This is a genomic window from Snodgrassella sp. CFCC 13594 (assembly GCF_001590725.1).
Lineage (GTDB): Bacteria > Pseudomonadota > Gammaproteobacteria > Burkholderiales > Neisseriaceae > Snodgrassella.
Map to the genome: position 1 here is coordinate 57672 of NZ_LQXR01000005.1, position 56815 is coordinate 114486.

Below are 56815 nucleotides of genomic sequence, written 5' to 3' on the forward strand. Positions count from 1 at the left end.
TAATCGGTGCTGTTGCTGCCACTGCCTCGTTGCGGTTGCAGGGTATATCGAAAAGATTCTTCTTTAAAATAACGCAGCACCCGCGCCACATACGCTTCGGTATTGCCGACTCCAGCATTGAGTTGTTGGGCCAAATCCTGAGTACGCCGGTTGTACTGCTTGGGTAAAGCCGTATAAAACGCCTGCTCACCACGTGAGAGCGCTTGACCCAAATAAGGCGATAAGGCTGCCTGCAAACGAATACGGCGCCAACCATCTCGACTACGGTTAACCCGCACCACATCGCCCACGCGTGTACTCAATCCATTACGGTCAGCTACGATGGGGTAGTCCAAGGCAGGAATACGGCCTTCTTCATCCCGTAAAATCAGCTGATAGTTCACGCGTTTGGTGGCGCTATCAAGGGTAATACTGTCTTCGTCCGTGTAGCGCTCATCCATGGCGAGCCATTGCGCCCCATCGTTTTGCGCCATCACCATCACCCGCCAATAAAGCTGTTGCGGCTGAGGTCGAAATGCCGAATCAAAAGTTGCATTAAAGGCCAATTCATTGGTTTGAATTAAATGACTGATGCTGCCTGGTCGCAGGGTATCGGAGAGACCGGTTTTGGCCACTTGCGACTGCATCTGTGGAATACGCCACAATGGTTCTGATTTGCGCGGCATCAGCACAAACAACACTGCGGCCATCGGTGCCGCCAATGCCAACGCCAATGCACCTTGCTTGACCGCCGCGCGCGCACTCATGGCGCTAATCAATCCCATACTGCTGGTCAGCAACCATAAAGACAGCAACAGCCAAGGAGCCATCCATAAGCTTTGATTAAACAACATGGCCCCACCCATTAACACCAGCATCGCCAGCAGCATGACTTGCCAGTCACGCAACCCTTGTGTTTCATAAGCCTTGAGCAACACCAGCAACAATAGCCACGCCACCCCGCCTTCCCGACCAATGACTGTGCCCAACTGTAAAAACACCACGACCCCAGCCAACACCGTGAGTAGCACGGCACCCCACCACGGCAAAGGCCGAGCATGCCACCACAACAAACCGGCACGCACGCACCACAGGCCAACAAACAGCGCCCCAACGCCCACCGGTAACGCCAACAGCAAAGGCAGCGCCACCCACAATAACGTACCCAACAATACCCATTGCGCTTGGCGAGGCGGCGCTTGGCGCATATATACAGGATCAGCCAACCACTTCATCACCATAACCCCAATGCAGTCAAACACCGTTCACGCTGACCCACGCCTTGCCCAATAGTGACATGCGGCAATTCCAAAGCATAACGCTGATGCTGCTGTTCCGCTTGCAGCACCCGAAAGCACAACAAACCCACCAAACGCTCTTTACCTGTGTGGACCGGATAATCCCGGTAAGAAATCACTTCAGCATCCAAAACCTCTGCACCCACATCAAACCATTTATCCAGCAACTCACCGCTTTTAGCATATTGTTTCCATGCAATCTGCCGAGGAGATACGGCGTGATTGTGTGCTAATAGATAGGCTATATCTTCACCATCCAATGCCACCAAGTGGCTTTCGGCATCGCCCGTTTTTTGACGCTGTGACAATGTATGCTCAATGGGTGCAGGATAAACCACAGCCTCACCCGCATAATGCCAACTGGCTTCGATCACCAATAAACCCAAAGGGGCATGAGCTGCGCAAACCAAAGGTGGCACTCTCAACCAGCCACGTGGCTGAGGTGGCAACACCCAAGTATGGGTTAGGCCACTCATAAGGCCCACAGCCCAGGTTTGCCAAGCCGCTTCACGCTCATCATCTCCTGTCTCCTCAGCGCCCAGCCGACACCACAGCCACCTCGTCTGTCGAGTATCCTGTACTGAGTTCAAGCGTAGTTGAGGCGCTTGGCCCGCAAAACATTCCGTCGGCAAATCAATGCGCACACGCCAGCCCAATAATTGGCGTGCACCCATCACCATGCCAAAAAACAACACACCCACCAGCCAAAACAGCAAGATATATGCCACATTGAGCTGGTAATTAACCGCCATAATCCACAGCAGCACGCAAGCCAAAACCATGCCCCAACCCAAACGCGTTGGGCGCAAATGTAGATTTGACCAGCGCAGCCGCGCATGGCCATCAGCACCTGTGTTTGCGGTTCAGACAACAGCCACATAATCCAACATTTCCGTCAGCAATTGGGCGGCAGAGGCTTGTGTTTGGATGGTTTGCAAACGATGGGCTGCCACCGCCACCCACACCGCTTTAATGTCTTCAGGCAACACATGATTTCGCCCATGTACCCACGCCCATGCTTTGGCCGCCGACACCACCGCCAAACCTGCACGTGGGCTCAAACCAGTCACAAAACGGCCCGGCACCCTTGTGGCTTCAACCAAACGATACACATAATCCACAGCGGCCTCCGATACCAACACCGCCGCAGCCTCTTGCTGCCATTGCAATACCTGTTCGGCACTGGCAACGGCTTTGAGCTTGGGTAAATAGCGGCGACGATCACCTTGACCATACAATATTTTTTCGGCTGCAGGCGTGGGGTAGCCCATACTCAGGCGCATCATAAATCGATCCAGCTGCGACTCTGGCAAGGCATAAGTCCCCAGTTGTTCCACTGGGTTTTGGGTCGCCACTACTAAAAATGGTTTGGGCAATGCATAGGTTTTGCCATCAATGGAAACTTGTTTTTCTTCCATCGCCTCCAGCAGTGCCGATTGTAATTTGGGTGAAGCCCGATTGATTTCGTCGGCCAATAAAAAAGAATGAAAAACTGGGCCCGGATGAAACACAAATGCGCCCTTTGTCGGTTGAAACACACTCACCCCCAATAAATCGGCAGGCAACATATCATTGGTAAATTGTACCCGCCGATAAGGCAAACCCAAGACAACCGCCAGCGCGTGTGCCAAGGTGGTTTTGCCCACACCTGGTACATCTTCCAACAGCACATGGCCACGTGCAATCACACAAGAGAGCAAGCGCAGCATCACCGTTTCTTTACCCAAAATGAGGGCATTCAGCTGTTTGAACACAGGCGTCAATTGGACATTCATGGTATTTGTTTTTCTTTCTTAATCATTGAATCAAACCTGCGTGCATGTCGCATCAACGAAGGCAAACAATCACGTCAGATTAAATTATGGTCATCATTCTTCCATCATTGAATGGATACTTTATCCTATTCTAGGCTGCCTGAAAGCTGGGGCTTTTGCTTCATCGATACACAATTGAACAGTTCAAACAGAAGCAACATCACCAGCCCTTCGCGTAGGAAAACCTGCCGGCCCATTCACATTCGCGTCACCAGCAACAATCCTGCACCCAGTGGCAACGTCAGGCTGCCAAACCCATCATCTGATTGCACCAAGGACACAAACTCAGCAAGCTCTGCCGCATGCGAACACACATTATCGACCACCAAAACACTGCCTTTATCCACCAGCAAACGCTGTAAATACGGCCAATAATCCACATAGGCTGGCCGCTCTGCATCTAAAAAAACCAAATCATAAGGCTGTTGGTGTGTCTGCAGCAGAATGCCGGCATCACCCACCTCGAAACACACCGCATCGGCCATACCTGCTGCTTGCGCATGCTGTTGTGCCAAACGGCTGCGTTCAAGCGACACTTCCCACGAGCGCACCTGGCCACCTGTTTGCTTGGCCGCTGCCGCAAGCCATAAAGTGGAATAGCCATTAGACGTACCAATTTCCAATATCGCCTTGGCCCTTTTCGCCACCAGCAACCACGACAAAAACGCAGCAGACTCGGGCTCTACACTCCGCCAGCGATGTAGCCGATCTGACTGGTTGGCATCAAATAATTGATTTTGCTGATACAACTGTTCCACATAAATTTGCCATGCGGCCAATGGATTGAGTGCCTGCATAAAAGTCCTTCATACGCGCGCAAAAAACAGCCAAAAGCTTCAGGGCGCTTGTGAAATCAATCAATTTTAAGGTATTGCACCGCGAGAATTTCAATGGTCTCAGGCCCATCGGGTCCTTTCAAAACCACTTCATCGCCTTCATGCGCCTTCATCAAACACCGCGCGAGAGGAGAAATCCAAGAAATCTTATTGCGCTCGGTATCAATTTCATCGGTGCCCACAATGCGCACCGTTTGCTCCAATCCATTGCTGCGCAACACCGTGACTGTCGCACTGAAAAATACTTGATCAGTGCACTCGCGTGCTTCAGGGTCAATCACCTGCGCGGCTTCCAGCCGCTTGGTCAAAAAACGAATGCGTCGATCAATTTCACGCAAACGACGTTTGCCATATAGATAATCACCATTTTCGCTGCGATCACCGTTGCCCGCCGCCCAATTCACCACTTGCACCACTTCTGGCCGTTCTTTGTGCACCAATTGATAAAGTTCATCCTGCAAGGCCTGATGCCCACTTGGGGTAATGTAGTTGACCGGTGTTTTGCTATTGGTTTCCGCCATGCTGTTCCTGTCCCTTCATGCAGACGCCTTATTCTAACCCGATATCCATCAAAAAGGCTGCCTGAAAGGCATTCAGGCAGCCTGAATTATTACCAGAGAAACAATATTAGTGTGGCAGATCATCGCTTAAATACACAGCCTGATCACTGTGATCTTGTGGCAATATCAAATTCAACACCACTGCCACAATCCCACCCATGCAAATCGGATTTTGAAACAAAATGGGCAGTTGAGAAAATACATCTGGCTCAAAAGCCACACCCAGACCCAAACCCACTGCAGTGGCACAAATAATCGCTTCACGCCGCCGGATCCCGGCGGTAATAATGATGCGAATGCCTGCAGTGGCAATCAAACCAAACATCAATACCATAGCGCCACCCAATACCGGGCTGGGAATGGTGGTAAAAAAGCGCCCCACCACCGGAAATAAACCCAGCAGCACCAAAATGGCGGCAATGTACTTACCAATATGGCGCGACGCAACGCCCGTCATTTGGATCACACCATTATTTTGCGCAAAGGTGGTTAATGGTAATGAACCCAGCGCCGTGGCAATCACCGACACCAAGCCATCTGCCATAACACCGCCACGCAGGCGACGCGTGTATTCAGGGCCATCAATTGGTTGATTCGATACCATCGCAGTGGCGGTTAAATCACCCACTGCCTCAAATACCGACAACAAATAAATGGTGCCTGCCACCAAAAATGCATGCCAGTCAAAAGCAAAGCCGTATTTAAATGGCACAGGAATCGTCATGAATGGCAAATGAGTCAACGGGGAAAAATCCACCAAACCCAAAAACAGCGCCACCACATAGCCCACAATCAAACCAATGGCAATGCCGCCCATGCGCCAAAACGGGTTTTTGAGGCAGTTAAATAACAACACAATCACCAATACCAATGAGGCCAAACCCAAATTGGTGGGCGAACCAAACGTTTGATTGGCTTTAGCGGCAAAGCCACCACCAAAATCCGTGATACCCACATGAATCAAGCTGAGCCCAATCATCAGTACCACCACCCCACTCACTGTCGGCGTTATCACTTTTTTCAAATACGGCAAAACCCAAGCAGCACCCACCACCAAAAATGCACCCACAAAAGACACACCCAGCAGCGTAGAAATCATGGCATTTTCATCCATACCTCCAGCTTTCATACCCGTTCCTAAGGCAATCATCACGGTCACAAACGAAAAATTTACCGATTGAATTGACAACATGCCTGAACCCACTGCCCCAAAGCGCGACACTTGCAAATAAGTACCCACGCCAGATGCCACCATTGCCATCGACACCAGATAAGCCGTCATTTCCACCGGCAACTGCAAAGCACCACCAACAATCAATGCTGGCGTCACCATGGGTACAAAAATCGCCAACAGATGTGTCATGGCGCTAATCAAGGCGCTGAAAAAAGGGGGGTTGTCGTGTAAACCATAGACCAAATCTGTCTTTTCGCTAACAGACTGGATGGGAGGGGTCTGAGACATGGGTCTTCCTTTAAAACCAAGTTAAAAAGCGTAAAACGATGATATTTTATCGCCATCAATAGGCTGTATGCCACTCTCTTTATGGCTTTTGATTGCCTCAGCCAAGCGACAGCCAGCCTTGGCCTCATTTTCCACAAGTATAAAAAATACGCTACAATCAACGCATTTTTCAGTCTAACCGTTAAAAGGTTTGAATATGCTTACAGGCAGCCTGGTTGCCATTGTGACTCCATTACACGAAGATGGCAGCGTGGATTATGAACAATTTAAACAGTTGATTGACTGGCATATTGCATCAGGTACCGATGGCATTGTTGCCGTAGGCACTACGGGCGAATCGGCTACTTTAGGGGTGGATGAACACTTAAAAGTGATTGAAACCGCCGTTCAGCATGCGGCCGGGCGCATTAAAATCATCGCCGGCACAGGTGCCAACAACACTCGAGAAGCTGTGCATTTATCGCAAGAAGCCGAGCAGGCGGGCGCAGACATGACCTTGTCGGTAGTACCTTACTACAACAAACCGTCTCAAGAAGGTATTTACCGTCATTTCAAAACCATCGCCAATGCCACAGCCATTCCAATGATTTTATACAATGTTCCTGGCCGCACCGTGGCCGACATGCAACCCGACACCGTTCTTCGATTGGCTGAAATCGACAATATTATTGGTGTTAAAGAAGCCACAGGTAATTTGGGACGCGCCTGCTATTTAATCAAACATGCTCCCAAAAATTTTGCTATTTACTCTGGCGACGACCCTTCGGCTTTGGGCTTTTTGCTGTGCGGAGGGCACGGTGTCATTAGTGTAACGGCCAATGTAGCCCCACAATCATTTGCCGACATGTGCCATGCAGCCATTAAGGGTGACATAGCCACAGCGCGCGCCATTAACGATAAATTGCAGGGATTACACACCGATTTATTCTGCGAACCCAGCCCTGCCGCCGTTAAATGGGCCTTGGCGCAGTTGGGCAAAATCCGCCCAATCTCACGCTTACCGATTATCGAACTGAGCGCAGCAGGCCAAGCGAAAACCCTCGCCGCCATGCAAGCAGCCGAACTAATTTAATTAAAGCCACACAAGGATGCGGTATATGAATGTTTTAAAACCCCTGACGCTGACCGTGCTTGCATTAAGCTTAGCGGCTTGCGCCAGCAAAAAAGAGAAATTACCAGAATTGGATTACCAATCTGCCAATAAAAAATTGGTGCAATTGGACGTGCCGCCAGATTTGACCGATCCCAACCAAGGTGACCGCTATCAATTGCCCGCTGGAAGCGGCGCAGTGCGAGCCAGCGACCTGAATAAGGTGCAGCGCGCCAACACGGCACAAGCCAACAGTGGCAAAGTGTTGGCAGATGTGGCTAATGTCCATTTAGAGCGTGACGGCAGCGTACGCTGGTTAAATATCAACAACAAACAACCAGCCGAATTGTGGCCGCTATTAAAGGCCTTTTGGCAAGAGCAAGGGTTCACCATCAACCGTGAAGAACCGGGCATTGGGCTGATGGAAACAGACTGGGCAGAAAATCGCGCCAAACTACCCAGCGATACCATTCGTAGCTTGTTTGAAAAAGTAGGACTGGGCGGCGTGTACTCTACGGGTGAACGTGACATGTTTACCATTCGTTTGGAGCGCAATGGCAAAGGTGGTACCGACGTCTTCTTTTCCCAAAAAGGTTTGAGAGAGGTTTACACCAACAAAGCTGAGGACACCACTGCATGGCAGCAACGTCCCAATGACCCCAATCTTGAAGCGGCATTCTTGGCGCGCTTTATGCAGTATTTGGGTGCTGATGAGCAACAAATTCGCCGCGAGGTTACCCAGCAACAAAATAAAGGTGCTGATTTAGCCAAATTGGATGGCAACTCTGTTTTGCTGTCAGGGCCGCAAGAGCGTAATTGGCGCCGAGTGGCATTGGCACTGGACCGTATTGGTTTGAGCGTGGTAGGCGAAAATGCCGAACGCCATGCATTCTTGGTTGAAGTAGCGCCCGCCGAAGGCCAAGCAGTCACCGAGCAGAAACCTGGCTTGTTTAGCCGCTGGTTTGGACGCACCAAGAAAACCAAAGACACCACACCACAGCAACGCTTGGTGGTATTGGCCGAACCCACCAACAACGGTACCCGTGTGCATTTGGCCAATGCAGATGGCAGTGCTTACCAAAACAAAGATGCACAAACTTGGCTCAATCAGCTATACAATCAGCTGCGTTAATGGCCATTGTCAAAAGCCTGCCATCGGCAGGCTTTTTTTTCTGGATACAACAGAACAGAATAGAACAATGACGACTTAGAGATGCCACACATGACCCGCTCGCAATTATTTTTGTTACTGCTCATTTCACTAACGGTGATGTTCATCGGCCTATTGACACTGGGCGCATATTATTGGTCTCTGAACCATATGGCTGTGGCCGTAATATGCTTGGTTTTGGGATTCATCAGTGCATTGGGACAATTTGCAGCCTTGGCCCTGTTTTTGCGCGAGCGTACCCGAGTCCAATGGCTGCGCCAACAACAGACCAATGCCTCTGACTCCTCTTTGGATACCACCCATGACTAAACTTATTTTGGCCAGCAACAACCCTGGAAAATTGGCTGAATTTCAGCGCCTATTTTCACCACTCAACATTGAATTATTACCCCAATCGATCTTTAACGTCCCTGAATGCCCTGAGCCCTACGCCACCTTCGTGGAAAATGCACTCGCTAAAGCACGTCATGCCAGCCGCATCAGTGGCTTGCCTGCGTTGGCCGATGATTCTGGTATTTGTGCCGTGGCCCTTCATGGCGCCCCTGGCGTACACTCAGCTCGCTATGCGGGTGACCATCCTAAATCCGATGCGGCCAATAATGACAAATTGAGTGGCGAACTGGCTCAACAGTCAAATCAAATCGTGTATTACGTGTGTGTTTTGGTCTTGGTGCGCCATGCGGATGATCCTCAGCCCATTATTGCCGAGGCCACTTGGCATGGTCTGTGGCAAGCACAAGCCGCTGGTGAACATGGTTTTGGCTATGATCCCCATTTCTACTTACCCGAACACCAAAAAACCGCTGCTCAGCTCTCACCTGCCGACAAAAACCGCTTCAGCCACCGTGCTCAAGCCCTCGATTTATTGCTGGCCAAACTGGCACAGCATGCTATTTTCAACGCGCAAAATGAACGCCATAACTGAGCAAGTGTTGCTGTTTTCAGGCAGCCCACAAATAGCGCAATCGGTCTCATTGTCATCATTACCGCCGTTGTCATTGTATGTGCACATTCCTTGGTGTGTGCGCAAATGCCCTTATTGTGATTTCAACTCGCATCAGGCCAAAACTGAGCTGGATGACATGACTTATGTCGCGGCATTGCTGGCTGATTTGGAATATGAACTACCTCACTTTTGGGGGCGTCCCATCCATACGGTATTCATTGGCGGTGGCACACCCAGCTTGTTTTCAGCACGCGCCATTGATGCCTTGCTCAGCGGCATTCGCGCCCGCACCCAATTGTTGCCGGGCGCCGAAATCACCTTGGAAGCCAATCCAGGCACCTTTGAGCGCCACAAATTCCATGATTTTGCCCAAGCTGGCGTCAATCGTCTATCCATCGGCGTACAAAGCTTTAGCGATGACAAACTGCGCGCATTGGGCCGAATCCATAATGGCCACGAAGCAGAATCCGCCATCGCTGCCGCTTTATCCCTCTTCGACAAAGTGAATGTTGATTTAATGTATGCCCTGCCCAGCCAAAATGTTGAGGCAGCTTTAAGCGATATGAATATGGCCATAGCCTGCGGCGTATCACACATCAGCGCCTATCAGCTCACCATGGAACCCAATACCGCATTTGGTCACACGCCGCCGCCCAACTTACCCGATGATGAGCGTAGCATGGACATTGAAGATGCGGTCCACTCACGGCTGGCGGAAGCCGGTTTTATTCATTATGAAACCTCAGCTTTTGCGCGAGCACAGCAATCCTGTCAGCACAACCTCAATTATTGGCAATTTGGCGACTATGTCGGCATCGGTGCAGGTGCTCATGGTAAAATCTCTTCGGCAACCGGCATTGTTCGCACCACCCGCAGCCGACACCCTAAAGATTATTTGGCCGCCATGGGCCATCAGCCAGAACATTCCGTGCAGCGCCATACCGTGACGGCTAAGGAATTGCCTTTTGAATTCATGATGAATGCACTTCGGCTGCAAGAAGGCGTGCCCAGCAATTGGTTTGCCGAGCGCACTGGTTTGGATTTGGCCGCCATTCAACATCCTTTAGCCGAAGCTGTGGCCCGCGGATTATTACACGCCGATCCCCGTTGTTTGAAAGCAACCCCGTTGGGGCAGCGCTTTTTAAATGATTTATTAACTTTATTCTTGCCCGAAACACTTTCAGGCAACCTTAAACACCACAAAAAGGATTAACCCATGAGCAAAAACATCATTCATACCGACAAAGCACCGGCCGCCATCGGCGCTTATTCTCAAGCCGTTCGTGCAGGCAATACCGTATATTTATCTGGCCAAATTCCCTTGGTGCCAGAAACCATGGAAGTGGTCGCAGGCGGCTTTGCTGAGCAAACCCACCAAGTCTTCAAAAACCTAAAAGCCGTGGTTGAGGCAGCTGGTGGCAGCTTAAACGACATCGTCAAGATCAACGCTTATTTAACCGACTTAGCCAATTTCGCCACATTCAACGAAATCATGGCTCAATACATTGATTCTCCCTATCCAGCGCGCGCAGCCGTGGGCGTAGCTAGTTTACCGAAAGGTGCGTTAGTGGAAGCGGAAGGCGTGTTGGTTTTGAATGATTAATTAAACGTCAATCATGTTCAGGCAGCCACAAGGCTGCCTGAATCATCTGAAAGATCCTCATGGCTCATTATGTCATCGGCGATTTACAAGGCTGTTTCGCGGAATATCAAGCACTTCTGGCCAAACTTGGTTTCAATCCTGGCGTGGACACACTTTGGTTGACAGGCGACTTGGTCAACCGCGGCCCCAAATCCTTGGCCACGCTGCGCTTTGTACGCGCAAATGATGGGTGTATGCAAACCGTTTTGGGCAATCACGATTTACACTTATTGGCATTGGATTTTGGCCACGGCAAAATCAAGCGTGGCGACACCATTGCGGAGATACTCACCGCACCAGACCGTGGTGCGTTGTTGGGTTGGCTGCGTGAACAACCACTGCTGGTACAAGAGCCCAAACACGTCATGGTACACGCTGGCTTATGGCCCGAATGGACACTGGAAACGGCGGTTTCTCTGGCCAACGAAGTCACCCACGCATTACAACACGACCCAGCTGATTTTTTCGCGCACATGTATGGCAACAAACCCAAGCGCTGGGCCCCTGACCTAATCGGTGAAGACCGTTTGCGTTTTGCCGTGAATGTCATGACCCGCATGCGCGCCCTCACGCTAGATGGCAAATTGGATTTTGATTTCAAATCATCACTTGCCGATATGCCCAACGATTTACGTCCTTGGTTTAAAAGCCCAGATCGGCGCAATACCGAAATCACCATTTTATTTGGCCATTGGTCGGCATTGGGGTTGTACCGAGGAGAACACGTGGTGTGTTTGGATACGGGTGCACTTTGGGGTGGGCCACTCACCGCTCTTGACCTGAACACACAAGAAATCATTCAAGTACCCAGTCAAACCACGTTAAGCTGGGAAAAGATAAGCTAATCCTGTATCTACAGATAAGCCAAATGTGTTTTAGGCAAATTTTTGAAATTGGCTCGCAGCCAATTGAAATTTATCATGTTTTCAAAAAATAATACACAATAGCCCAGTATTAAGATACCAATTCCAAATAGGGAAAACCGCGAACACGGCTTTACCCATTGGAACCAAAACGCGACAATAGGCTCATAAATAGTCTTGAATACGCGCCAAAACCGCCGATATTCAACTCGTTCAATCAATTTGTTTTATTTACTAGGAGCATGTCATGAAAAAAGTATTGATTCCCGCTGCTGCATTGATGTTGGCCTTAACTGGTTGCGCCGCCAAAGGCGATCAAGCCCCCAATACGGCAGCCAGTGCTTCCGCCCCTACTCAAGCCAGCCAACCTCAGCGTGAAAGCATTACAGTAGACAGCGCCAAAGCCGTGGCCTACGCTTGCGGCCCACAAGGTAAAGAAAAAATCAATGTGCAATATGGCATCAAAGGCAATGACATTGTGGTGGCCATCGTCAACTTCCGCAACCAAAACTCTCCTTTGCTGAAACGCGACACCACCGACGCTCAGCACACCACGTTTACGGGTGAAGGCATCATGTGGTCAGCCAACAAAGCCACACCTGCCACCATCACCCAAGTAAATGCTGGCGGCTTGGCACAAATGGGCCAAGACGGCAAGCCACAAGTTTTGGCCAACGCCTGCAAGATCGACAAAAAAGCCACAGCCGCACTGGCTAAAGCTGCCACGCAACCGGCTGCAGCAACTAAGTAATAAGTCCTGATTTATCAAACCGCCGCTGGTCGGCGGTTTTTCTATGGCAACGGTAGGCGCAACCCTCATTAATGAATATTAACCGGCCATTTACCTAAAAAAACATGAGGCTAAGTTTCGCATAAGTTTCACTGCCTAAACTGAGCCCCAACAACAACCGAATTGGTTTTTGTCCATAACCTTCTAGGAGATTGATCATGAAAAAATTAGCTGCTGCCGTATTGACTGCCGTATTTGGTTTAACTGCTGTAAGCTCTTTCGCTGCCACAGCACCAGCCAAAGCCGATGCAAAACCTGCTGTAACTGCTGCTGCCAAACCTGCTGTTAAGGCCGCTAAACCAGTTGCCAAAACAACCAAACCTGCTGCCAAACACCACAAAAAAGTGGCCAAAAAAGCCCATGCAGTAAAACACCAAAAAGCAGCCAAAAAAGCCGTTAAACCTGCTGCAGACAAACCCGCTGCCTAAGCATTTAACTCAAATCCAGTCACATACCAAAACCGTTTCAGGCAACCTGTGTCTGAAGCGGTTTTTTGCTACACTGCGTTTATCTCGACTGAATCTTGTGGCACGTGCTCGGTTTTAAAAATTAGTTGGGATTGCTTACTGCCATTGAATGGTTTACTACCATGCGCATACTATTACTTGAAGACGACATCATGATTGCCGAAGTACTTGGTGATACTTTAAAAGCAGCGGGCTATGCCGTGGATTGGGTGGCAGATGGTTTGCAAGCGGAAACTGCACTCAATAGCCACCAATATAATCTGGCCTTATTGGATATTGGTGTGCCCAAACAAGATGGGTTAACGGTATTGCGTCATTTACGTGCACAAACAACGGCCACCCCTGCCATTGTGATTACCGCCCGAGATACCGTCGAGGAACGCATTCTGGGCTTAGACAGCGGCGCCGATGACTACATGGTCAAGCCCTTTGAACCTTCAGAATTGCTGGCGCGGATCCGTGCCGTTATTCGCCGTCAAAGTGGGCATGCAAATCCCGTACTGTCGAATGGCCATATTAGTCTCGATCCTGCGACGCGCGAAGCCTGTATCAATGGGTTCAGCCAGCGCTTATCGGCACGAGAATATGCTTTGTTGTATAGCTTATTACTCCACCCCGGCACTATTTTGTCTCGACAAGACTTGGAAGAGCGGCTATACGGATGGAATGAAGAGGTGGAAAGCAACGCCGTTGAAGTCGTCATCCACGGCATCCGCAAAAAACTGGGCGCTGATGCTATTAAAAATGTACGGGGATTGGGATGGCTGGTTTCCAAGAGCGCATAAAATACTCACTACAATGGCGTTTGATTATTCTAATGTCGATATTGGTGACCATCATGGCCGTATTGGGTGGCGCTATTGCTTTTCAAACCACGTTTGCGGAAGCGCAAGATTTGCAAGATGCACAATTGCAGCAAATTGCGCGTTTACTTGACCCCAACAGCCCTGCCCTGAAACAAGACAATCGCGAAGACATTAATTTCCCCGAATCGGCCAGCCAACTGCCCAAACCTAGGGTTTTGGCACAATCTCTCGATTCGCCTTATTTAAATTTGATGTTTGAAGACAATCAAGCGCATTTGCGCCTGCATGCCTTGGGTGACGGTTTTCACAATTTTGTCACGGCTACACGCCACTGGCGCTTGTATATCCATACACACCATCACAAACGTGTAGTGGTTGCCCAACGTACAGCCTATCGTAATCGATTGGCCGCCGACAGTGCCAAAAGCACCATTTGGCCTTTTTTAATTTTATTGCCGCTACTTTGGCTATTGACGGCTCTATTCATCCGCACTTTATTCAAGGCCACCCAAAAACTCAGTATCGAACTGGCCAGTCGCAATGAATATGACTTGTCTCCCATGGATGAGTCTCAGGTGCCGATTGAAATACGTCCATTCGTATCATCCATGAACCGTTTATTCATACAGCTTCAGGCAGCGATTGAACACGACAAACAATTCATTGGCATGGCAGCCCATGAATTGCGCACCCCCATCACAGCGCTGACACTGCAAATTGCCCGTTTTGAAGAACCGCATTTATCGCCTCAAGAACAAGAAAAATTATTAACCGACATTAAAGCAGGCATTCATCGAACCCATCAATTGCTTAGCCAACTATTGAGTATGGCCCGGGCACAGCACCAGGAAACGCGCACTGACACAGAAAGCGGTCCCAGAACTGAATTACTGCCTTTGCTACGTGATTTGTATGCCGAATTGTGGCCGCTGGCCGAAACCAAAAATCAAGATTGTGGCGTAGGATTAACACAACAGTATCAGATACAGATTCAGGCAGCCGATTTGCACACGATTTTGAAAAACTTACTGGAAAACGCCATTCGTTACACGCCCCCTCAGGGGCACATCAATGTGCGTGATGAAATCACCGATCAACATAAATTGATCATTTGGGTAGAAGACAGCGGATGTGGCATTCCGATGGATGAGCAACAGCGTGTATTCGAGCCTTTTTACCGAGTAATGGGCAACGCAGAAACCGGCAGCGGATTGGGACTGGCTATTGTACAAACCTTGTGCCGGCGATGGGCAATAACCGTATTATTGGGGCAGTCTGAAATCAAATCGGCCACACAAGGGTTGGCAATCGGTTTGGTTTTTGAACCCACACAATACACCGCCACTCATCCGTGATTTGGAATAATCTATTCCAAATCAAATACGGAATTGATACTTTTAATGGCATTTTTGGCTTCAAATAGCACCATCCCTAATCGGGCATTTTGGCTAGTTAAAACAGCCAACAGCGCCATTTTATTGATTTCAAACATCACCAAATAACCATTGTCAGTATGAATAATGATGTGGTCTTGTTGGCTACTGAATATTTCTTGGGCAGCGCGGTTTCCCACTGAAATCATGGCCGCAACCATGGCGCTGAGACGGTCTTCATTCACCCCATGTGCCAATGATGTCATGATGGGCAAGCCATCAACAGAAAGCACCGCAGAAGAAGTCACATCTGGTGTTGTATTCAATTGCCGCAGCGCGTCTTTGATTAATTCGTAAGCCATAAGTTCACACCCAATTCACATTAACCTAACATTCTAAAGCAGAATGGCCTATTGAAATTGATACAAATCAAATATGATTCAATATGTTATTATCATAATGTCATCTATTTGATTTGTTCCCCTATTATTCAAGTATAAGCAATTAAGCGTGTTTGGTGCCGAAAATTTTATCCCCGGCATCGCCCAACCCAGGAATGATGTATCCATTTTCATTCAAGTGGTCATCCAATGCAGCTGCATAAATGGTTACATCGGGATGAGCTGCATTCACGGTCGCGACCCCTTCTGGCGCAGCCACCAGCACCAAGGCTTTGATATTTTTACAACCTTTCTTCTTCAGTAGCGCAATAGTGGCATTCATAGAGCCACCAGTAGCCAACATCGGATCAATAATCAATGCTGGACGCTTATCCATTTGATCGACAAATTTATCGAAATATGGCACAGGTTCCAAAGTTTCTTCGTCCCGCTGCAAACCCACCACGCTGATTTTGGCAGTAGGAATCAAATCCAATACGCCATCCAGCATGCCCAATCCGGCACGCAAAATCGGCACGATAGTGACGGTTTTGCCTTTAATCCGATATCCGTCAATTTCCCCACACCAGCCCGGCATTTTCATCGTTTCCAACTCAAAATCACGGCTGGCTTCATAAGCCATTAAGCGCGCTAATTCTTTGGTCAGCGTGCGGAAGCGATAGGTGCTGCAGTCAGCCTCGCGCATCAGTGACAATTTATGCTTCACCAAAGGGTGATTGATTACGGTTAAGTTCATTATTTGCTTTCGTCATCAAATTTAGGTTGCCTGAACCATTCAGGCAGCCACAAAAAAAGCGCCTGTCACCATATCGACAGACACCTTTTTCACATATTCATTTATAGTTTGCCCAAAAGATCTTGCAGTTCGCCAGCTTCAAACATTTCCATCATAATGTCGGAACCACCCACAAACTCACCATTCACATACAATTGCGGAATCGTCGGCCAATCGGCATAGGTTTTGATGCCTTGGCGAATATCATCATCTTCCAACACATTCACCGTGTAAAAATCTGCGCAACCAGCTGCCTGCAGAATCTGCACCGCGCGAGAAGAAAACCCGCACTGCGGAAATTGTTTGGTGCCTTTCATAAACAGCACCACCGGGTGGCTATCCACCAGCGTTTTAATCTGAGCCTGAACGTCCATGTGTTGTCCTTTATCTTCTGTTGATTTATTGATCAGTGCGTGCCAATACCGCTGCAAAAAAGCCATCGGTGTGGTGTTCTGCTGTGCTGAGTTGCAAAAATTCACCCGTATCCAATCCAATCTTGGCCTCAGCCAGCAAAGTTGATACTGGTACTAGCTGCCATTGTGGATGGGTTTGTAAAAATGCTGCAACTTGCGCTTGGTTTTCTTCAGGCAACACGCTGCAAGTTGCATACACCAATCGCCCGCCCGGCCGAACCAAAGGCGCTGCCGCCTGCAAAATTGCCTGCTGCTGCACACATAAAGCATGAATGTGCGCTTGGCTTTGCCGATATTTTAAATCAGGATTGCGTCGCAGTGTACCCAAACCAGAACAAGGTGCATCCACCAGCACACAATCGGCTTTGCCGCGCAAGCGCTCTACTCGGGCATCTGTTTCGCTTTCAATGCGTTGTGGATGGATATTGGTAAGGCCCGCGCGCACCATACGCGGTTTCAGGTTTGCTAGGCGTTTTTCAGCTACATCAAAGGCATATAGTCGACCACTGCCTGCCATCATCGCCCCCATGGCCAAGGTTTTACCACCAGCACCAGCACAGAAATCCACTGCCATCTGCCCTCGCTTTACACCTGTAAGCAACGCCAATAATTGGCTGCCTTCGTCTTGAACTTCTAAGCTACCGTTCAAAAACAAAGGGTGTTGGTTTAAGGCTGGCTTATCGGCAAAACGAATGCCCCACGGAGAGTATGGCGTAGCCGTGCATGCCAACCCTTCTGCCTGTAATTGTGCCAAAACTTTATCGCGTTTGGCTTTGAGCGTATTCACCCGCACGTCCAGTGAAGCGCCTGCAGTCAAACTGCGACCAAACTGCATAATCTGCGCATCGTCATACCGATTGAGCCGTAAGCACTCTATGAGCCATTGCGGCAATTCAGCAGCCGTAGCAAGCCTAGATGCCCATGTTGCTTTATTTGCCTTTAATGCCTCTAACCAAACCCGATCTTCTTCGCTACACAAATGAGCCACCGCCGCCACGCTCAGCCCACGCCCCAAAACCAATGCAGCCAATGCGGTTCGTCTGGGCTCGCGACTGGGTTTGGGCAAAGCCGTGGTAATTTTCTCCAAATGGCGCACAGCGGCAAAAACGGTTTCGGCAATTTCGTGCCGATCTTGCCTGCCAAGCTTGCGCTGGCGCCGAAAAGCAGACGACAACACCACATCAGCAGGTTGTCTAAACGTTAAAATTTGCGCCAAAATATCGGCACTGGCTTGTAATTGCGTTGCGTTCATGGTGTTCATCAAATTTTATGCCCGTCCCACAAATAACTTTGTAGTTCAAGCGAGTAAATACGACCATCATCTTCATAGCGAATGCGCACAGGCACTCGCGGCGGTGTCGTGCGAATGATATAAGAAATAAGGCTGCCCTTGTTATCGATACGATATTCCCGCACTCGCTCACGCTGATTTCCTACCTGCATGAAGCGCTCACCTGCATCCGTTATGTTAGGCAAAGCATAGACTTTTTTGCCATTGGTTAAGTAGGCCTTTGTGGGCATGGCCTGCGGTTGCCATGCCAATTGCCACGCCAGAGAAAAAACATCGTACACAGGTCCATCAACTGGCATGTTTTGGGTAGGTTGTGCCGTTCTGCCATAGTTCAACATTCCCGGTTGCCATTGCGCGCGCGCGTACTGCTTTCCTTGCCGGATATCTTGATAATCGCGCAGTTGTAAGGTGTGTTGGATCAACACACCTGATGACACAAAATGCCATGACCACAACCATGCATCCATTTTGGCCGAAACCTGATAGTGCGATTGCTGACGCTGGAACGACAAGGTCGCCGGTATATGCAAAGATGTGTCATACACCACAGTGATTTGATGTGGCCAATCACCTTCATTAACGGGTGTAGCGGCCACAGAGGTAGACACCAAACCCCAACACCCCAAGCAAGCCATCAATATCGCTCGCGCGATAGGTTGCCGCCTCACGCCAGTAACACAGCCGTAGTGCTGATCGCAGGCGGCGTGTGTTTCACACGATTGCCCACCGTCGTCAGGCTGCCTGAAACAAAATCAGCCACCGCGCGCACCAATAATTGGTGCTCTACCATCAACACGCGCGCTGCTAAAGCAGCGGCCGTATCATTTTCTTGAATCGGCACCACGCCTTGGCTAATGATGGGCCCCGCATCCAATTCCGGTGTGACAAAATGCACCGTGCAACCGGCCACGCGACAGCCTGCGTCCAATGCCCGCTGATGGGTATCCAGCCCTGTAAATGCGGGCAACAAAGAAGGGTGAATATTGATCAACCTACCCGCATAATGCAGGCAAAAAGTCGAACTCAAAATACGCATGTATCCGGCCAACACCACCAAATCGGGCTGGTATTGGTCAATGGTATTCATCAGCGCCTCATCAAAGTCATCGCGCTGGGCGTATTGTTTGGGCAAAACTACCTGCGTACTCAAACCATGTTGTGCCGCCCAAATGATGCCTTCGGCATCGGCTTTGTTGCTCACTACAGCAGCAATCTGCGCACCGGGTATCGGCGACTCGACCAAAGCGCGCATATTGCTGCCTCGACCAGAAATCAAAATCACAATATTTTTCATGTTATTCGCCGCCAAACTAACCCAAGGATACCATTTCCAGTTGATCCAAACTGCGCCCCAAGAACCGTTCGCCTATGGTTTGGAAACGCAAAGGGATGTCACTCACATAGAAACGATAATCAGCACCACTGTGATTGGGGTTTTCCAAACCCATACGCGCCAGAGCTTGAGCCGTGGCTTCTGCAGTGGTAATGGCAGAATCCACCAACGCAATATGCGGTGCTTCTTCTTTCAATAAAGGTTTCAGCAAGGGAAAATGGGTGCAACCCAAAACCAGCGTATCAATGTCTTCCGCCAGCAATGGCTTCAGGTATTCGCGTACCGTCAGGCGGGTCACTTCATGATCTAACCAACCCTCTTCCACCAAGGGCACCAACAATGGGCAAGCTTGCGACAAAACCCGTGCCTGTGGATTTTGGCTGTGGATAGCACGTGCATAAGCATTGCTGTTGACGGTGGTGCTGGTGGCTATGATGCCAATATGGTTATTGTGCGTGGTGGACAGAGCGGCTTCCGAACCAGCGGTAATCACATCCAATACTGGCATGCCACCTGCTAACTGACGTACTTTCTGTCCAGCGACCGCTGCGATGGTGTTGCATGCGATCACCAGTGCCTTCACATCATGTTCCAGCAAAAAAGAAACAATTTGCTCGGTGTAGGTTTCAATGGTATGTCTGGATTTGACGCCATAAGGCACGCGGGCGGTATCACCAAAATACACAATATTTTCATTGGGCAGGCGCTCCATCAGCGCCCGCACATTGGTTAAACCACCTACGCCTGAATCAAATACGCCAATCGGCCTTTGTTGTACTGAAGTCATATGAATACCTGCTTACAGACAAATCGAGGCTGCCTGAAAACACAGACAGCCTGCCTAAGATAGGGCCTCATTGTAGCATTATTGGGGCATTGGAATGGCAACAATATTAATGTTAAAAATCGCAAAAAGCCAGCAAATACACTGTGTCTGCGGGTATTAAGGGTTCCTCTTTACCATCGATTACCGCATAATAAATGATATTTAAACCTGCTGGTTTACCCCATGGCTGAATTGTTATCTCAACCCATTGTGCTTCATGATGAAGCCGCCACATTGCATTTTGGCGCCGCATTGGCTGCCTGTTTGAAGGCGCCTTTGGTGGTATGGCTGATGGGCGATTTGGGTGCAGGCAAAACCACGCTGGTGCGCGGTCTTCTGCGCAGCCAAGGTTACACTGGTTCGGTAAAAAGCCCCACCTATACATTGGTGGAGCGTTATGACATTGGCAACCAAGTTTGGCAGCATTTTGACTTGTATCGCTTCCACGCTCCTGAAGAGTGGTTGGATGCAGGTTTTGACGAATTAATTGACGACCAAGTTGTGGCACTGATTGAGTGGCCCAAACAAGCCGAAGGATTTCTTCCCATGCCAGATTTAACCATTACACTAACCTCTGTTGACGCAGGCCGCGAAGCAATACTGCATGCGCACACTGCTGCCGGTCAAACCGCAATCAACGCATTATCTGAATCATCATGGCAAATTTAACCCGTCGCACATTACTGCAATTTTGTTCAGGTAGCCTATTGCTGAGCCTAGCGCCTGCATCTTGGGCTAAAGCTGGCGCCGATATTGTGGCGTCGCGCATCTGGCCAGCCACGGCATACACCCGCCTGACACTGGAATCCACCACACCGATTGAATACAAACAATTTATGCTGAGTAATCCAACGCGACTGGTGGTGGACATCAAAGGCTTTGCCACCAATCAAGTCTTGCACAGCCTCAGCCAAAAAGTCCTGCCCATGGACCCTTATATCAAAAGCGTCCGCATTGGCCAGTTTGGTAACGATACCGTGCGTATCGTAATGGACTTAAAAACCGCCGTTAATCCACAAGTATTTACCCTCAAACCGGTAGCCAACTTCCGCAACCGCCTGGTGGTGGATTTATACCCAAGTACGGCCGTAGCACTGGCACAAGAACAAAATGACCCCTTGATGGCTCTATTGCAAGATTACAATCGCGGCAAGATCAACAGCGATGGTACCAGTACCGCGCAAGCGGCCGCCCCCACACCACCAGTTCAAAAGCCAACACAGCAAGCCAGCAATACCCTCATCGATAACACCCCAGTGCCCTCCAAGCCCAACCGCCTCAATCGGCAGCCTATAGTGATGATTGATCCAGGTCATGGCGGCGAAGACCCCGGCGCCATCGGGCCATCGGGCTTGCGTGAAAAGGATGTGGTTTTAGCCATCGCCCGCGAAACCAAGAAACAACTAGATGCATTGGGCTACAAAACATACATGACCCGCAACGAAGACATTTTTATTCCATTGGGTGTACGCGTAGCCAAAGCACGGAAGCTCAAGGCCGATGTTTTCGTGTCCATCCATGCAGATGCCTTTACCAACCCTTCTGCCAAAGGCACCGGTGTCTACGCGCTGAGTCCCAAAGGCGCCACCAGCGCTGCAGCGAAATATTTGGCCAAAACCCAAAATGAAGCCGACAGCATAGGTGGGGTAAATTATTCAAAAGACACCACCGTCAACAATACTTTATTTGATCTGGCCCAAACCGCAACCATCAATGACAGTTTAAAACTGGGTAAAGGTGTACTGGATCAGTTGGCTAAAATCAACAAACTTCACAAAGGTTCTGTAGATCAAGCCAATTTTGCGGTCTTGAAAGCACCGGACATTCCATCTATCTTGGTGGAAACCGCCTTCATTTCCAACCCCACCGAAGAGCAATTGTTGTCCACTGGCGCCTTTCGCAAAAAAGCAGCATCATCTATTGCTGGCGGCGTAAAAGGCTATTTATCCAATGCGGTATTGGCTCGGCGTTAGTTTCAAAGCCAACCGTTTTCCAACCCGATGTGAGGAGCAAACACCATGACCCACACCAACCATTCCACCAGCATCACTCCGGCGGATACCATGGAAGCCGAAGAAAAAGCCTTAGTCAAAGATGAGCGCACCGAAAACAAGCGAGAACGAGCGGCAGCCACCCAAGAACATGACATAGCCAAAGCCGCTGACAAGCCAAACATGGCACCCCAGCCGCCCATCCAACCACAGGTAGCCTTACATACGGACGAAATATCCGAATGCCACGAGCCCACTACCGCCGATGAAATGGAGGCTGAGGAGCGGGATTTAGTTATCAAAGATTCTGTGGATGATGTGCTCACCTACACTAACCAACCATTGAGCGATGACATCATCCGCAAAAAAGCCCTTACTGAAGAGGCACAAATCGATCCGAGTCCCAAAGACATCAACCAATGCTGATGTCTTTGGACACAACAAAAGCGCAAGAACCACCTTGCGCTTTTGTTGTTCAGGCAATGAGTTTGATCCGTATTTAATGAACCCATCCTTTTCAGGCTGCCTGAATCTACTGTCGGCAGTTGAATAGCATACGCCTGCTCATGCAGATTCCGTCCACAATGCTTCAAATGCTGCCACCACTGCAGCGGGATCGGATGCTTCTGTAATGGCGCGCACTACCGCTAAAGACGATACCCCAGTGGCCAATACCTCAGGTGCATTCTCCAAAGTAATCCCACCAATGGCCACCGTGGGAGTATCTCCGGCTTGGCGCACATACTCTCGCAGTTTAACCAGCCCCTGCGGCTCGGTAGGCATGGTTTTGGTGGTCGTAGGGAAAATGGCACCACTTGCCACATAACTGGGCTGTACCGACAACGCATGGGCCAGTTCATCAATAGAATGCGTACTCACGCCCAAGCGCAAACCCGCTTTTTTGATGGCCACCAAATCAGCACTCGCCAAATCCTCTTGGCCCAAATGCACCCCATAAGCACCGCATTCCACCGCCTCCACCCAATAATCATTGATAAACAGATGACTACGGCTATCGCGCGCATAGGCAATGCTGCGTTCAATTTCATGATGCAATGCCGAACCAATTAATTGTTTGTTACGCAACTGTATTGTGCTGGCACCCGCATCCACCATGCGGCCCACCCAATCTGCCGAAGGGACCACGGCATAAAAACGCAAAGGGGCTGCCAAACGAGCAAAAGGAGGCGTCATATAATGTCTCTTCTCAATAAAATAATTTGTATAATAGCCCTTTTACCCCGCTCATGGCAGCTTGGCGGCCTCTCCGCCTGAGCGTGACCCGTTTATCCCTTTACCCGGAAGCATTTATGGCCACAGCCAGCTCTTCTCCTTCTGCGCTCACCCGCGTCAATTATGCATTTGCAGCCTTACTGGTTGGCACCGTCGCGTATTTTATTGCATGGGGGTGGGGTTACACCAACCACAACATGCCTATGGTGTTTGTGGTGGCCACGTTGTTTGGTGTATTCATGGCATTTAACATTGGCGGCAACGATGTCGCCAATTCATTTGGCACCAGCGTCGGCGCGGGCACACTCAGCATTCCGCAAGCACTGGCCATTGCTGCTGTATTCGAAGTATCCGGCGCGGTCATAGCGGGTGGTGAGGTCACCAAAACCATACGGCACGGCATTATTGATCTTGGCGCCATGCAATTAACACCCGGCCAACTAATCAACATTATGCTGTCTGCGCTATTGGCTGCGGCCTTATGGCTGTTGTTTGCGTCTAAAAAAGGGCTGCCCGTTTCCACGACCCATTCCATCATTGGCGGGATCGTGGGCAGTGCGCTGTGTTTGGGCTGGATGGTGTCCGGCGACAGCACCGCCTTACATTTGATTCAATGGCATAAAATGGGCGAAATTGCCCTGTCTTGGGTTTTGTCTCCCCTTTTGGGTGGCGCCATGTCATTTTTGCTGTTCAGCCAAATCAAAAAACACGTTCTGGATTATAACGTCAGCATTGAAGCACAACTCAAAACCCTCAAACAGCAAAAAAAAGCATACAAAGAACAGCACCGCGAACAATTTGAACGCTTAACCGAATCACAAAAAATCGAGGTTGCATCGGCTATGGCGCGCGATGCGCAAATTTATTCCGAATCCGATTTCAATGAGGATGAGCTTGAATCCGATTATTACCGTGGTTTGGTGGCATTGGAAAAGCGCAAGGGTGAAATCGATACATATAAAGCACTACACCATTGGGTACCCCTTATTTCTGCTGCTGGCAGCATCATGATCGCTGCCATGTTGCTATTTAAAGGATTAACCAATCTGCATTTGGGGCTGTCTGCGTTGAATAATTTTTTAATCATCGGCATGATCGGTGCATTGGTGTGGATGGCTACATTTATTTATGCCAAAACCCTCAAACGCAAGGATTTGAGTAAATCAACTTTTTTGATGTTCAGCTGGATGCAGGTATTCACCGCGGCTGGTTTTGCATTCAGCCATGGCGCCAATGATATTTCCAATGCTGTGGGCCCTTTCGCCGCCATCATGGATGTTATCCGCACCAACAGCATCGGTACCGATGCACAAGCGCAAATCCCCACACCAGTGATGATTACCTTTGGTGTGGCACTGATTGTGGGCTTGTGGTTTATCGGTAAAGAAGTGATTCAAACGGTGGGCACCAATTTGGCAAAAATGCATCCTGCATCGGGGTTCACCGCAGAATTATCCGCCGCTTCGATTGTGATGCTGGCAACACTCATGGGTTTGCCCGTATCGAGCACACACATTTTGGTGGGCTCGGTATTGGGCATTGGTTTAGTGAACCGCAATGCCAATTGGGCGTTAATGAAACCCATTGCTTTGGCTTGGGTGGTTACTTTACCCTCTGTGGCCATCTTGTCTGTAGTGGTTTTCTTGGGTTTAAACAGTATTTTTTAATGATTTCTTTCTTCAGGCAGCCCCAACATAGGCTGCCTGAAGACACCAAGCATGCTTTAATCAAAAGGCCAGACACAGTACAATAACCCCTTTGTTACGCAGGCCACCCCATGAAAATCGCCACTTGGAATGTCAACTCGCTGAACGTGCGTCTCCCCCAAGTATTGCGTTGGTTAGATGAACAGCAACCCGATGTACTGGCCTTGCAGGAACTCAAACTGGAACAAGACAGATTTCCGCTAGCAGCGATCCAAGCAGCGGGCTATCACGCTGTGTGGAACGGCCAAAAAACCTACAACGGCGTGGCCATTTTGAGTAAGTTACCCGCCCATAACACCATCCCCGATTTGCCTGCTTTCGATGACCCGCAAAAACGCGTATTGGCTGCCGACGTTGGTGATGTGCGTATTGTGTGTGTGTATTGCGTAAATGGCGAAGCCGTTGGCAGTGAAAAATATGCCTACAAAGAGCGCTGGTTTTCTGCTTTACACGAGTATATGCAAACCATTTTGCAACAGCACAGCAAAGTAGTGCTGTTGGGTGACTTCAATGTTGCCCCTAGCAATATCGATGTCTATGACCCTGAAAAGTGGCGTGACAAAATACTGTGTTCCGTGCCAGAGCGCGAATGGTTTGGCCGATTACTCGCCGCCGGCTTGACAGATAGCCTACACCACTTGGATCCCAATACCGCACATTACACTTGGTGGGACTACCGCATGAATATGTTCAAACGCAAATTGGGCTTGCGCATCGACCATATACTGGTGAGCGAAGCCTTGGTTGCGTGTTTACAGCAAGCGCACGTCGATACCCACGCACGCGCTTGGGAGCGCCCCAGTGATCATGCGCCAGTGTGGGCTGAATTTGATTGTCATCAAGCATGACCATGCAGCCCGCTTATTTTATCGGTTTGATGTCAGGCACCAGCATGGATGGCGTCGACGCGGTATTAGCCAGTTTTGATGGTACCCATTGGCTGGGCGCGCACGCCCATGCTTTCGTGGCCTATGAAGATGCGTTAAAACAATCCCTACTGGCTTTGCAAAACCCGGATACCGATGAATTGGCACGCGCAGCGCTCTTGAGCCAAGATTTGGCCAAGATCAATGCCCGTGCCGTAGCCGATGTATTGGCCAAACAACCCGACGCGGCAACCCAAGTGCTTGCTTTGGGCTGCCATGGACAAACCATACGTCATGCCCCCGAGCATCATTACAGCATCCAACTCATGGACTGGGCATTGCTGGCAGAACTCACGGGCATCACCACCATTGGCGACTTCCGTAGCGTGATTTGGCTGCTGGAGGACAAGGCGCCCCTTTGGTTCCAGCTTTCCATCAAGCCATCTTTGCCGACGCCGCCACCACACGAGTGCTACTAAACTTGGGTGGCATTGCCAACATCAGCATTCTGCCACCAAGCACACCCGCTTTCGGCTTTGATACAGGGCCGGCCAACATGCTGATGGATGCTTGGGTCATGGCCAATTGGCAATCCGCTTATGATATTGATGGCCAATTGGCCGCCCAAGGCCATGTTCTACCTGACCTACTGGCTCAACTACTGGCGCATCCATACTTCAGGCAGCCTTTCCCCAAAAGCACTGGCCGTGAACTTTTTGCTTTGTCTTGGCTCAACACCTACTTGCATGGTCACGAAGCACCCGCTGACGTTTTACGTACTTTACTGCAACTGACTGCACAAACTGCTGTTGACGCCATTATTTTGGCGGCACCGCAAACCCCAAAGGTCTATGCCTGTGGCGGAGGCGTGTGCAACCCGCTATTGATGCACACTTTGCATACTTTGCTGGCCAAACACCACATCGAATTGACCACGACAGATGAACTGGATTTACCTGCCCAGCAAGTTGAAGCCGCTGCCTTTGCTTGGCTGGCCGCATGCTGGCTACACCGCAAGCCAGTACCCATACACACTGCTACTGGCGCGCGCGGCGCGCGCATACTGGGCTGCGGCTATTGGGCAATTGCTGGATTGGAATGATATGCACACCACCACTGACCCTGAATTAAGTGCTGGCACCCAAAAAGTATTGGCCCAGTTGCAACGAAGTGGCTTGCCATTCACTTTAAAAATACTCCATGACAGCACCCGCACAGCGCAAATGGCTGCTGATGTTTTGGGCTGCCAGCCAGCCGAAATTGCCAGCTCTCTAATCTTTGAAAACACGGACAATGGCCAATTTGTGCTGATTGTGGCCTCAGGTGGACAGCGCGTGGATGTGCATTACGTTTCAACCCAGCTGAATCAACCCTTGCGTATGGCGCGTGGTCGCGACATCAAAAAACACACAGGGTTTGCCATCGGTGGTGTCCCGCCCTTAGCCCACCACCACCCTTTACCCACCTACCTGGATGCCAGCTTACAATCTTTCGATACCATATGGGCCGCAGCTGGTTCCCCTTTTGCTGTGTTTGGCATCCACCCAGCCAACCTAGCCATACTCACAGGCGGCCAATGGCTGCCTATGCGCCCCATCTCTCAGTCTGAATGCCATGAAGTCAACGAATAAAAAAGCCCCTATCCGCAAAAACAGCAAACCTGCGGCAAATGTCAAACGCAGTGAACGCAGCCATGCGCCTCAAGTGATGAATTTACTCAATGATGCATTCTGGTTGCTGGCATTGATGCTCACCGTGTATGTGACCTTATCATTGGCCAGCTTCACCATGGATGACCCCGCTTGGTCTCGCGGCATTGTCAGTGACGAAAAACCCCACAATCTGGGCGGTATATTCGGCTCTTATGTAGCCGACATTGCTTATTATGTTTTTGGGTTATCGGCTTGGTGGTTGGTAATCGCGACAGTGGTGTGCCTGTATAAAAGCTTTCGCCCTTTACAAAGCAAAAACGATGACGCCAAGCCTTACAACATGGTCTTGGGTACCGTTGGCTTGTTATTGCTATTGGCATTCAGCCCAGTTTTAGAAACCTACATCTGGCCAACACAGCTGGTCAACAGTCTGCCCACAGGTGCAGGTGGTATGGTGGGCCACTTTGCCGGTCATGGTTTAAGCAGTTTATTAGGGCTTTCAGGCAGCCTATTGTTGATTTTGGTGGTGATGTTGGTGGGTCTATCGCTGCTGATTCAGGTTTCTTGGCTCACCTTGATTGAGCAGGCGGGCGCCCAACTGGAATGGCTGTGGTACAAACTGATCCGCAAACCCCAGCGTTTTCTCACCGATTTACCCAATGCCCGCACCGTCCGACGCATGGTGAAACAAGCCAAAGCCATCACTTCTGAAAAAGCTGATCCCCTACCCGCCGCCAGTAGCAACCGCAAAGCGGTGCCAGTGCGCACCGCTCCCGAAGTACAGCGCGATTTGTTTGACGAGCCTACTCAGCGCAAGACCACCAAACCTGATGGTACTGGGGCCGCAGAGCCTGGGTTAATCAGGCTGCCTGAATTGTCATTATTGACGCCACCGGCACAAGAAATGCCGGTGATTAATCCAGAGCAATTGCAAATCACCGCCGAACGTATTGAGGCCAAACTCAAGGAATTTGGTGTTGAAGTGGAAGTCACCAGCGCCACGGCGGGCCCTGTTATCACTCGCTATGAAATTGAGCCAGCACAGGGTGTTAAAGGCAGCCAAATTGTTAATCTGGCTAAGGACTTGGCCCGCGCCTTGTCTGTGCAGAGCGTGCGCGTGGTAGAGACCATTGCGGGTAAATCTACCATGGGCATTGAGCTGCCAAACGAACACCGCCAAAACGTGCTGCTTTCAGAAATTCTAACCGCCAATGTATTTCAACAAGCCTCCGATAAGCTTACTGTGGCCATGGGTAAAGACATTGCAGGCATCCCCGTGGTGGCAAATTTAGCAAAAATGCCACACCTGCTGGTTGCAGGTACCACCGGCTCAGGTAAATCAGTAGGCGTCAATGGCATGATTGCCTCCATACTATACAAAGCCCAGCCGGATGAAGTGCGTTTCATCATGGTCGACCCTAAAATGCTTGAATTATCGGTTTATGAAGGCATTCCTCATTTACTCGCGCCGGTAGTCACTGACATGCGCGAGGCCGCGCAAGCACTCAATTGGTGTGTTGCCGAAATGGAAAAACGTTATCGCTTACTCGCGCATGTGGGCGTGCGCAATCTGGCGGGTTACAACGATAAAGTGGCTGACGCCAAAACCCGGAGTGAACCTTTGGTCAACCCATTCAGCCTCAATCCAGACGAACCTGAGCCTTTGGATAAATTGCCGTTTATTGTGGTGGTGATTGACGAACTGGCCGACTTAATGATGGTGGAAGGCAAAAAAGTCGAACAACAAATTGCCCGTTTGGCACAAAAAGCACGTGCTGCTGGTATCCATCTGATTTTGGCCACCCAACGCCCCAGTGTGGATGTGATCACTGGCTTGATTAAAGCCAACATCCCAACCCGAATCTCATTCCAAGTCTCCAGCAAAATTGATAGCCGCACCATTCTTGATCAAATGGGTGCCGAAAACCTCTTGGGCAAAGGCGATATGCTGTTTTTGCCACCAGGCCAGGCCGAACCCACGCGTTTGCATGGTGCGTTTGTGTCGGATGAAGAGGTTCATGCCATCGTGAGCTACATCAAGCGTCAAGCACCCGCCAATTACGTGGATGGTTTATTGTCAGGCGAAGCGGCACAAGACACAGAAAACCGAGTGAATCCCAATGCCAACAGCGATGAATTATTTGATCAAGCCGTATCCTTTGTGTTGGAAACCCGAAAAACTTCCATTTCGTCATTACAACGACACTTACGCATCGGCTATAACCGGGCCGCCAACCTAATGGAAGCCCTCGAAGCGGCGGGGATCGTGTCTCCTGCAGAATTGGGTGGCAGCCGCCGTATCCTAGCCCGCAAAGATGAATTGGGTTGAGCCACTACCACCGCCCGTGCGTCTGAGTTGTTGTAGGTTGTAGGCTCAATTAGGCAGCCATGGCTTTTATAATATGCATAATTTTTAGCTACGTTAGAGCGCTCCTATTTTTGAGGCCTTTGTTCCAAATACTGATTCCCATTTCGAACGCAATGCACATTTCCGCCCAAAGCACCAAGCTTGGTGCCGCTAGGTTGTGTGGTTATCGCAGTCAGCAGATTCTGTGCGTATCAGGATAATCCTGATGATTTACAAAATAGATACAGGCGAGATTCAGCTACCATTGATGGCATTGCTCTTTCTATTTGCACCATCAAAAATCAGCATTAATAACCTTTGAACATACCCCTTCACAATTAACCATGCCTTCTGGGTTAATTATTGATAATATCAACATCATTATGCAGGCTGCCTGAAACCATACAGGCACCCACCACACAAAAGCCCACCATGACTTCATTATTCCAAGCCGAACCGCCTCATACAGAACCTGCCATTGGCGTTTTACTACTTAATTTAGGCACTCCATCCGCGCCCACAGCCGCTGCCGTGCGCCCGTATCTGGCCGAATTTCTATCCGATCAAAGGGTAGTGGAACTGCCACGCTGGCTGTGGCAACTGATTCTGCGCGGCATCATTCTGCCATTGCGCGGGCGCAAAAGCGCCCATGCTTACGAAAAAATTTGGCGCCCCGAAGGCTCTCCGCTTCAATACCACACGCAGCAATTGACAGATAAGCTGGCTTTGGCTTTACCGCGCCAGCAGCACACTCGGATACTGTGCGCCTATGCCATGACCTATGCTCGCCATCAGTAGATCATGTTTTGGCCGATTTAAAACGCCAAGGGGTGAACCGTTTATTGGTCATCCCGCTGTATCCACAATATGCTGCGTCCAGTAGTGCCGCTGCCTTAGACAAGGTCTGGCAAGCGCTGCTGCAACAACGCAATCAGATGGCCATACGCAGTATCAAAAGCTACTATGACGACCCAGGCTATATTCGGGCTCTGGCTGCCAGCATAGAACACCACTGGCAAACACAAGGACGTGGCGATAAACTATTGATGAGTTTTCACGGCATTCCTCAAGCACACCACGATCAAGGCGACCCGTATCCTCAAGAATGCCGTGTTACGGCAACCTTGTTGGCAGAAGCATTGTCCTTGTCGGAGCAAGAATATGTAGTGGCTTTCCAAAGCCGTTTTGGTCGAGCCAAATGGGTTGGGCCCAGCACTCAAGATTTGCTGGTTTCTTTACCCAAAGACGGCGTGCGAAAATTGGATATCGTCTGCCCAGGGTTCGCGTGTGACTGTTTGGAAACGCTAGAAGAAATCGCCTTGCGTGGACGTGAAGATTTTTATGCTGCGGGCGGCAAGGCATTCACTTACATTCCCTGCCTAAATGATGATGCAATATGGGTAACGGCGTTAACCGATTTAACTTGGCGACACTTGGCGGGGTGGCTCTCTGGAAACTAGGGCTGCCCAGCAATAAGATCAAGGCAATGGCATTCCATCGGTGATGCCGTCTAATAGCCGCCACTGGGCTGTGTTTGATTGCGTCAATCCAATGAATGATTGGCAGATACAGTCACGCTCAAGATAACGAAAATAACTATTTTTTTATAAAAATAACTTTTCCTTTAATCTCATCACAATAAAGGCTGCCTGAATATTTTCAGGCAGCCTTTATTTGAAATTAATGGATTAGGCGGTGCGCAATTGTGCTCGCATGGCCGCAATCTGTGCAGCGTAATCATCATGGCCAAAAATTGCAGAACCGGCCACAAATGTATCCGCACCAGCCGCCGCAACCGCAGCGATATTATCAATTTTAATGCCGCCATCAACCTCTAAACGCACACGCCGGCCTGTTTCTCCTTCATACATATCCAATAGAGAACGCACTTGGTTGATCTTTTTCAGCGTTTGAGGAATAAATTTCTGCCCACCAAAACCAGGATTAACCGACATCAGCAACACCACATCCAGTCGATCCAAAGCATGCTCCAATACATATACGGCGTTGCCGGATTAAGCACCAAGCCTGCTCTACAATCAGCGTCTTGAATCAGGCTCAAGCTTCGATCAATATGACGGCTGGCTTCTGGATGAAAAGTAATGATGTCCGCACCCGCTTGAGCAAATGCAACGATTAATTCATCCACAGGCTCAACCATCAGATGGACATCCAAAGGCACGCTGGCATAGGGTTTTAATGCCTTTAATACCATTGGCCCGAAAGTCAAATTCGGCACATAATGATTGTCCATAACATCAAAATGGATCCAGTCGGCACCGGCCGAAATAACTTGAGCCACCTCTTCACCCAATCGGGCAAAATCGGCCGATAAAATACTGGGAGCAATACAAAAATCAGTCATAATGCATCATCGAAAATAGCACCAATAGGTGCAGATAAAATAGATATTTACGCAAGTTAACGGCCATTATACGTGCTTCACAACCGCTCTTGTATACTGTGCCCAGAATAAAAGTTATGGGGAAAATTGTGTCTACCCGAATCTACCACCAAACCGCCACACTTCTGTGCACAGGCTTGGCACTGTCTTTATTTTCCTTGCCTTCGGGCTTGGCCCATGGTGCACCCACCTGCGATATCCGCCAATTGGACTTAACCCCAATTCAAAAAGCCAAGCTACGCTTTATTCGTATGCAGCATAAAATGGCCTTAGAAAATCCGCAGCGCAGCACAACACGCAATACACTCTCACAAGCACAACTACTTAACCAGCCTGATTTTGATGAAGGACAAGCCAAGCGCTTTGTGATTGATCGCTATGCACCACGCATGCAAAACGATGTCAATGAGCTACGGGTACAACATGCGTTCCTACAGGTACTCAACCATCAGCAACGACAAGAGTGGTTGCGCAATTGCTTGCGCTAAAATTGCTTTTACTTACGCATTCAGGCAGCCCAAAGGCTGCCTGAATGCGTTTTGTTTCAATCACACCATTCCCTACGACTGAATTGACACACTCATGTTAACTGGCTTCACATTTGCTATTGGCGCTGGCATCTGTAATCGTTGTGACATTGACTCCATCACACACATATGTGTTCCCTTGGTTATCCATCCACAAAGACTTGGTTCTGTTCATGCTGCTATTAGGTTGTGCATATAAGTAATAGGTGCTGCAGTCATTATCTTTAACACATGCAGCAGATAAGCTGTATTTTTTGGCCACTGGCGCTCCATCTGCTTCGCCCACCAACGTCGATACCGTTGCACTGGTCAAATTACTGCCAACGGGTAAAGCCAATTTATTGCGGCCTATATTTTGGTTAACTGCCACCAAAGTCCCTTTGGCATCAGCCAAATCCGCTTTTTCCACATACCTTCCATAAGCAGGCAAGGCAATGGCCGCCAAAATACCGAGAATGGCAATCACGATCATCATTTCTATCAATGTAAACCCCGAAGGGTTTGTCTTACCCATAATAGGCTGAACCATATTCATCCACCATCAATTCGAAAATACTGCCTTTTCATAAGATTGGAGTACAACTTGTGTATTGGCATTTTGCCCCCAGCCTTTTGCTGTCACCCGAAATAAATAATATAAGGTGCTGTTGTTTGTTTGCGTACCAATAAACTCAATCACATAGCGAGCATTTTGGTAAGTACCACCCGATTTGACCGGAATAGAAGGATCCACACTCTGCGAATCACTGTTGACCGTCAGCACATTATTGCGACGCCAGACATCACCTAAATCAGCACAGAGCCCACTGCCACAATTAATCGCTAATTTTGCGGATGAGCTGATAGGATAAGGCCCATTTGACACCACAGTAGCGGGCGTATCTTTGGCGGCACAAAATCCCGATGTACAGCTATCTGTAAATGTGATCGTCCCACTCTCATTCACCAGTTCGGCAATTTTGGTTTCTGAGGCGTTTAATGCCGACTGAGCCTGAGCCAGAGCCACTTTGCGATCAGCATCATTGGCACTGCTTCTGGATTCCATATTGGTGCTTTGTAAAGTTGAAATCACCAAAAACGCAATCACCAGCATAGCAATAATCACAATAAACAACGAAAATCCAGATTGCTTGTTTTCCCATCGTTGCATAAATTTTTTGCTTTCTTCTATTTTGAATCGGTATTTGAAAATCAATTTATTTAGCCCGTGGTTAATTCATTGATTTTCTTTAAGCACAAATTACCTTGTCTCAGCATCGCCTGTACCACATAGGATTGCGCTCCCTCACTGCAGCTGCCACCACTGTATTTGCCAGATGGGCACGTTGTTAACGTGGTGGCCACCAAAATAGGCAACTGTCCGCTAACTGGGCTCGTGGTCATCCCCATGCGTTTGGCTGTATCAGTCGTTGATGTTGGGCATTTAGTGGAGTCTTGATATTGTAAGTTCAGCGCCAAATTCGATACGTTTTCTGCCACCATTTGCGGGGTTGTCACCCAAGCCCCTTGAGAATACACAAATCGATACAAATTATAATGTGCATCCCGACCCATTTTAGCCACCACATAAGCAGCCCCATCGATCATATTCTGATTATCTACGGTTTGCCCACAGTCATTGGCGTTCTGATTGTTGGTATTGTGTCCATAGATGGTGACCAAAGGTGACCCTATCGTATCGGATGGCGCAATGGCAGAGGGCAATGCTGCCTGAGATAGAAATTTGTTATCCGTACTAATCGAGCCACCCAAAACAGCAGTGGTGGGTTCCGTCATACAGCCAAAATTACCAGCCTGTCTAATGTCGCGACGCAATAAATCGGCTGTATTTCTCATATTCTGCTGATAGGCCACTTTACTTTCAACGTCTTGCTTCAACTTTACCGTTGTAAAATAAGTCGCGCCTGCTGCCATTAAAACAATGACACCAATCGCGCTGGCCACCATAAATTCTATTAGACTAAAACCTTGTTGACGAATATTGAAAGCAGGACGATTCAAATGAATTAAGGCTGCCTGATGGTTCAGTTTATTGTGAATGTGCTTCATTGTGCATCGCCTATGGGTAACGTATAAGTAAAGTCACTGCCCTTACTTTGGTCTGTCCATGCCACCGAGATGGTCCCTTTACTGCCATCAATTGTGCATGACTTCACTTGCGCATTGGTCACCGCAATATCTTTCGAACAATCTGGTGAATCATAGCTTTGGTCTAGCACCAACTGCGTGCCATTGGTCATCGAAACCGTTTTAACCTGCATAATGGGGTCTGCCATGGCTGATTCAGCTAAGTCATCAACTTGGCGCGCCACTTCACTTTGGTTTTGTGCATTCACTGCTGCGTCAACAGATTTGAGCTGGGTAATCATCAATACCAAAACCCCAAACGACAACACAAAGATTGAAATCATGGCTTCTATTAACGTAGATCCGCGCTGCCGATGCTGTTTTTGCATTGATTCCACCATCTTATTACGTCCCTTAAATTTGGTTTCCAATGGCGCCACCTTTTCCATTCCCACTGCTATTTATCGAGACAATAATCTGATTGGGGCGTATTGACATTGCACACAACACTTTTACCACTTGGATCAATCAAAACCTTGCGCACCAACGTATTGTCTTTTGTATCGGTTAAGGTAAACACCACATAACCCGCCCCAGTTGACCAACTATTATCCTTGTACCAGCCCATCATGCCGCTAGGCATAAAACCAATGCGAGTAACACCCGTCACACTCGCACCAGTATTGTCGAAAACAGCAAATTTACTGGTAATTTTACTGTCTGTGCCATTTTGGTTGACTGCCACAGTGCGTATTGTTTGGTCAGCCACAAAATTATTGTTTAATTGTGTGTCTTTCCAGATAATCATACCTTGCATGGAGCTGCTGGCCTCAAAATCACTACAAGTATTGGATGCCCCAGTACCGGTTCCAGTACCGGTTTTTATGGTTGTCGCGCAAGCAACGATGGGCAAATTTAATCGAATGGCTTCAGAGCGCGCAAACTGAAACAGAGAAACAACTTGATCGGCTTTGCTTTGGACCCGCTGACTGGCAATCCAACGACTCATATTGGGCAACGCAATAGCGGCATGATGGCCATAATGGCAATCACCACCATGAGTTCAACCAGCGTAAAACCACTGGCTGCTTGATGCCGCATTGATGTTTTTCTCATAACCCGCATCACTTTTGTCATTAATTTGTTTTATCCGTAAATTCTATAATAAATATAGTAAATATGCCATTTGCAACGCTAGCGTTCTTATGTTTCGCCTATTCCAAATCATCAAAGCAATTCAGTTGGACAATTTTGATGAATCAAACTTTAACCAACTACTCATACTCATACCCGTCTGGTATCAATGCATTATCAAATTTGGTGTACTGGCCTTGGAAAGTCAAATTCACCTTGCCTGTTGGGCCATTACGGTGTTTGCCGATAATGCATTCGGCCAACCCTTTAAACTGGCTGTCAGGATTATAATATTCATCCCGATACATAAACATAATCAAATCAGCATCTTGCTCAATTGCGCCCGACTCACGCAAGTCAGACATCATGGGGCGTTTATCGGTTCGTTGCTCAACCGATCGCGAAAGCTGTGATAAAGCAATAATGGGCACCTGCAATTCTTTGGCCAATGCCTTCAATGAGCGCGAAATTTCACCCAGTTCCGATGCCCGATTGTCAGACCGGCCAGACCCAGACATCAACTGCAAGTAATCAATGACGATCAATCCCAGCTTACCGCCCTTTTGACGGGCCAAGCGCCGAGCTCGAGCTCGTATCTCCAAGGCAGTAAGGCCTGCAGTTTCATCAATATACATAGGGGCATCAGAAAGCTTAACCACAGCATCATTCAATCTGCCCCAATGTTCGTCTTGCAGTTGGCCGGTTTTCAAAACACTTTGATCTACCCGACCCACTGAACCGAGCATACGCAAAACCAACTGCGCCCCACCCATTTCCATAGAAAACACCGCCACGGGTAAATGCCCTTCTATTGCCACGTGCTCAGCAATATTCAAAGAAAATGCGGTTTTCCCCATAGATGGCCGTCCCGCAACAATCACCAAATCACCAGGCTGCAAGCCAGAAGTCATGCGGTCTAAATCAATAAACCCAGTCGCCACACCGGTAACATCGTTTTTATTGTCTCTTGAATACAAGGTATCAATACGGCTGACTACTTCTTTGAGCAGCTCTGGCATGGCCAAAAAGCCTTGCTTTGAGCGCGCCGTAGATTCGGCAATCTGAAAAACACTGTTTTCAGCCTCATCCAACATTTGTGCCGCCTCTTTACCTTGAGGGTTATAAGCCGTCCTAGCAATTTCCGTGCCTACTTGCGCAAGCTGCCGCATAATGGAACGCTCGCGCACAATCTCGGCATAGCGACGAATATTCGCGGCAGAAGGCGTATTTTGAGCCAAATTGATCAGGTACTCAAAACCACCAGCCGCATCAAGCTCTTCTCGCCGTTGCAATTCCTCTTGCACCGTAATCACATCGGCCGGCCGCGACAACTCAATCAACTGAGCGATGGCCTTAAATATCAGCCGATGCTCATGTCGATAAAAATCGTGTTCATTGATGACATCAGCAATGCGATCCCAAGCACTGTTTTCCAGTAGCAGTCCACCCAGCACTGACTGCTCCGCTTCCATCGAATGAGGCGGCACGGACAGCATACCGGCATCAGATGCCTCATTGGCCAAATTGATTTCATCCATTTACTTTTGCTTACATGAGTTTAAGTGTTTCAGAATAGATTTTACCATTGCTTCGGTCTGATTTGCGGCCTATTCATTCCTTGTATTACAATGAATTCGATTCAAATATAGGGCTTAATCGACCTTATTACTGAAAACAACGTTTTGATTCACCCTTAGCGGCCTGAATTAAAAACCATAACACATACAAACACCAACCAAGAAAAGGAAGCATGATGGAACACAAATTACCAGAACTGCCTTATGCATTGGATGCTTTGGCACCGCACATTTCCAAAGAAACCATGGAATACCACTACGGTAAGCACCACCAAACCTACATCACCAATCTTAACAACCAAATTAAAGGCACTGAGTTTGAAAATCTACCTTTAGAAGAAGTGGTCAAAAAAGCCACGGGTGGCATGTTTAATAACGCTGCTCAAGATTGGAACCACACCTTTTATTGGTTTGGTTTCGCGCCTAATGGTGTGGCTTTAGCAGAAGGCGGCTCATTAGCACAAGCAATCGATGCGAAATGGGGCTCTTTTGCAGAATTTCAGGCGGCCTTTGACAAAGTTGCCGCAGGTACGTTTGGTTCAGGCTGGGCTTGGCTGGTTAAAACCCCTGCCGGTGAATTGGATTTGGTGTCCACCAGTAATGCAGCCACACCATTGACCACTGACAATACCCCGCTGCTGACTTGTGACGTATGGGAACACGCGTATTACATCGACTATCGCAATAGCCGCCCAAACTATTTGAAAAATTTTTGGGAAATCATCAACTGGGCTGAAGTAGAAAAACGCTTCGCCGCATAAAGATGATTGCATACGGGTCTAAACAACAGGCTGCCCGAATATTCAGGCAGCCTGTTGTTTAGACCCGTATGCATGAACCCTAATGCCTAACACAAATCAATGCACACGATCTCCCCGCAAGCGTTCTGCGCCTCTTTGCCCACATGGGCATGCTTCAAAGCTTGGAAAGCATAAGTTAGATTGGCCTCAAAAGCATGCGCTGCCACTGCCGCGCTGTCACCATGAATGCCACTGGGTATATCCAAAGCCACCTTAAAAGACCGATGGTGCTGATTAACCACATCAAAACACGCTGCCACGTTTACCGGCAACACACCATGAAAGCCTGTGCCATAAACCGCATCAATAACCACTTGACTGGTTTCCAATACAGGCGCCAATTGATCGCCATCAATCATTTTCACCGACTGCGGTAATTTAGCCAAATTAATCAAGGCCAAGGGCGATAAATCACTACCTTGCAATAATAAAACAAATACGGCCCACCCAGCCTCAGCCAATGCCTTAGCCATCACCAAACCATCGCCGGCATTGTTACCTTTACCACACAGAACGACGGTATTTTGAGGCTCAGAGAAACGCAATAACAAATCAGCAGCCGCACGCTGACCCGCACGACGCATCATTTCCGCATAGCTCAATCCCGCTGCCGCCTGCTGATCCTCCCAAGCCTTCATTTGTGCAATGCTGTAAATCGGTTGCTCTGACATATATTCTCCTAATGCGTGTGGCGTGTGGGAGGGAGTTCCCGAGCCGTTGGAGCACCGCATTAATCGTTATCTATACCACGCTCAATTTGCACGCCCACGCTGCGTACATGCGGCAAAATACCCGGTTTCACCACTTTCACACGCACCCACAACGCACCAAACTCGCGCAACACTAACTGAGCCACGAACTCTGCCAACGCTTCCAGCAATAGAAATTGCTGTTCAGATAATGTCTGGCGCAATATCTGCGCCACCTCCGCATAATGAATGGTTTCATCAATATCATCATTCCGAGCGGCTGCCTGAAGGTCTACGCCCATATCCAAATCCAGAACTAGGGTTTGCCGCTGCTGCCGCTCCCAGTCATAAACACCAATTAAGGTTTCGGCTTCCAAACCATGTAAAAAGACTGTATCCATCACCGCTGGCCTAAGCTAAAATGCGTGTCTCAATATTGTAGTCTAAAGACTCACCATGATGGTTAACTTCTTCGCCACAGCTTGTGCCTATTTACTCGGATCACTGTCCTTCGCGGTCATTGTTTCCAAAGCCTATGGCATGGCTGACCCACGCAACTACGGCTCAGGCAACCCAGGCGCCACCAATGTTTTGCGCAGTGGCAAAAAATCCGCGGCCGCACTCACCTTGCTGGGGGATGCACTCAAAGGCTGGCTGGCCGTCTGGCTGGCACAACATTTTCAGGCAGCCTTGGGCCTAGACACCATCACCATTGCTTTGGTTGCCGTCGCCGTGTTGGTGGGACACATGTGGCCAGTTTTTTTTGGGTTCAAAGGCGGAAAAGGTGTGGCCACGGCAATTGGCGTATTGTTTGCCCTATCCTGGCCAACCGCGCTCATTTGTGCGGCAGTGTGGTTGATTATGGCCTTCGGCTTTAAAGTATCTTCTTTAGCCGCACTGATCGCCACCCTTATCAGTCCGATTGTTGCTTATTTCTTCATGCCCCATTTATCGTGGATATTAGCGGTGGTAGCTATTGCCGTATTGGTCCTACTGCGCCACAAGAAAAACATCCAAAACTTATTACAGGGAACAGAGAGCAAAATCGGCAAACCTCGGTAATGATCCAATCGCCAAACCAACATTACGAATAACAAAGACGCCCTAGATGGCGTCTTTAATTTCAGGCAACCTCAGATCACTACCGCTGCCCGGCTACTTTTTTGTTGCGCATCAAACAGAGCATATCCGCAGCCACATGAGCAGCCGCAATGGCAGTGATTTCAGCATTGTCGTAGGCAGGCGCTACTTCTACTACGTCCATACCCACGATATCCAAATTACCCAGTGCGCGTACGATACTTAATGCTTGGTGTGAGCTCAAACCACCGGCTACCGGGGTCCCCGTTCCGGGCGCAAAAGCGGGATCCAAACAATCAATATCAAAAGTAAGATAAACAGGATTATCGCCAATAATGTCTTCTATTCGAGCCACCGTAGCCTCTACCCCATGTTCATGCACCCAAGGCGCAAACAACATGTTCATACCCATGAAATCAGTATTCCACGTACGAATACCCACCTGGGCTGATGCATTTGGGTCAATCAACCCATCATGAATGGCTTTATAAAACATGGTGCCATGATTTAAGGAATCAGGCGCATCGTCAGGCCAAGTATCGCAATGTGCATCAAAATGCAGCAAACTTAAAGGCTTCCCGTATTTTTCAACATGTGCCTGCAGCAGTGGGTAAGTAATGTAATGATCGCCGCCGAAAGTCAGCATCTTGGCATGACTATTGGTGATGATGTCCAAAGCATGCTGTTTTATAGACTCGCGTATGGTCCATGGCTGATGTGCATCAAACCAGCAGTCACCATAATCAACCACAGCCAAGTCATCAAAAGGATCAAAACCCCAAGGAAAGAGATTGAGCTCCGCCAATTGCACGCTGGCTGCACGAATCGCAGCGGGCCCCAAACGCGCACCAGGCCGAAATGTAGTGGCCAAGTCCAGCGGTACACCAGAAACCACCACATCCACGCCATCTAAATTGCGGGTGTATTGCCGACGCATAAAAGACAAAGCACCGGAGTAAGTATTTTCTATGGTTGAACCCATCAACCCTGGCCGTCGGAATGCACCATCGCCATAAATTTTTTCTGACATGAAGTCTCCTTATCCAAGCATGAAGCAAAGAATTGGCACAGAGAAAGAGCTGATACTGCTATAAATGAGTGGTTTTCTGTTGCTTGCGTGCAGCTCGACGCGCTCGAATTTCGGCGATTTTTCGGCGGAAAAACAAAACACGTTGCCGTTTTTTCCACCAGTAATACAGCAATACCGCCGCGCCCACACCAATAACCACATACACCCCAGTTTGAAACTGATGCACCTTATGCATGAGCCAGTCGATGTTTTCAGCACCATATGAACCCAAATACACCCAAATGGGCACCGAGATCATTGCCGCCAAACCATCCATCAACAAAAATTGCCAATAAGACACTTTGCCGCTGATGCCAGCAGTAATGTAGATGGGTGTGCGCAAACCAGGCAAGAACCGCGCTACAAAAAGTACTCGGTTACCATATTTATCAAATTTATCTTGTACCTGAGCATAGCGCTGCGGCGTCATTACCCGCTGCACAAAACGGTAATTCAAAATTTTATGACCATAAATGCGCCCAGCAGTAAACATCAGGCCGTCACCCACCAGTACACCAGCCATGCCCACCAAAAACATGGTATGCACATTGGCGTGACCCAAGCCTGCAATCACCCCGCCGGTGACCAGCGTCACATCTTCCGGAATGGGCACACCAAAACCGCAGGCGACCAATACCACGAACACCGCCAAATATCCATACTGTGTAAAAAACGCTTCTAACAGGCTAAACATAAACAGCCAAACCTTCGCATTGAATCAGATGGGCTTTCAGGCAACCTGAGCATCAATTGCCCGAGCAATTTTTTCGGCAGCCGCTTTAGCAACATCGGCATGCTTGGCCTCTACCATAACCCGAACCACTGGCTCGGTACCAGATGGGCGCAATACCACTCGGCCTTGTTGCCCCAATTCTTTTTCTACCACACTGGCCACCGGCGTGGCGACACTTTGCCAATCCTGACCTTTTTTAATGCGCACATTAATCATGGTTTGAGGAAAAGGACGCCAATCCGCCAGCGCGGCAGCCAAGTCTTGATTGAGCACTTGCAAACTGGCAAATACCTGCAATGCAGAAATAATGCCATCGCCCGTATTGTGCTTATCCAAGCACACAATGTGCCCTGATGCCTCGCCACCCAATTCCCAATCATGGGCATACAATTGTTCCAACACATAGCGATCACCCACCTTGGCGCGCACAAAGTCGATCCCCCGCTCTTGCAGCGCCAATTCCATTGCCAGATTGGTCATGACTGTACCAACCACCCCGCCTTTCAGACAATCTGCAGCGGCTCTGGCCTTGGCAATCACATAAATTAGGGCATCGCATCATAAACCTTGCCTACCTTATCCACCATCATCAAGCGGTCACCATCGCCGTCCAGTGCAACACCATAGTCAGCCTCGTTTTGCAACACGGCTGCCTGAAGGGTTTTGGTGTAAGTAGCGCCTACTTTACGGTTAATGTTATACCCATCAGGCTCATCGCCGATGCACACCACTTCTGCACCCAACTCATGAAACACCTTGGGCGCCACGTGATAAGCGGCGCCATTGGCGGTATCCACCACCAGCTTCAGGCCGCGCAAATGATAATGATTGGGGAAGGTAGACTTACAAAATTCAATGTAGCGGTCAACGGCACCATTGATGCGTCGAGCCCGACCCAATTGATCCGAAGCCACCGTTTGCATGGGCTTTTCTAACTGCGCTTCAATTTCCAATTCGACATCATCATTTAATTTCACGCCACCTTCGGCAAAAAACTTGATGCCATTATCAGAATAAACATTGTGTGATGCAGAAATCATGACACCACAATCCAAGCGCAATGCCCTCGTGAGGTATGCCACGCCCGGGGTGGGCAGAGGACCCGTCAGCAGCACATTAACGCCGGCGGCTGTAAACCCAGCCTCCATCGCGGCTTCCAACATATAGCCCGAAATTCGAGTATCTTTACCAATTAACACAGTGGGTTGATGATCCGTTCCGTGTTTAACCAACACATGGCCTGCGGCATAAGCCAATTTCAACACAAACTCAGGTGTAATCGGGAATTGCCCCACTTCGCCGCGCACACCATCAGTGCCGAAATACTGTTTCGCCATGCCAGGCTCCTTTATTCGTTTCAATAAGTGCTTATTGTAGAACAGGCACTGTGTTTCAGCCAGAAAATATCATGTGGCAATATCGTCTTATGATAGTCACCATGCACGATTCAAATCGTACCCAGGGCCTGCCACACTGCCCAAGCTTGTTTGGTTGCCGCAACATCATGTACCCGCACAATAGCAGCCCCGCGCGCCATAGCAGCCACCGCAGCCATGGCGCTGCCCACAATACGTTGATTGGGTTCAATGGTTTGCGTCAATTCGCCAATCATGCGCTTTCGCGACACACCGATCAAAGCAGGACAGCCTGCACGCACTAGCCATTCATCGAAGTAGCGCATCAACAGCACATTATGTTCTAGGGTTTTACCAAACCCAAAACCAGGGTCGACCGTGATGCGTGTTTGCGCTATCCCAGCGGCCAGACAAGCCTGAACTCGTGCGCACAAAAATGTCCCCACTTCCGCCACAACATCTTCATAGTACGGTTGATTTTGCATGTTTTCAGGCAGTCCTTGCATATGCATCAGGCACACACCCACATTTCCAGCGGTCGACAGTAACGCCAAAGCCCCATCATCTTGCAAAGCCTGAATATCGTTAATACCATCTACCCATCCTTGCTCCAATGCGCGTTGCATGACCCAAATGCGGCGCGTATCTAAGGTAATGGGCACACCCCAATCATGCAACGCTTCCAATACGGGTGCCACACGCTGCCACTCTTGTTGCGGCGATACATAATCCGCGCCGGGGCGTGACGATTCGCCGCCCACATCAAGGATATCTGCGCCTTCATGCAACAAATTTTCCGCATGTGCCAAGGCCGCAGCAACCGATTGACTATACCGCCCACCATCGGAAAAAGAATCTGGCGTAATATTCACAATACCCATGATTTTTGGAGTCTGGACATCCACAACAAAGCGGCCACATTGCCAAATTTGATTGATGCGCTGAATGGCAGTATTTTCCATCATAAAACCCTATTTGATTTCAGCTTAATGAACCATGAGGTGAGTCAAATAATGCAAATTCCGTTTCACACAAGCGGCTTGGCACCCACCATTCATTGGGTTGAGGTTGCCTGAAAAAAAGCGGCAGCCTACGCTGCCGCTTCATGATGTCATTATACCTGCGGTGGTTTCGTGCCATCACCATCAGATTTGACTCCATCCTGCACCGTTTTGGAATCGATGGCGGCTTCATCTGGGTTGGTACCAGCAGAAGCACCTTCTGTTGGTGTGGCTGGAGTCACCGTCTGCACAGCTTCAGGCACTGGCTCATCAGGGCGAATATTATGGCTATAGTCTTTAGGCGGACTCGGCTGTTGACCAGCCATAATCTCCAATACTTGATCTCGATCGATGGTTTCCCACTCAATCAACGACCGAGCCATCGTGTGCATTTTATCCCGGTTTTCATCTAAAATTTTATATGCTGTCGCATATTGCTCATCAATGATTCGGCGAACCTCAGCATCTACATCTTGCATGGTTTTTTCTGAAATATTCTGGGAGTGGGTAACGGAACGACCTAAAAATACTTCACTTTCATTCTCGCCATACACCATTGGACCCATTTTGTCTGACATCCCATAGCGCGTCACCATGTCACGGGCAATTTGTGTGGCCCGTTCAAAATCGTTGGAAGCCCCTGTAGAAACGCGACCAATATAAATTTGCTCAGCAATGCGGCCACCAAATAAAATTGAAATTTGATTCAGCATTTGATCTTTGTACATACTGATACGGTCACGCTCAGGCAGCTGCCAAGTCAAACCCAATGCCCGACCACGCGGCATAATGGTGACTTTATGCACCGGATCAGTGCCTTCCAAGCTTTCGGCCACCACAGCATGACCAGATTCATGATAGGCCGTGGCTTTTTTCTCATCCTCATGCATCACCATAGAGCGGCGCTCTGGACCCATGTAGATTTTGTCTTTGGCATCTTCAAAATCGCCCATATCAACTTTGGTTTTATTGCGTCGGCCTGCAAATAAAGCGGCTTCATTCACCAAATTGGCCAAGTCTGCACCTGAAAACCCTGGTGTACCACGTGCCAATACCGCCAAATCCACCGATACATCCAAAGGTACTTTTTGAGCATGCACCTTCAAAATCTGCTCACGCCCGCGAATATCTGGCAACGGCACCACTACTTGACGGTCAAATCGACCTGGGCGCTGCAAAGCTGGATCCAGTACATCAGGGCGATTGGTAGCGGCAATAACGATGACCGTGGCATTGCTCTCAAAGCCATCCATTTCTACCAACAATTGATTCAAAGTTTGCTCGCGTTCATCGTTGCCACCACCTAGGCCGGCACCGCGCTGACGACCAACCGCATCAATTTCATCAATAAAGATAATACAAGGCGCGTTTTTCTTGGCCTGTTCAAACATGTCACGAACACGGGAAGCACCCACACCCACAAACATTTCTACGAAGTCAGAACCGGAAATACTGAAAAACGGCACTTTAGCTTCACCAGCGATGGCTTTGGCCAATAATGTTTTACCAGTACCGGGGCTGCCTGCCAATAAAATACCGCGTGGTACACGACCACCCAGGGTCTGGTAACGCTGCGGTGCCTTCAGGTAATCCACAATTTCCTGAACTTCTTCTTTCGCTTCATCACAGCCTGCGACATCAGCAAAGGTCACAGTATTGGTGTCTTTATCCAACAAGCGTGCTCGGCTCTTACCAAAGGAAAAGGCACCGCCTTTGCCGCCTGCCCCACCTTGCATGGAGCGCATAAAATAAAACCATACCCCAATTAACAGCAACACAGGGAGCAAGCTAATCAAGATGCTGCTAAGTATGCTGGGTTTTTCTTCTGGAATCACATTCACGCGCACTTTTTTATCCAGCAAAGTACTGATTAAATTATCATCCAGCGGCGCATTGGTGATGAATTGGGTTTTATCTGTGCGCACACCTTTGATTTGGTATCCGTTAACCACAGAACCTTCGATATTCACATTCTCTACTTCACCATTATTCACTTGCTGCATGAACTGTGAATATTCGACTTGCTGCTTACTGTCTTTTTTCTCAGTCAAAGCATCATACGCGGCGATCAACACCACACCGAGCACCAACCAAACCAAAAGATTTTTTACGGTGTTCCGCACTGTCACAAACTCCTAAGGTTAAATTCATATTGCTGCAAAAGCAGCACATTGTAATAGAGGGCATAAGCCTTGTCAGTGCTTATGGCGACCCAATAGATAAATTTCATTGGAGCGATTACGCGAAGCTTTGGGCTTGCGCACCACAACCTGCTTAAACACCGTTTTCATGGCTGCCTGAAATTCAGTCAGTCCTACGCCTTGAAACACCTTAACCAAAAAGTCGCCATCTGGGCGCAAATGAACCTTGGCAAAATCCAACGCCAGCTCAGACAGATAAAAACTTTTTGCCTGATCGGTCACATTATTGCCAGACATATTGGGGGCCATATCGCAAATTACAAGGTCGACCACGCTACCGCCCAATAAATTTTCAAATTGATTCAATACGGTTTCTTCACGGAAATCACCTTGGATAAAATCCACTCCGTCAATTGATTCCATCGGCAGTATATCCAGAGCAAAAACACGTCCGCCATTGCCCAGTCGTTTAACCGCAACCTGCGACCAACTACCAGGAGCACTGCCTAAATCCGCCACCACCATACCCTGTTTGAACAGGTGGTCTTTTTCATCAATTTCTAATAATTTAAACGCCGCGCGAGCACGGTATCCAGCTTTTTGTGCCAAATGCACATAAGGATCATTGACATGCTCATGCAGCCACGCACTAGATGATTTGGATCGAACCGCCATAATATTATTTCTTGAAAAGAGCGGCACATTGTAGCCCGAAACCGCCAACAGCCACAAAGAATAATCTGCTCTTCAGGCTGCCTGAAGGTCAATTTAACAGTACAATACAACTTTTATTTGCTTCTAACGAGTTAGACACCACATCATGAGCCAAACCACCCTCAGCACCAAAGACATCTTGGCACTCAAAGCACAAGCCCACCACCTGCATGCCGTGGTTTTGATCGGCCAGAACGGCTTAAGCGATTCGGTTATCCAAGAAACTGAACGCAATCTAAATGCACATGAATTGATTAAAGTTCAAGTAGCCGGTGATGAGCGCAGCGCTCGCCTAGCCATTGCCGAAGCCTTATGCGAAGCCACTGGCGCGCAATTAATTCAACACATCGGCAAACAATTGGTCTTGTATCGCCGCAAGCCTGAAGATCAATAACAAAATGTCGGCATAAAAACCAATAAAGCTTTTCAGGCAGCCTGAAAAGCTTTATTGAGTCATGAATAAGCAACTATGTGTGCAATAAGACCATCTAATGCCACTCAAAGCGTACCAATTTAAAGACCAAATACAGGCCAATTAGCTCGTCGCCAAATAAATACTGCTGGATAGACCGTGCCATAACCCGAAACTGCCTCCCAACAAAGACAACAGCCATTGTTGACTGCCGGTTTTTAAAGCCACAATCACTGGCGTCACCAACCATTGGCTGACCGCCAGCAAACACCACAACACCACCATCCACGCTATCGTGCGGCTGGGCAAGAAACTGCGTTCCTGTAAACGGCGACCCAGCAAAATCGCCATAAACCACACAATCAAACCAGCGTAACCCACTATTCCAAATAGGCTACCCGCAATATTGCCTGCAACCATTTTCGGCAAAGCAGCAAAGAGCACCGGTGCCACCACATAGCCCACTGTCAGTTGCATACCCAACCACAACCCAATCAATATGGCGACACATCGTTGCATAATTGCCTCTTTCTTTCACAAAAACAAGCATATCTTCGCCAAATCGGCTATTTTTGTCAACCAAAACATGTATTTGGATAGATTAATCTGGCGCAGTCTATGTATGAGAATTGGATATGACTTAACTTAAGAACACCAGCCGCCATCAAAGCAGTTATCCAGCAACATTAGATGTATTGAACGGTCATAACCTCATATTCGCGCACACCGCCCGGGGCTTGCACTTCCGCTACATCCCCTTCTTCTTTGCCGATCAAGGCACGGGCAATGGGAGAACCCACAAAAATCTTACGCTCTTTGATGTCAGCCTCATCCTCACCAACAATTTGGTAAGTCACCACTTCTTCCGTTTCCAAATCTTCCAAAGTCACGGTAGCACCAAAAACCACTTTTCCTTCTGCATGTATCTCTTTGGGGTCAATGACATGGGCCAATGATAATTTGTGCTCAATTTCAGCAATCCGCCCTTCAATAAAGCCCTGTTTTTCCTTTGCCGCATCGTATTCAGCATTTTCCGACAAATCGCCATGCGAGCGAGCTTCTGCAATAGCCTCAATCACAGCCGGTCGCGCAACGCTTTTGAGCTGCTGCAACTCTTGCTTGAGCAAATCGGCACCCACCACTGTTAACGGAACTTTCTGCATCACCTTCTCCATACGCCTGCCTAAACAATTTCAGGCATGGTGCAACAAAACAATAATAAAAAGGCAAGCCGCCAATCAGGCGGCTTGCGCGAATTCATGGAAGCTATTGTAACAGACCAAAAGAAAATATCAATCGCCCTCGCCGCTCTGCAAATTGATATAGACTCAATTAAAAATTGGTAACACTCACACGCACAAACCCGTTTTTGTTTCATGCTTTATTATTGGTTAATCATTTGTTGCTATTTAAGACATTAAATCCGAGAATCATTCGCGCTATACTCAAACCCAGTTTACTTTAATTCAACTGCACACTCTTACAGAGGCATTATCATGACCAACACTTTAATTACCGCTATTGAAAAACGCCGTACTCAATACGCTTTAGGAAAAACATTACCCGCTAGCCAAACAGAAGTCACCGCGCTGATTGAGACTGCGATTAAATTATCGCCTTCTTCATTCAATTCTCAGAGTTCTCGCGCAGTGATTTTATTCGGGCAACACAGTGAAAAATTCTGGCAAATCGTAAAAGATGAATTGCGCAAAATTGTACCCGCTGATGCCTTTGCGCCCACGGATGCAAAAATCACCAGCTTTGCTGCTGGTGCAGGTACCGTGCTATTTTATGAAGATCAAGACACAATAAAATCACTTCAGCAACAGTTCAAATCTTACGCTGATAATTTCCCTATTTGGTCAGAGCAAGCCAGCGGGATGGCCCAATACGCCGTATGGACAGCCTTGGCCAACGCCAACATTGGCGCCAGCCTACAACACTACAATCCGCTACCTGATGCCGCTGCCGCTGCTGAATGGGGAATTCCTACTTCATGGAAATTGCGTGCCCAAATGCCTTTTGGGGCCAATGAAGCGCCATTTAGTGAAAAAACCTTTATGGATGACGCCCAACGCTTCAAAGTATTTGCTTAAATATCCAGATACCTAAATAGTTTAGTCACAAGATATGAATAATAACGATAGCCAATGGCTGTCGTTATTCTGTTTTCAGGCAACCTCTTCTATATGTTTAACAACAAATCCAGTTATTATTAACGAAATCAAGAAAAACAAGCCCCAGCCTACGTCGTTTAACGCTTATTTAACTGTTTTGTCTTGTGGAGTAAGGTGATTTTTCTTAACATGGAATGTCGATATATACTCCTTGCCCTGCAAGGATTACAGTAAGAATCCACTGCACTTTTACCCATGTACTAAAAACCTATTAAAGGACTGCTTACCTTATGGCCCAACCTGCCATTGCCAACATTGCTGACCACAGCCAGGCCATTATTGATCACTCCCAAATTGATGTTACTGGTTTTTTTACCAGTTTGTTTACCCGCCAGCAATTTTTCTCTCATCTGGCTGACCGCAGCTTTAATACCCCATGGGGTTGGTTTGAATTGGCCATCTGTGCAGCTTGATGGGCATCAGTTTCTGGTTAAGCCGTAAATGGATGCCGGCACGCGCAGCCACCACCATCACCAATAGTAAGCTATTTATCCGCCACATCATTCAGCGCATCACGTGGCCCATTTTGCTGTTGGTGTTTGCCATCATTGGTATTTATGTCTGGCAACTCACGGGCCACCGCACAGTGTGGCTACAATTGTTAGCCATGGCGGCGCGGTGGATGATTTTAATTCGTTTGTGTTTGGCCATTCTGCATGGTGCCGTACCCAATGGACGCTTCACGGAAACACTGGAACGCACGCTAGCAGCTACTTTATGGGTTATTTTTGTCTTTTGGCTTTCTGGCATGGACGACAATATCATCAAGGTGCTGAAAAGTCTGAAAATACCCTTGGGCAGCACCAGCTTGAATATGTGGACCGTGATTACCGCAGTGATTACCGTGTGCATGGTGGTGGTAGGCGCCTTATGGCTGTCGCAAATGATTAACAACCAAATCATGCAAGCGTCAAAATTGGATTTGAATTTACGCTTTGTACTGAGCAAAATCGTCAAAAGCCTACTGGTGACCATTGCGGTCTTGCTGGCTTTACCTATGGTAGGCATTGACTTGACTGTATTGTCGGTATTTGGTGGCGCATTAGGCGTGGGTCTTGGCTTCGGCTTACAAAAAATCGCCAGTACTTATGTTTCTGGTTTTATTATTTTGGCCGATCGCTCCATTCGTTTGGGTGACCGTCTAACGATCAACAACTTTACCGGCTATGTCACCAAAATTACGTCTCGGTTCGTGGTTTTACGCAATGCTAATGGCGCCGAAGCATTGGTTCCCAATGACAATTTTATTTCTTCCACTGTCGTCAATGAGTCTTACACCAGCAAGGCATTATGGACCAGTGTGGACATTCAGGTGGCTTATAATACGGCGCTCCCGCAAGCTTTAGCGATTTTGCAACAGGCGGCAGCCAAGCAAGAGCGGGTGAGTACAGACCCACCGCCCAGTAGTTTTGTGGTTGCCTTCGCGGATTCCGGTATTAATTTGCGTGTCGGTTACTGGGTAACCGATCCCGAAAATGGATTTCTTGCATTAAATTCCGCTATTTTCCTAGAAATTTGGAATCGATTTAAAGAAGCAGGTATTGATTTGCCTTTTCCCCAGCGCGAAGTACGCATTTTAAATACCGATAACGATCCTATCCGTGCTGACTTGCATAGTCTTCCAAATACGCCATCAGCTGAACCTCTTAATGAACAACAAAAGATGACTGTTGATACCCAAACAAGTCATGATGAGCCAAAAACATGACCAAATTGGATCCAGCACGCACCCAGGCGTACAAACAACCGCAATCAGTATTGGTGGTCATTTACAACCCATTAGGGCAAATTTTATTGCTTGAGCGGGCCGATAAACCTGGTTTCTGGCAATCAGTGACAGGCAGCTTTGAAACGGGTGAACAGCCAATTCAAACTGCCCGGCGAGAAGTGCATGAGGAAACAAGCATCAGATTGGCACCGCATGCACTGCAAAACTGGCATGCGTCCTGTTGCTATGAAATTTATGCGCATTGGCGCCATCGCTATGCCCCTGGTGTCACCCACAATACCGAACACTTTTTTTCTGCCTGCATTCCCGCTGATAGCCAAATCTCCCTATCCACACGCGAACACTTACGCTGGGGCTGGTATGATAGGCAAGAAGCCGCAGAAAAAGTATTCTCCCCTTCAAATGCGGATGCCATTCGCCAGTTACCGCAACATTGGCACATACCGGCGAAATTTTCCGCCGCTTAAGGAAACCCTATGAGTAGTGCCTTAACCATTGCAACCTATAACATGCACAAAGGTATGTCGCCACTCAACCAACAAGTCAAATTAGACCAAATGGCTGCGGCGCTCAAAGGCCTTTCGCCAGATGTCTTGTTTTTACAAGAAGTGCAAGGCCAAAACTTGAAACGGGCGCAACAATTACCGAACTTTCCCCGCCAGCCTCATTACCAAATTCTCAGTGAGGCTCTGGACTGCGAAGCCAGTTACGGCAAAAATGCTCAATATAAGTTACGCGACCATGGCAATGCTATTCTCAGTAATTTGCCTATCATCACCCGCAACAATCTCAACATTACAGTCAACCAGATGGAGCAACGCGGCGTATTACATTGCGAAATTCAGCCGGAAAGTTGGTCATTGCCACTGGTGTGTTTGTGTGCTCATTTAAACCTGCGCGAACCCGATCGCGAAAAACAATACCAAGCCATTTACGAATACATCAACACCCACATCAATCCCGATAGTCCATTGATTTTAGCTGGGGATTTCAATGATTGGCGGCGGCGTTCATGCGAAAACTTGGGGGAAAACCTGGGTTTACAGGAAGCTTTTGCCTGCCAAGGCAATATGCCCAAAACCTTTCCAGCGCGCTTGCCCATTCTGAGCTTAGATCGCGTATACACGCGGCACTTGGATGTTTTAGCGGCAAAATCGATGCGGGGCCTCCCTTGGCAAAGTCTATCCGATCATCTGCCCTTGCTGGTCAAAGTACAACCGGAGCGCAAAATAATCAAACAACCTCAAAACAAATCACAATCTCATTAAGGCGTTTAGGCTGCCTGAAACAATCAACCTACTGGACAAATCCATTCTATAAACGCACAACAGCCAACCTTTTAAGGTTGGCTGTTGTGCGTTTATCCATCGATCAGGACTGATCCAACACAGCCTTAACCGTTTCCAATGGAGAGTGCCGAACATCAATGCCCTTGGCCAAATACACCACATGTTCCGCTATATTCACCGCATGATCACCGATGCGTTCCACTGCCTTACTCATAAACATCAAATCAATTGACGTACTGATGGTGCGCGGATCTTCCATCATGTAAGTGATCAAACTTCGGGTTTGATTGCGGTAGTCGTAATCCACCTGCCGATCGGCTTGAACCAAATTCAGCAACGCATCTGTATCAATGCGTGCAAAGGCATCTAAGGCTGTGCGCAACATGACGTTGGTTTGATTGCACATGCGATTGAATTCATAAAAATCGCTGGCCACCACGCGATCATGATCCATCAATTCATAAGCAGTTAACGCTGCTTTTTTGATTTCATCACCAATACGTTCCAAGTCAACGATGATTCGTGTCACGGTCAACACCAAACGCAAATCGCCCGCAGCGGGCTGCCTGCGCGCAATAATGAGCTGACACTCATCATCAATTTGCACCTCCATGGCATTGATTTCACTATCGGATTCAATGACTGGCTTTAAATCAGCAGCATTCATGGACAACAGCGCCGACAAAGTATCGGTTAACTGCTTTTCCACCAACCCGCCCATTTGCATCACCAAGGTGCGCACGCTTTCCAATTCGCTGTTGAACTGGCTTGAAATATGCTCTGCCATAAAGTTTTCCACGCTGCTTTTTAGTTGCAATAGCCGTCATTATAAAAGCACATTGTGACAGTAACTTGACAACGTTACCGCCGCGCTGTTTTTTTAACCTGCTGCAAAGCACGCTCCAAATTGTGATCCAGCACTTCATCCACCACATTCGGAATATCTGCCAGTAGCTGCTTTTGTATGTTGGCAATGACATGTGCCATATGCTTCTGAATGGCCACGCGCATCATGCCGGCCATGGCATCAGCCAGATGCGGCCGCAACTTTTCTGCTATTTGCGCTAACAATGCAGCTTCAGACACACAACGCACGGAACGCCCTTGCGCGCCTTGCGGCTCAATCACATGCAAATGAACATGCGTAATCTGAGCAGGCGCCTCCGGGGTTGTGATGCCTTGTTCAATACTGGCTTCAGGTTGCCTGAAGTCACCGTCATCCATTTCTGCTTCAGCCGGAACCATGCTGTCCGATTGCATTGAGGTCACCACTTCTGCTTGATTGTGCCGACTCAACCGCACCGTACACGCTTCAGGCGCATCCGCATCTGCTCGAGTTAGGCAATTTTGTGCCGCCAGCCAATCTTCTTGAAACAACACCGCATCATCATTCAGTGCTGATTGTGTTTTTTCCTGTTCTAATGTGGTTTTATGTTGCCATTCTTGCAGATAAGCCCGATAAACCCGTTCGCGCTGTATCGGATCCAATATGACCTCTTCGCTGGTACTGATCCCGATGGAGGCGTCAGCTCGCGTAATCGGCTTGTCTGGTTGATGAGGCGACAATGGCGCGGCACGAGCCGGTTGAGGCTCTTGCACTAGTGGTGCTGCAGATTCATGGTGAGCAAAAATATCATCAATGGGCAATGATGGCACTGCTTCCTGCTGCTTATGCTGGCGCAAACGCTCTAAACTACGCTCCCAATCAGCCTCATCATCGGTTTCCAATGCTGCCAAATTGGATGCTTTCTGATTGGCGCTCCTCAGCGGCAATGTAGTGGCTGATGTGGTTGATTTATTCGACGTCGTCGTCGGCACATCATCACTCAAGGTAAAGACAAATTGCGGGGTTTCACCGGTGCTGTTGTTCACAATCTACTCCATAAAGCGCTTACCGTTACCCACGTCAAGTGGCGGTCTAAATTGAAATCCTTGCAGATTATAGCAATTTTGGCCCATAGCAATGCTAAACTGATCGCGTTTTTTTGTTGTCACAACCTAATTATTGAGGAATGGTTATGAGCAATATCGATGAGCGTGTCACTTACTTGGAAGAAGCGGGTGAGGCATTGCGTATGCAAAATCGCGTACTAGCCACTGCACTGAAAGGCTTATTGCACGCTTTGCCACCCGATGTGGCGGAAACTGCGATTACCGACATCCGTGCTGCATTTGAGGATGAATTAGCGCAATTACAATATGATAATGAGGCCCAAGCAGATTTATTTCACGACGCCACTTATGCTTTTTTTGCCGAGCGTGAACATTAATAAGGATATGCGTATCCAAGCATCGCCATAGAAAAATCGACCACCATGGGGTGATCGATTTTTCTATGGCAATCTAATGAGGCTGATTCCATCAATATTCAGCCAAAACTACCAATCACATTTCAGCATAATTTGGCCCGCCACTGCCTTCAGGGCAAACCCAATTGATGTTTTGTGTGGGGTCTTTAATATCACAAGTTTTACAATGCACACAATTTTGTGCATTGATTTGCAAGCGGGGTTGGCCTTCTTCCGTCACAATTTCATACACCCCAGCCGGACAATATCGGGTTTCTGGGCTGGCATATTCGGTGTAGTTGGTTTGAATGGCCGCTGTCGGGTCTTTCAACTGCAAATGACAAGGTTGGTTTTCTTCATGATTGGTGCCCGACAAAAACACACTACTCAAACGATCAAATGTGATTTCACCATCGGGTTTGGGATAAACAATGGGTAGGCAATCTTGTGCTTTTTTCAGGGAGCCATGATCGGTACCATGATGTTTTAAAGTCCACGGCGCTTTACCCTTGAACACATATTCATCCAATGCCGCATAAGCCATTGCTGGGAACAAGCCCCATTTAAATGCAGGACGCACATTCCGTACACCATGCAGCTCTTCATAAAGCCAGCTTTGCTTAAATAAATCGGTATATGCCGTCGCTTCTACACTATATTCATAGGATTCTTGCGATGCTTGCAATACTGACATAATCGCTTCTGCCGCCAACATACCTGATTTCATTGCGGTGTGGTTGCCTTTGATTCGCGGCACATTCAGCGTACCAGCCGCATCACCCACCAACACTCCACCAGGAAAAGTCAGCTTGGGCAAACTCTGCAATCCACCTTCACTCAACGCTCTTGCACCATAGGCAATCCGACGCCCTCCAACAAAAATTTTGCGTATCTCAGGGTGTGTTTTATACCGTTGAAACTCTTCAAATGGCGATAAATATGGATTTTGATAATCCAAACCCACCACAAAACCCACTGCCACTTTATTGTCATCCAAATGGTATAAAAATGCCCCACCATAGGTTTTGGTGTCCATGGGCCAGCCCACACTGTGCATCACCGTTCCTGGTCTCGATTGTGCGGGATCAATTTCCCACAATTCTTTAATACCCAAGCCATATGTTGGTGCTTGCGCCACTTGATCTAATCCAAATCGAGCCAGCAGCGATTTGGTGAGCGAGCCACGGCACCCTTCGGAAAAGATGGTTTGCTGTGCCCATAAATCCATGCCCGGTTGAAAGTTCTCGGTGGGTAGGCCGTCTTTGCCCACGCCCATGTCACCTGTGCGGATACCCTTCACCGATCCATCCTCATGCAACAACACTTGCGTTGCAGCAAACCCAGGATAAATTTCCACGCCCATTGCTTCAGCCTGCTGTGCCAACCAGCGACACAACAACCCCAAGCTAATGATATAGTTGCCTTCATTGTGAAATGAGCGCGGGGTGGGTAGGCGATAACTTTTTTGTGCTGTTAAAAACAGAAAACAATCTTCAGTTACCGGCCGCGTCAGCGGGGCGCCTTTTTCTTGCCAATCAGGCACTAATTCAGTGAGTGCCCTAGGATCCAATACAGCACCGGAGAGGCTATGTGCGCCGACTTCAGAGCCTTTTTCGACCACACACACGCTGATGTCGCGATTGTGTTGTTCGGCAAGTTGTTTCAAGCGAATGGCCGCACTCAAACCAGATGGGCCAG

General features: G+C 48.6%; 62 protein-coding genes and 4 pseudogenes (2 of these 66 only partly in view). 31 read left to right on the forward strand and 35 right to left on the reverse strand.

Translation table 11 applies throughout. The annotated features are described in order from the left end of the window. From A2F46_RS04655 to A2F46_RS04680, 6 genes are all read right to left on the reverse strand, one after another. Positions 1-1214, reverse strand: the 5' portion of a protein-coding gene (locus A2F46_RS04655; protein ID WP_197457561.1) for a DUF3488 and transglutaminase-like domain-containing protein. 778 nt of this gene lie to the left of the window's left edge; 1214 of the gene's 1992 nt are visible here — the first part of the coding sequence; its start codon is at positions 1212-1214; the stop codon falls past the left edge of the window. Further along, positions 1214-2059, reverse strand: coding sequence for a DUF58 domain-containing protein (locus A2F46_RS04660; protein WP_066567339.1), 846 nt, complete (start codon positions 2057-2059; stop codon positions 1214-1216). The genes A2F46_RS04655 and A2F46_RS04660 overlap by 1 nt, the downstream gene beginning before the upstream one ends. Positions 2060-2140: 81 nt before the next feature. Beyond that, on the reverse strand, positions 2141-3052 hold the full coding sequence (locus A2F46_RS04665; RefSeq protein WP_066567341.1) for a MoxR family ATPase: 912 nt from the start codon (positions 3050-3052) through the stop codon (positions 2141-2143). A 236-nt stretch (positions 3053-3288) separates the two neighbouring features. Beyond that, positions 3289-3888, reverse strand: coding sequence for an O-methyltransferase (locus tag A2F46_RS04670; protein WP_066567342.1), 600 nt, complete (start codon positions 3886-3888; stop codon positions 3289-3291). A 56-nt stretch (positions 3889-3944) separates the two neighbouring features. Then, on the reverse strand, positions 3945-4448 hold the full coding sequence (greB, locus tag A2F46_RS04675) for a transcription elongation factor GreB (RefSeq protein WP_066567344.1): 504 nt from the start codon (positions 4446-4448) through the stop codon (positions 3945-3947). 106 nt (positions 4449-4554) lie between these two features. Further along, on the reverse strand, positions 4555-5949 hold the full coding sequence (locus A2F46_RS04680; protein WP_066567346.1) for a nucleobase:cation symporter-2 family protein: 1395 nt from the start codon (positions 5947-5949) through the stop codon (positions 4555-4557). Between the two features lie 196 nt (positions 5950-6145). Between A2F46_RS04680 and dapA the strand changes: the two genes are divergently transcribed. The 11 genes from dapA to A2F46_RS04735 all read left to right on the forward strand — a co-directional run bounded on the left by dapA (position 6146) and on the right by A2F46_RS04735 (position 15079). Beyond that, entirely contained in the window at positions 6146-7021 is an 876-nt protein-coding gene (dapA, locus tag A2F46_RS04685) for a 4-hydroxy-tetrahydrodipicolinate synthase (protein WP_066567349.1), read from the forward strand. Positions 7022-7046: 25 nt separating this feature from the next. Further along, positions 7047-8171: an outer membrane protein assembly factor BamC gene (gene bamC, locus A2F46_RS04690; protein ID WP_066567350.1), complete on the forward strand. Its 1125-nt coding sequence runs from the start codon at positions 7047-7049 to the stop codon at positions 8169-8171. Between the two features lie 90 nt (positions 8172-8261). Further along, the gene (locus A2F46_RS04695; RefSeq protein WP_156471559.1) at positions 8262-8519 is read left to right on the forward strand and encodes an NGO_0222 family membrane protein; all 258 of its coding nucleotides are present in this window, start codon (positions 8262-8264) and stop codon (positions 8517-8519) included. Next, positions 8512-9135, forward strand: a complete 624-nt coding sequence (locus tag A2F46_RS04700; protein ID WP_066567354.1) for a non-canonical purine NTP pyrophosphatase — start codon at positions 8512-8514, stop codon at positions 9133-9135. The genes A2F46_RS04695 and A2F46_RS04700 overlap by 8 nt, the downstream gene beginning before the upstream one ends. Continuing rightward, positions 9119-10369: a radical SAM family heme chaperone HemW gene (gene hemW / locus A2F46_RS04705; protein ID WP_082783575.1), complete on the forward strand. Its 1251-nt coding sequence runs from the start codon at positions 9119-9121 to the stop codon at positions 10367-10369. Before A2F46_RS04700 ends, hemW begins: the two co-directional genes overlap by 17 nt. Before the next feature lie 3 nt (positions 10370-10372). Continuing rightward, positions 10373-10759: a RidA family protein gene (locus tag A2F46_RS04710; RefSeq protein WP_066567356.1), complete on the forward strand. Its 387-nt coding sequence runs from the start codon at positions 10373-10375 to the stop codon at positions 10757-10759. A gap of 59 nt (positions 10760-10818) precedes the next feature. Beyond that, positions 10819-11643 carry a symmetrical bis(5'-nucleosyl)-tetraphosphatase gene (locus A2F46_RS04715; protein ID WP_066567357.1) on the forward strand — a complete coding sequence of 275 codons (825 nt, stop codon included), beginning with the start codon at positions 10819-10821 and terminating at the stop codon, positions 11641-11643. Between the two features lie 265 nt (positions 11644-11908). Next, positions 11909-12412: a hypothetical protein gene (locus A2F46_RS04720; RefSeq protein WP_066567359.1), complete on the forward strand. Its 504-nt coding sequence runs from the start codon at positions 11909-11911 to the stop codon at positions 12410-12412. 197 nt (positions 12413-12609) lie between these two features. Further along, on the forward strand, positions 12610-12879 hold the full coding sequence (locus tag A2F46_RS04725) for a hypothetical protein (protein ID WP_066567362.1): 270 nt from the start codon (positions 12610-12612) through the stop codon (positions 12877-12879). Positions 12880-13040: 161 nt separating this feature from the next. Next, a complete protein-coding gene (locus tag A2F46_RS04730) occupies positions 13041-13703 on the forward strand; it encodes a response regulator transcription factor (protein WP_066567534.1) in 663 nt (220 codons plus the stop codon). Further along, positions 13679-15079, forward strand: coding sequence for a sensor histidine kinase KdpD (locus tag A2F46_RS04735; RefSeq protein WP_066567364.1), 1401 nt, complete (start codon positions 13679-13681; stop codon positions 15077-15079). Before A2F46_RS04730 ends, A2F46_RS04735 begins: the two co-directional genes overlap by 25 nt. Before the next feature lie 11 nt (positions 15080-15090). Here A2F46_RS04735 and A2F46_RS04740 read toward each other — a convergent pair whose 3' ends face one another. From A2F46_RS04740 to murI, 7 genes are all read right to left on the reverse strand, one after another. Then, a complete protein-coding gene (locus tag A2F46_RS04740) occupies positions 15091-15459 on the reverse strand; it encodes a roadblock/LC7 domain-containing protein (protein WP_066567367.1) in 369 nt (122 codons plus the stop codon). Between the two features lie 142 nt (positions 15460-15601). Further along, a complete protein-coding gene (gene upp, locus A2F46_RS04745; protein WP_066567369.1) occupies positions 15602-16234 on the reverse strand; it encodes a uracil phosphoribosyltransferase in 633 nt (210 codons plus the stop codon). Positions 16235-16335: 101 nt separating this feature from the next. Then, a complete protein-coding gene (grxD, locus tag A2F46_RS04750; protein WP_066567537.1) occupies positions 16336-16647 on the reverse strand; it encodes a Grx4 family monothiol glutaredoxin in 312 nt (103 codons plus the stop codon). Positions 16648-16672: 25 nt separating this feature from the next. After that, positions 16673-17938 (reverse strand): RsmB/NOP family class I SAM-dependent RNA methyltransferase, encoded by a 1266-nt coding sequence (locus tag A2F46_RS04755; protein WP_066567540.1) that lies wholly within the window; start codon positions 17936-17938, stop codon positions 16673-16675. Between the two features lie 8 nt (positions 17939-17946). Continuing rightward, positions 17947-18612: a hypothetical protein gene (locus A2F46_RS04760; protein WP_066567372.1), complete on the reverse strand. Its 666-nt coding sequence runs from the start codon at positions 18610-18612 to the stop codon at positions 17947-17949. Positions 18613-18641: 29 nt separating this feature from the next. Then, on the reverse strand, positions 18642-19271 hold the full coding sequence (purN, locus tag A2F46_RS04765) for a phosphoribosylglycinamide formyltransferase (RefSeq protein WP_066567375.1): 630 nt from the start codon (positions 19269-19271) through the stop codon (positions 18642-18644). Between the two features lie 16 nt (positions 19272-19287). Continuing rightward, positions 19288-20097, reverse strand: coding sequence for a glutamate racemase (gene murI / locus A2F46_RS04770; RefSeq protein WP_066567378.1), 810 nt, complete (start codon positions 20095-20097; stop codon positions 19288-19290). A gap of 222 nt (positions 20098-20319) precedes the next feature. Here murI and tsaE point away from each other — a divergent pair, with 222 nt between their 5' ends. The 3 genes from tsaE to A2F46_RS04785 are packed head-to-tail and all read left to right on the forward strand — an operon-like array spanning position 20320 to position 22553. Continuing rightward, positions 20320-20805: a tRNA (adenosine(37)-N6)-threonylcarbamoyltransferase complex ATPase subunit type 1 TsaE gene (gene tsaE, locus A2F46_RS04775; protein WP_066567384.1), complete on the forward strand. Its 486-nt coding sequence runs from the start codon at positions 20320-20322 to the stop codon at positions 20803-20805. Continuing rightward, positions 20793-22109, forward strand: coding sequence for an N-acetylmuramoyl-L-alanine amidase (locus A2F46_RS04780; RefSeq protein ID WP_066567387.1), 1317 nt, complete (start codon positions 20793-20795; stop codon positions 22107-22109). The genes tsaE and A2F46_RS04780 overlap by 13 nt, the downstream gene beginning before the upstream one ends. Positions 22110-22154: 45 nt before the next feature. After that, entirely contained in the window at positions 22155-22553 is a 399-nt protein-coding gene (locus A2F46_RS04785; protein ID WP_066567390.1) for a hypothetical protein, read from the forward strand. Between the two features lie 138 nt (positions 22554-22691). Here the strand turns inward: A2F46_RS04785 and thiE are convergent, their stop codons facing one another. Beyond that, the gene (gene thiE / locus A2F46_RS04790; RefSeq protein WP_066567393.1) at positions 22692-23321 is read right to left on the reverse strand and encodes a thiamine phosphate synthase; all 630 of its coding nucleotides are present in this window, start codon (positions 23319-23321) and stop codon (positions 22692-22694) included. Positions 23322-23437: 116 nt separating this feature from the next. Here thiE and A2F46_RS04795 point away from each other — a divergent pair, with 116 nt between their 5' ends. The 6 genes and pseudogenes from A2F46_RS04795 (at position 23438) to hemH (ending at position 31391) form a co-directional block, all read left to right on the forward strand. Further along, positions 23438-25027: an inorganic phosphate transporter gene (locus A2F46_RS04795; protein ID WP_066567397.1), complete on the forward strand. Its 1590-nt coding sequence runs from the start codon at positions 23438-23440 to the stop codon at positions 25025-25027. 110 nt (positions 25028-25137) lie between these two features. Beyond that, positions 25138-25914 carry an exodeoxyribonuclease III gene (gene xth, locus A2F46_RS04800; RefSeq protein ID WP_066567399.1) on the forward strand — a complete coding sequence of 259 codons (777 nt, stop codon included), beginning with the start codon at positions 25138-25140 and terminating at the stop codon, positions 25912-25914. 2 nt (positions 25915-25916) lie between these two features. Then, positions 25917-27034: pseudogene (locus A2F46_RS04805) on the forward strand (anhydro-N-acetylmuramic acid kinase). Between the two features lies 1 nt (position 27035). Continuing rightward, a complete protein-coding gene (locus A2F46_RS04810) occupies positions 27036-27563 on the forward strand; it encodes a YbaK/EbsC family protein (protein ID WP_066567402.1) in 528 nt (175 codons plus the stop codon). Beyond that, entirely contained in the window at positions 27547-29913 is a 2367-nt protein-coding gene (locus tag A2F46_RS04815) for a DNA translocase FtsK (protein ID WP_082783576.1), read from the forward strand. The genes A2F46_RS04810 and A2F46_RS04815 overlap by 17 nt, the downstream gene beginning before the upstream one ends. A gap of 450 nt (positions 29914-30363) precedes the next feature. Next, positions 30364-31391 (forward strand): annotated as a pseudogene (gene hemH, locus A2F46_RS04820) (ferrochelatase). Between the two features lie 228 nt (positions 31392-31619). Here hemH and rpe read toward each other — a convergent pair. After that, positions 31620-32221, reverse strand: a pseudogene (gene rpe, locus A2F46_RS04825) (ribulose-phosphate 3-epimerase). Between the two features lie 203 nt (positions 32222-32424). Between rpe and A2F46_RS04830 the strand changes: the two are divergent. After that, complete coding sequence (locus A2F46_RS04830) at positions 32425-32823, forward strand: hypothetical protein (protein ID WP_156471560.1); 399 nt, start codon at positions 32425-32427, stop codon at positions 32821-32823. Between the two features lie 97 nt (positions 32824-32920). Here A2F46_RS04830 and A2F46_RS12915 read toward each other — a convergent pair whose 3' ends face one another. The 7 genes from A2F46_RS12915 to dnaB form a co-directional block, all read right to left on the reverse strand. Continuing rightward, positions 32921-33376 (reverse strand): type IV pilin protein, encoded by a 456-nt coding sequence (locus A2F46_RS12915; RefSeq protein WP_156471565.1) that lies wholly within the window; start codon positions 33374-33376, stop codon positions 32921-32923. Between the two features lie 27 nt (positions 33377-33403). Continuing rightward, positions 33404-34012, reverse strand: coding sequence for a PilX N-terminal domain-containing pilus assembly protein (locus tag A2F46_RS04840; RefSeq protein WP_156471561.1), 609 nt, complete (start codon positions 34010-34012; stop codon positions 33404-33406). A 50-nt stretch (positions 34013-34062) separates the two neighbouring features. Continuing rightward, on the reverse strand, positions 34063-34911 hold the full coding sequence (locus A2F46_RS04845; RefSeq protein WP_066567414.1) for a PilW family protein: 849 nt from the start codon (positions 34909-34911) through the stop codon (positions 34063-34065). Continuing rightward, the gene (locus A2F46_RS04850; protein ID WP_197457562.1) at positions 34908-35318 is read right to left on the reverse strand and encodes a prepilin-type N-terminal cleavage/methylation domain-containing protein; all 411 of its coding nucleotides are present in this window, start codon (positions 35316-35318) and stop codon (positions 34908-34910) included. Before A2F46_RS04850 ends, A2F46_RS04845 begins: the two co-directional genes overlap by 4 nt. 68 nt (positions 35319-35386) lie before the next feature. Continuing rightward, a complete protein-coding gene (locus tag A2F46_RS04855) occupies positions 35387-35938 on the reverse strand; it encodes a GspH/FimT family pseudopilin (protein ID WP_066567420.1) in 552 nt (183 codons plus the stop codon). Next, positions 35935-36045 (reverse strand): type IV pilin protein, encoded by a 111-nt coding sequence (locus A2F46_RS12025; RefSeq protein WP_197457563.1) that lies wholly within the window; start codon positions 36043-36045, stop codon positions 35935-35937. The genes A2F46_RS04855 and A2F46_RS12025 overlap by 4 nt, the downstream gene beginning before the upstream one ends. A gap of 158 nt (positions 36046-36203) precedes the next feature. Then, complete coding sequence (gene dnaB / locus A2F46_RS04860; RefSeq protein WP_066567422.1) at positions 36204-37601, reverse strand: replicative DNA helicase; 1398 nt, start codon at positions 37599-37601, stop codon at positions 36204-36206. A 215-nt stretch (positions 37602-37816) separates the two neighbouring features. Here dnaB and A2F46_RS04865 point away from each other — a divergent pair, with 215 nt between their 5' ends. Beyond that, on the forward strand, positions 37817-38401 hold the full coding sequence (locus A2F46_RS04865) for a superoxide dismutase (protein ID WP_066567425.1): 585 nt from the start codon (positions 37817-37819) through the stop codon (positions 38399-38401). A gap of 86 nt (positions 38402-38487) precedes the next feature. On the opposite strand, the gene A2F46_RS04870 is transcribed toward A2F46_RS04865, so the two are convergent. Both A2F46_RS04870 and folB read right to left on the reverse strand, forming a co-directional pair. Then, the gene (locus A2F46_RS04870) at positions 38488-39111 is read right to left on the reverse strand and encodes an NAD(P)H-hydrate epimerase (RefSeq protein WP_066567428.1); all 624 of its coding nucleotides are present in this window, start codon (positions 39109-39111) and stop codon (positions 38488-38490) included. Positions 39112-39170: 59 nt separating this feature from the next. Beyond that, positions 39171-39530 carry a dihydroneopterin aldolase gene (folB, locus tag A2F46_RS04875; RefSeq protein ID WP_066567431.1) on the reverse strand — a complete coding sequence of 120 codons (360 nt, stop codon included), beginning with the start codon at positions 39528-39530 and terminating at the stop codon, positions 39171-39173. A gap of 58 nt (positions 39531-39588) precedes the next feature. Between folB and plsY the strand changes: the two genes are divergently transcribed. Further along, positions 39589-40191 carry a glycerol-3-phosphate 1-O-acyltransferase PlsY gene (plsY, locus tag A2F46_RS04880; RefSeq protein ID WP_066567545.1) on the forward strand — a complete coding sequence of 201 codons (603 nt, stop codon included), beginning with the start codon at positions 39589-39591 and terminating at the stop codon, positions 40189-40191. A gap of 79 nt (positions 40192-40270) precedes the next feature. Here plsY and speB read toward each other — a convergent pair whose 3' ends face one another. From speB to A2F46_RS04910, 6 genes and pseudogenes are all read right to left on the reverse strand, one after another. Continuing rightward, a complete protein-coding gene (gene speB, locus A2F46_RS04885; RefSeq protein ID WP_066567433.1) occupies positions 40271-41239 on the reverse strand; it encodes an agmatinase in 969 nt (322 codons plus the stop codon). A 58-nt stretch (positions 41240-41297) separates the two neighbouring features. Next, positions 41298-41972: a DedA family protein gene (locus tag A2F46_RS04890; protein WP_066567435.1), complete on the reverse strand. Its 675-nt coding sequence runs from the start codon at positions 41970-41972 to the stop codon at positions 41298-41300. A 36-nt stretch (positions 41973-42008) separates the two neighbouring features. Next, positions 42009-43348 (reverse strand): annotated as a pseudogene (gene glmM, locus A2F46_RS04895) (phosphoglucosamine mutase). A 110-nt stretch (positions 43349-43458) separates the two neighbouring features. Continuing rightward, positions 43459-44331 carry a dihydropteroate synthase gene (folP, locus tag A2F46_RS04900; RefSeq protein ID WP_082783578.1) on the reverse strand — a complete coding sequence of 291 codons (873 nt, stop codon included), beginning with the start codon at positions 44329-44331 and terminating at the stop codon, positions 43459-43461. Between the two features lie 149 nt (positions 44332-44480). After that, entirely contained in the window at positions 44481-46490 is a 2010-nt protein-coding gene (ftsH, locus tag A2F46_RS04905; protein WP_066567441.1) for an ATP-dependent zinc metalloprotease FtsH, read from the reverse strand. A gap of 72 nt (positions 46491-46562) precedes the next feature. Next, positions 46563-47183, reverse strand: coding sequence for an RlmE family RNA methyltransferase (locus A2F46_RS04910; RefSeq protein WP_066567548.1), 621 nt, complete (start codon positions 47181-47183; stop codon positions 46563-46565). Between the two features lie 145 nt (positions 47184-47328). On the opposite strand from A2F46_RS04910, the gene yhbY reads away from it, so the two are divergent. Next, positions 47329-47616: a ribosome assembly RNA-binding protein YhbY gene (yhbY, locus tag A2F46_RS04915; RefSeq protein WP_066567444.1), complete on the forward strand. Its 288-nt coding sequence runs from the start codon at positions 47329-47331 to the stop codon at positions 47614-47616. A 141-nt stretch (positions 47617-47757) separates the two neighbouring features. On the opposite strand, the gene A2F46_RS04920 is transcribed toward yhbY, so the two are convergent. Together A2F46_RS04920 and greA are read right to left on the reverse strand one after the other, a co-directional pair. Next, complete coding sequence (locus A2F46_RS04920; RefSeq protein ID WP_066567447.1) at positions 47758-48153, reverse strand: DUF4149 domain-containing protein; 396 nt, start codon at positions 48151-48153, stop codon at positions 47758-47760. A 167-nt stretch (positions 48154-48320) separates the two neighbouring features. Beyond that, positions 48321-48797, reverse strand: coding sequence for a transcription elongation factor GreA (gene greA / locus A2F46_RS04925; protein WP_066567551.1), 477 nt, complete (start codon positions 48795-48797; stop codon positions 48321-48323). Between the two features lie 36 nt (positions 48798-48833). On the opposite strand from greA, the gene A2F46_RS12285 reads away from it, so the two are divergent. The 6 genes from A2F46_RS12285 (at position 48834) to A2F46_RS04945 (ending at position 52808) form a co-directional block, all read left to right on the forward strand. Further along, entirely contained in the window at positions 48834-48980 is a 147-nt protein-coding gene (locus A2F46_RS12285; RefSeq protein WP_156471562.1) for a hypothetical protein, read from the forward strand. 147 nt (positions 48981-49127) lie between these two features. After that, entirely contained in the window at positions 49128-49730 is a 603-nt protein-coding gene (locus A2F46_RS04930) for a nitroreductase family protein (protein WP_231867708.1), read from the forward strand. A 311-nt stretch (positions 49731-50041) separates the two neighbouring features. Continuing rightward, positions 50042-50224, forward strand: coding sequence for a hypothetical protein (locus tag A2F46_RS12920; RefSeq protein ID WP_082783579.1), 183 nt, complete (start codon positions 50042-50044; stop codon positions 50222-50224). 32 nt (positions 50225-50256) lie between these two features. Continuing rightward, complete coding sequence (locus tag A2F46_RS04935) at positions 50257-51519, forward strand: mechanosensitive ion channel family protein (protein ID WP_231867705.1); 1263 nt, start codon at positions 50257-50259, stop codon at positions 51517-51519. Then, positions 51516-52007, forward strand: a complete 492-nt coding sequence (nudB, locus tag A2F46_RS04940) for a dihydroneopterin triphosphate diphosphatase (protein ID WP_066567453.1) — start codon at positions 51516-51518, stop codon at positions 52005-52007. The genes A2F46_RS04935 and nudB overlap by 4 nt, the downstream gene beginning before the upstream one ends. Positions 52008-52016: 9 nt before the next feature. Beyond that, on the forward strand, positions 52017-52808 hold the full coding sequence (locus tag A2F46_RS04945) for an endonuclease/exonuclease/phosphatase family protein (protein WP_066567456.1): 792 nt from the start codon (positions 52017-52019) through the stop codon (positions 52806-52808). Positions 52809-52911: 103 nt separating this feature from the next. On the opposite strand, the gene phoU is transcribed toward A2F46_RS04945, so the two are convergent. Both phoU and A2F46_RS04955 read right to left on the reverse strand, forming a co-directional pair. Next, entirely contained in the window at positions 52912-53616 is a 705-nt protein-coding gene (phoU, locus tag A2F46_RS04950; protein ID WP_066567459.1) for a phosphate signaling complex protein PhoU, read from the reverse strand. Between the two features lie 74 nt (positions 53617-53690). Next, positions 53691-54701, reverse strand: a complete 1011-nt coding sequence (locus A2F46_RS04955) for a hypothetical protein (protein ID WP_066567461.1) — start codon at positions 54699-54701, stop codon at positions 53691-53693. Between the two features lie 146 nt (positions 54702-54847). Here A2F46_RS04955 and A2F46_RS04960 point away from each other — a divergent pair, with 146 nt between their 5' ends. Next, positions 54848-55099, forward strand: a complete 252-nt coding sequence (locus tag A2F46_RS04960) for a hypothetical protein (protein ID WP_066567468.1) — start codon at positions 54848-54850, stop codon at positions 55097-55099. A 115-nt stretch (positions 55100-55214) separates the two neighbouring features. Here the strand turns inward: A2F46_RS04960 and A2F46_RS04965 are convergent, their stop codons facing one another. After that, positions 55215-56815: the 3' portion of an electron transfer flavoprotein-ubiquinone oxidoreductase gene (locus A2F46_RS04965; protein WP_066567471.1), read on the reverse strand. Its footprint extends 55 nt past the window's final position; 1601 of the gene's 1656 nt are visible here — the last part of the coding sequence; its start codon lies beyond the right edge, outside the window — the gene reads right to left on this strand; it ends in the stop codon at positions 55215-55217.

Excerpts from the sequence above, each read along its gene's own strand:
- plsY (WP_066567545.1), top strand. The coding sequence starts at position 39,589 with ATGGTTAACTTCTTCGCCACAGCTTGTGCCTATTTACTCGGATCACTG.
- A2F46_RS04795 (WP_066567397.1), top strand. The coding sequence starts at position 23,438 with ATGGCCACAGCCAGCTCTTCTCCTTCTGCGCTCACCCGCGTCAATTAT.
- bamC (WP_066567350.1), top strand. The coding sequence starts at position 7,047 with ATGAATGTTTTAAAACCCCTGACGCTGACCGTGCTTGCATTAAGCTTA.
- hemW (WP_082783575.1), top strand. The coding sequence starts at position 9,119 with ATGAACGCCATAACTGAGCAAGTGTTGCTGTTTTCAGGCAGCCCACAA.
- murI (WP_066567378.1), bottom strand. The coding sequence starts at position 20,097 with ATGACTTCAGTACAACAAAGGCCGATTGGCGTATTTGATTCAGGCGTA.
- A2F46_RS12285 (WP_156471562.1), top strand. The coding sequence starts at position 48,834 with ATGGTGCAACAAAACAATAATAAAAAGGCAAGCCGCCAATCAGGCGGC.
- folP (WP_082783578.1), bottom strand. The coding sequence starts at position 44,331 with ATGATGGAAAATACTGCCATTCAGCGCATCAATCAAATTTGGCAATGT.
- tsaE (WP_066567384.1), top strand. The coding sequence starts at position 20,320 with ATGGCTGAATTGTTATCTCAACCCATTGTGCTTCATGATGAAGCCGCC.
- greB (WP_066567344.1), bottom strand. The coding sequence starts at position 4,448 with ATGGCGGAAACCAATAGCAAAACACCGGTCAACTACATTACCCCAAGT.
- phoU (WP_066567459.1), bottom strand. The coding sequence starts at position 53,616 with ATGGCAGAGCATATTTCAAGCCAGTTCAACAGCGAATTGGAAAGCGTG.
- A2F46_RS04935 (WP_231867705.1), top strand. The coding sequence starts at position 50,257 with ATGCCGGCACGCGCAGCCACCACCATCACCAATAGTAAGCTATTTATC.
- A2F46_RS04810 (WP_066567402.1), top strand. The coding sequence starts at position 27,036 with ATGCACACCACCACTGACCCTGAATTAAGTGCTGGCACCCAAAAAGTA.
- A2F46_RS04740 (WP_066567367.1), bottom strand. The coding sequence starts at position 15,459 with ATGGCTTACGAATTAATCAAAGACGCGCTGCGGCAATTGAATACAACA.
- A2F46_RS04845 (WP_066567414.1), bottom strand. The coding sequence starts at position 34,911 with ATGAAGCACATTCACAATAAACTGAACCATCAGGCAGCCTTAATTCAT.
- A2F46_RS04710 (WP_066567356.1), top strand. The coding sequence starts at position 10,373 with ATGAGCAAAAACATCATTCATACCGACAAAGCACCGGCCGCCATCGGC.
- grxD (WP_066567537.1), bottom strand. The coding sequence starts at position 16,647 with ATGGACGTTCAGGCTCAGATTAAAACGCTGGTGGATAGCCACCCGGTG.
- A2F46_RS04890 (WP_066567435.1), bottom strand. The coding sequence starts at position 41,972 with ATGTTTAGCCTGTTAGAAGCGTTTTTTACACAGTATGGATATTTGGCG.
- speB (WP_066567433.1), bottom strand. The coding sequence starts at position 41,239 with ATGTCAGAAAAAATTTATGGCGATGGTGCATTCCGACGGCCAGGGTTG.
- A2F46_RS04870 (WP_066567428.1), bottom strand. The coding sequence starts at position 39,111 with ATGTCAGAGCAACCGATTTACAGCATTGCACAAATGAAGGCTTGGGAG.
- greA (WP_066567551.1), bottom strand. The coding sequence starts at position 48,797 with ATGCAGAAAGTTCCGTTAACAGTGGTGGGTGCCGATTTGCTCAAGCAA.
- A2F46_RS04720 (WP_066567359.1), top strand. The coding sequence starts at position 11,909 with ATGAAAAAAGTATTGATTCCCGCTGCTGCATTGATGTTGGCCTTAACT.
- A2F46_RS04910 (WP_066567548.1), bottom strand. The coding sequence starts at position 47,183 with ATGGCGGTTCGATCCAAATCATCTAGTGCGTGGCTGCATGAGCATGTC.
- A2F46_RS04815 (WP_082783576.1), top strand. The coding sequence starts at position 27,547 with ATGAAGTCAACGAATAAAAAAGCCCCTATCCGCAAAAACAGCAAACCT.
- A2F46_RS04850 (WP_197457562.1), bottom strand. The coding sequence starts at position 35,318 with ATGCAAAAACAGCATCGGCAGCGCGGATCTACGTTAATAGAAGCCATG.
- A2F46_RS04725 (WP_066567362.1), top strand. The coding sequence starts at position 12,610 with ATGAAAAAATTAGCTGCTGCCGTATTGACTGCCGTATTTGGTTTAACT.
- A2F46_RS04920 (WP_066567447.1), bottom strand. The coding sequence starts at position 48,153 with ATGCAACGATGTGTCGCCATATTGATTGGGTTGTGGTTGGGTATGCAA.
- A2F46_RS04715 (WP_066567357.1), top strand. The coding sequence starts at position 10,819 with ATGGCTCATTATGTCATCGGCGATTTACAAGGCTGTTTCGCGGAATAT.
- A2F46_RS04780 (WP_066567387.1), top strand. The coding sequence starts at position 20,793 with ATGGCAAATTTAACCCGTCGCACATTACTGCAATTTTGTTCAGGTAGC.
- A2F46_RS04960 (WP_066567468.1), top strand. The coding sequence starts at position 54,848 with ATGAGCAATATCGATGAGCGTGTCACTTACTTGGAAGAAGCGGGTGAG.
- A2F46_RS04945 (WP_066567456.1), top strand. The coding sequence starts at position 52,017 with ATGAGTAGTGCCTTAACCATTGCAACCTATAACATGCACAAAGGTATG.
- upp (WP_066567369.1), bottom strand. The coding sequence starts at position 16,234 with ATGAACTTAACCGTAATCAATCACCCTTTGGTGAAGCATAAATTGTCA.
- A2F46_RS04840 (WP_156471561.1), bottom strand. The coding sequence starts at position 34,012 with ATGCAACGATGGGAAAACAAGCAATCTGGATTTTCGTTGTTTATTGTG.
- A2F46_RS04735 (WP_066567364.1), top strand. The coding sequence starts at position 13,679 with ATGGCTGGTTTCCAAGAGCGCATAAAATACTCACTACAATGGCGTTTG.
- A2F46_RS04755 (WP_066567540.1), bottom strand. The coding sequence starts at position 17,938 with ATGAACGCAACGCAATTACAAGCCAGTGCCGATATTTTGGCGCAAATT.
- A2F46_RS04695 (WP_156471559.1), top strand. The coding sequence starts at position 8,262 with ATGACCCGCTCGCAATTATTTTTGTTACTGCTCATTTCACTAACGGTG.
- A2F46_RS04660 (WP_066567339.1), bottom strand. The coding sequence starts at position 2,059 with ATGGTTTTGGCTTGCGTGCTGCTGTGGATTATGGCGGTTAATTACCAG.
- A2F46_RS04680 (WP_066567346.1), bottom strand. The coding sequence starts at position 5,949 with ATGTCTCAGACCCCTCCCATCCAGTCTGTTAGCGAAAAGACAGATTTG.
- A2F46_RS04760 (WP_066567372.1), bottom strand. The coding sequence starts at position 18,612 with ATGGCTTGCTTGGGGTGTTGGGGTTTGGTGTCTACCTCTGTGGCCGCT.
- A2F46_RS04700 (WP_066567354.1), top strand. The coding sequence starts at position 8,512 with ATGACTAAACTTATTTTGGCCAGCAACAACCCTGGAAAATTGGCTGAA.
- A2F46_RS12920 (WP_082783579.1), top strand. The coding sequence starts at position 50,042 with ATGGCCCAACCTGCCATTGCCAACATTGCTGACCACAGCCAGGCCATT.
- folB (WP_066567431.1), bottom strand. The coding sequence starts at position 39,530 with ATGGATACAGTCTTTTTACATGGTTTGGAAGCCGAAACCTTAATTGGT.
- A2F46_RS04670 (WP_066567342.1), bottom strand. The coding sequence starts at position 3,888 with ATGCAGGCACTCAATCCATTGGCCGCATGGCAAATTTATGTGGAACAG.
- A2F46_RS12025 (WP_197457563.1), bottom strand. The coding sequence starts at position 36,045 with ATGAGAAAAACATCAATGCGGCATCAAGCAGCCAGTGGTTTTACGCTG.
- A2F46_RS04865 (WP_066567425.1), top strand. The coding sequence starts at position 37,817 with ATGGAACACAAATTACCAGAACTGCCTTATGCATTGGATGCTTTGGCA.
- A2F46_RS12915 (WP_156471565.1), bottom strand. The coding sequence starts at position 33,376 with ATGGGTAAGACAAACCCTTCGGGGTTTACATTGATAGAAATGATGATC.
- A2F46_RS04730 (WP_066567534.1), top strand. The coding sequence starts at position 13,041 with ATGCGCATACTATTACTTGAAGACGACATCATGATTGCCGAAGTACTT.
- xth (WP_066567399.1), top strand. The coding sequence starts at position 25,138 with ATGAAAATCGCCACTTGGAATGTCAACTCGCTGAACGTGCGTCTCCCC.
- nudB (WP_066567453.1), top strand. The coding sequence starts at position 51,516 with ATGACCAAATTGGATCCAGCACGCACCCAGGCGTACAAACAACCGCAA.
- dnaB (WP_066567422.1), bottom strand. The coding sequence starts at position 37,601 with ATGGATGAAATCAATTTGGCCAATGAGGCATCTGATGCCGGTATGCTG.
- purN (WP_066567375.1), bottom strand. The coding sequence starts at position 19,271 with ATGAAAAATATTGTGATTTTGATTTCTGGTCGAGGCAGCAATATGCGC.
- A2F46_RS04665 (WP_066567341.1), bottom strand. The coding sequence starts at position 3,052 with ATGAATGTCCAATTGACGCCTGTGTTCAAACAGCTGAATGCCCTCATT.
- A2F46_RS04785 (WP_066567390.1), top strand. The coding sequence starts at position 22,155 with ATGACCCACACCAACCATTCCACCAGCATCACTCCGGCGGATACCATG.
- A2F46_RS04855 (WP_066567420.1), bottom strand. The coding sequence starts at position 35,938 with ATGAGTCGTTGGATTGCCAGTCAGCGGGTCCAAAGCAAAGCCGATCAA.
- dapA (WP_066567349.1), top strand. The coding sequence starts at position 6,146 with ATGCTTACAGGCAGCCTGGTTGCCATTGTGACTCCATTACACGAAGAT.
- yhbY (WP_066567444.1), top strand. The coding sequence starts at position 47,329 with ATGAGCCAAACCACCCTCAGCACCAAAGACATCTTGGCACTCAAAGCA.
- thiE (WP_066567393.1), bottom strand. The coding sequence starts at position 23,321 with ATGACGCCTCCTTTTGCTCGTTTGGCAGCCCCTTTGCGTTTTTATGCC.